The sequence below is a fragment of the Butyricimonas sp. BSD2780061689_150309_C8 genome (assembly GCF_015560935.1).
Classification (GTDB): Bacteria; Bacteroidota; Bacteroidia; order Bacteroidales; family Marinifilaceae; genus Butyricimonas; species Butyricimonas paravirosa.
Map to the genome: position 1 here is coordinate 1 of NZ_JADMSV010000002.1, position 57,671 is coordinate 57,671.

The 57,671-nt window shown below is 44.0% G+C and carries 40 protein-coding genes (1 of these 40 running past the window's edge); 3 read left to right on the plus strand and 37 right to left on the minus strand.

Annotated elements, in window-relative coordinates:
* Window positions 1-113: 113 nt before the first annotated feature.
* The 32 genes from I2I33_RS02630 to I2I33_RS02785 form a co-directional block, all read right to left on the minus strand.
* Complete coding sequence (locus I2I33_RS02630; RefSeq protein WP_087420114.1) at window positions 114-1,118, minus strand: YwqG family protein; 1,005 nt, start codon at window positions 1,116-1,118, stop codon at window positions 114-116.
* Window positions 1,119-1,310: 192 nt separating this feature from the next.
* On the minus strand, window positions 1,311-2,177 hold the full coding sequence (locus tag I2I33_RS02635) for a GNAT family N-acetyltransferase (RefSeq protein WP_162613726.1): 867 nt from the start codon (window positions 2,175-2,177) through the stop codon (window positions 1,311-1,313).
* Window positions 2,174-3,298, minus strand: a complete 1,125-nt coding sequence (locus tag I2I33_RS02640; RefSeq protein ID WP_087420113.1) for a vWA domain-containing protein — start codon at window positions 3,296-3,298, stop codon at window positions 2,174-2,176. The genes I2I33_RS02635 and I2I33_RS02640 overlap by 4 nt, the downstream gene beginning before the upstream one ends.
* A 345-nt stretch (window positions 3,299-3,643) precedes the next feature.
* The gene (locus I2I33_RS02645) at window positions 3,644-5,926 is read right to left on the minus strand and encodes a DUF5682 family protein (protein ID WP_087420112.1); all 2,283 of its coding nucleotides are present in this window, start codon (window positions 5,924-5,926) and stop codon (window positions 3,644-3,646) included.
* A gap of 117 nt (window positions 5,927-6,043) precedes the next feature.
* Window positions 6,044-7,123 carry an ATP-binding protein gene (locus I2I33_RS02650; RefSeq protein ID WP_087420111.1) on the minus strand — a complete coding sequence of 360 codons (1,080 nt, stop codon included), beginning with the start codon at window positions 7,121-7,123 and terminating at the stop codon, window positions 6,044-6,046.
* A 116-nt stretch (window positions 7,124-7,239) separates the two neighbouring features.
* The gene (locus I2I33_RS02655; protein ID WP_087420110.1) at window positions 7,240-8,712 is read right to left on the minus strand and encodes a DUF5691 domain-containing protein; all 1,473 of its coding nucleotides are present in this window, start codon (window positions 8,710-8,712) and stop codon (window positions 7,240-7,242) included.
* Window positions 8,696-10,027 (minus strand): SWIM zinc finger domain-containing protein, encoded by a 1,332-nt coding sequence (locus I2I33_RS02660; protein WP_087420109.1) that lies wholly within the window; start codon window positions 10,025-10,027, stop codon window positions 8,696-8,698. Before I2I33_RS02660 ends, I2I33_RS02655 begins: the two co-directional genes overlap by 17 nt.
* 149 nt (window positions 10,028-10,176) lie before the next feature.
* Complete coding sequence (locus I2I33_RS02665) at window positions 10,177-12,465, minus strand: Gldg family protein (RefSeq protein ID WP_087420108.1); 2,289 nt, start codon at window positions 12,463-12,465, stop codon at window positions 10,177-10,179.
* Window positions 12,466-12,473: 8 nt separating this feature from the next.
* Window positions 12,474-13,409 carry an ABC transporter ATP-binding protein gene (locus I2I33_RS02670; protein ID WP_087420107.1) on the minus strand — a complete coding sequence of 312 codons (936 nt, stop codon included), beginning with the start codon at window positions 13,407-13,409 and terminating at the stop codon, window positions 12,474-12,476.
* Between the two features lie 24 nt (window positions 13,410-13,433).
* On the minus strand, window positions 13,434-15,734 hold the full coding sequence (locus I2I33_RS02675) for a Gldg family protein (protein WP_162613725.1): 2,301 nt from the start codon (window positions 15,732-15,734) through the stop codon (window positions 13,434-13,436).
* 11 nt (window positions 15,735-15,745) lie between these two features.
* Window positions 15,746-16,687, minus strand: a complete 942-nt coding sequence (locus tag I2I33_RS02680; RefSeq protein ID WP_087420105.1) for an ATP-binding cassette domain-containing protein — start codon at window positions 16,685-16,687, stop codon at window positions 15,746-15,748.
* Window positions 16,688-16,822: 135 nt separating this feature from the next.
* Complete coding sequence (locus I2I33_RS02685; protein ID WP_158571826.1) at window positions 16,823-18,331, minus strand: PKD-like family lipoprotein; 1,509 nt, start codon at window positions 18,329-18,331, stop codon at window positions 16,823-16,825.
* A 24-nt stretch (window positions 18,332-18,355) separates the two neighbouring features.
* Window positions 18,356-19,060, minus strand: a complete 705-nt coding sequence (locus tag I2I33_RS02690) for a DUF4843 domain-containing protein (protein WP_087420103.1) — start codon at window positions 19,058-19,060, stop codon at window positions 18,356-18,358.
* Between the two features lie 11 nt (window positions 19,061-19,071).
* Entirely contained in the window at window positions 19,072-20,571 is a 1,500-nt protein-coding gene (locus I2I33_RS02695; RefSeq protein WP_087420102.1) for a RagB/SusD family nutrient uptake outer membrane protein, read from the minus strand.
* A gap of 12 nt (window positions 20,572-20,583) precedes the next feature.
* The gene (locus I2I33_RS02700) at window positions 20,584-23,850 is read right to left on the minus strand and encodes a SusC/RagA family TonB-linked outer membrane protein (RefSeq protein ID WP_195666728.1); all 3,267 of its coding nucleotides are present in this window, start codon (window positions 23,848-23,850) and stop codon (window positions 20,584-20,586) included.
* A 195-nt stretch (window positions 23,851-24,045) separates the two neighbouring features.
* Window positions 24,046-25,212, minus strand: a complete 1,167-nt coding sequence (locus tag I2I33_RS02705; RefSeq protein WP_087420100.1) for a FecR family protein — start codon at window positions 25,210-25,212, stop codon at window positions 24,046-24,048.
* A gap of 41 nt (window positions 25,213-25,253) precedes the next feature.
* Window positions 25,254-25,853 (minus strand): RNA polymerase sigma-70 factor, encoded by a 600-nt coding sequence (locus I2I33_RS02710; RefSeq protein WP_229128169.1) that lies wholly within the window; start codon window positions 25,851-25,853, stop codon window positions 25,254-25,256.
* Between the two features lie 352 nt (window positions 25,854-26,205).
* Window positions 26,206-27,384, minus strand: coding sequence for a thioredoxin family protein (locus tag I2I33_RS02715; RefSeq protein ID WP_087420098.1), 1,179 nt, complete (start codon window positions 27,382-27,384; stop codon window positions 26,206-26,208).
* Between the two features lie 12 nt (window positions 27,385-27,396).
* Window positions 27,397-28,839 (minus strand): RagB/SusD family nutrient uptake outer membrane protein, encoded by a 1,443-nt coding sequence (locus tag I2I33_RS02720; RefSeq protein WP_162613723.1) that lies wholly within the window; start codon window positions 28,837-28,839, stop codon window positions 27,397-27,399.
* Window positions 28,840-28,851: 12 nt separating this feature from the next.
* Entirely contained in the window at window positions 28,852-32,154 is a 3,303-nt protein-coding gene (locus I2I33_RS02725) for a TonB-dependent receptor (protein WP_162613722.1), read from the minus strand.
* A gap of 168 nt (window positions 32,155-32,322) precedes the next feature.
* The gene (locus I2I33_RS02730; RefSeq protein ID WP_087420095.1) at window positions 32,323-33,480 is read right to left on the minus strand and encodes a FecR domain-containing protein; all 1,158 of its coding nucleotides are present in this window, start codon (window positions 33,478-33,480) and stop codon (window positions 32,323-32,325) included.
* Window positions 33,481-33,609: 129 nt separating this feature from the next.
* Window positions 33,610-34,170, minus strand: coding sequence for an RNA polymerase sigma-70 factor (locus tag I2I33_RS02735; protein WP_087420094.1), 561 nt, complete (start codon window positions 34,168-34,170; stop codon window positions 33,610-33,612).
* Window positions 34,171-34,342: 172 nt separating this feature from the next.
* Window positions 34,343-34,693: a hypothetical protein gene (locus I2I33_RS02740; protein WP_087420093.1), complete on the minus strand. Its 351-nt coding sequence runs from the start codon at window positions 34,691-34,693 to the stop codon at window positions 34,343-34,345.
* 13 nt (window positions 34,694-34,706) lie between these two features.
* Window positions 34,707-36,332 carry a FimB/Mfa2 family fimbrial subunit gene (locus I2I33_RS02745; RefSeq protein ID WP_087420092.1) on the minus strand — a complete coding sequence of 542 codons (1,626 nt, stop codon included), beginning with the start codon at window positions 36,330-36,332 and terminating at the stop codon, window positions 34,707-34,709.
* A 30-nt stretch (window positions 36,333-36,362) separates the two neighbouring features.
* On the minus strand, window positions 36,363-38,957 hold the full coding sequence (locus I2I33_RS02750; RefSeq protein WP_087420091.1) for a BACON domain-containing protein: 2,595 nt from the start codon (window positions 38,955-38,957) through the stop codon (window positions 36,363-36,365).
* Between the two features lie 47 nt (window positions 38,958-39,004).
* The gene (locus I2I33_RS02755) at window positions 39,005-41,467 is read right to left on the minus strand and encodes a Calx-beta domain-containing protein (protein ID WP_140402552.1); all 2,463 of its coding nucleotides are present in this window, start codon (window positions 41,465-41,467) and stop codon (window positions 39,005-39,007) included.
* 21 nt (window positions 41,468-41,488) lie between these two features.
* A complete protein-coding gene (locus I2I33_RS02760; protein WP_087420090.1) occupies window positions 41,489-43,330 on the minus strand; it encodes an OmpA family protein in 1,842 nt (613 codons plus the stop codon).
* A 25-nt stretch (window positions 43,331-43,355) separates the two neighbouring features.
* On the minus strand, window positions 43,356-43,952 hold the full coding sequence (locus I2I33_RS02765) for a DUF3575 domain-containing protein (RefSeq protein WP_087420626.1): 597 nt from the start codon (window positions 43,950-43,952) through the stop codon (window positions 43,356-43,358).
* Between the two features lie 28 nt (window positions 43,953-43,980).
* Window positions 43,981-44,886 carry a FimB/Mfa2 family fimbrial subunit gene (locus I2I33_RS02770; RefSeq protein WP_087420089.1) on the minus strand — a complete coding sequence of 302 codons (906 nt, stop codon included), beginning with the start codon at window positions 44,884-44,886 and terminating at the stop codon, window positions 43,981-43,983.
* Between the two features lie 99 nt (window positions 44,887-44,985).
* On the minus strand, window positions 44,986-46,206 hold the full coding sequence (locus tag I2I33_RS02775; protein WP_087420625.1) for a FimB/Mfa2 family fimbrial subunit: 1,221 nt from the start codon (window positions 46,204-46,206) through the stop codon (window positions 44,986-44,988).
* A 439-nt stretch (window positions 46,207-46,645) separates the two neighbouring features.
* Window positions 46,646-47,569: a tyrosine-type recombinase/integrase gene (locus tag I2I33_RS02780; RefSeq protein ID WP_087420088.1), complete on the minus strand. Its 924-nt coding sequence runs from the start codon at window positions 47,567-47,569 to the stop codon at window positions 46,646-46,648.
* 185 nt (window positions 47,570-47,754) lie between these two features.
* On the minus strand, window positions 47,755-48,189 hold the full coding sequence (locus tag I2I33_RS02785; RefSeq protein WP_087420087.1) for a polymer-forming cytoskeletal protein: 435 nt from the start codon (window positions 48,187-48,189) through the stop codon (window positions 47,755-47,757).
* 311 nt (window positions 48,190-48,500) lie between these two features.
* On the opposite strand from I2I33_RS02785, the gene queC reads away from it, so the two are divergent.
* From queC to I2I33_RS02800, 3 genes are all read left to right on the plus strand, one after another.
* Window positions 48,501-49,178, plus strand: coding sequence for a 7-cyano-7-deazaguanine synthase QueC (gene queC, locus I2I33_RS02790; protein WP_087420086.1), 678 nt, complete (start codon window positions 48,501-48,503; stop codon window positions 49,176-49,178).
* Between the two features lie 152 nt (window positions 49,179-49,330).
* The gene (locus tag I2I33_RS02795) at window positions 49,331-49,867 is read left to right on the plus strand and encodes a 6-pyruvoyl trahydropterin synthase family protein (protein WP_087420085.1); all 537 of its coding nucleotides are present in this window, start codon (window positions 49,331-49,333) and stop codon (window positions 49,865-49,867) included.
* Between the two features lie 24 nt (window positions 49,868-49,891).
* On the plus strand, window positions 49,892-50,707 hold the full coding sequence (locus I2I33_RS02800; protein ID WP_087420084.1) for a 7-carboxy-7-deazaguanine synthase QueE: 816 nt from the start codon (window positions 49,892-49,894) through the stop codon (window positions 50,705-50,707).
* Between the two features lie 356 nt (window positions 50,708-51,063).
* Here the strand turns inward: I2I33_RS02800 and I2I33_RS02805 are convergent, their stop codons facing one another.
* The 5 genes from I2I33_RS02805 to I2I33_RS02825 all read right to left on the minus strand — a co-directional run.
* The gene (locus I2I33_RS02805) at window positions 51,064-51,567 is read right to left on the minus strand and encodes a hypothetical protein (protein ID WP_087420083.1); all 504 of its coding nucleotides are present in this window, start codon (window positions 51,565-51,567) and stop codon (window positions 51,064-51,066) included.
* 126 nt (window positions 51,568-51,693) lie between these two features.
* Window positions 51,694-53,106 (minus strand): hypothetical protein, encoded by a 1,413-nt coding sequence (locus tag I2I33_RS02810; RefSeq protein ID WP_087420082.1) that lies wholly within the window; start codon window positions 53,104-53,106, stop codon window positions 51,694-51,696.
* 20 nt (window positions 53,107-53,126) lie between these two features.
* Window positions 53,127-53,903, minus strand: coding sequence for a DUF4843 domain-containing protein (locus I2I33_RS02815; RefSeq protein WP_087420081.1), 777 nt, complete (start codon window positions 53,901-53,903; stop codon window positions 53,127-53,129).
* 20 nt (window positions 53,904-53,923) lie between these two features.
* Window positions 53,924-55,357 (minus strand): RagB/SusD family nutrient uptake outer membrane protein, encoded by a 1,434-nt coding sequence (locus tag I2I33_RS02820; RefSeq protein ID WP_087420080.1) that lies wholly within the window; start codon window positions 55,355-55,357, stop codon window positions 53,924-53,926.
* A 22-nt stretch (window positions 55,358-55,379) separates the two neighbouring features.
* On the minus strand, window positions 55,380-57,671 hold the 3' portion of the coding sequence (locus tag I2I33_RS02825; RefSeq protein ID WP_087420079.1) for a SusC/RagA family TonB-linked outer membrane protein. Its footprint extends 768 nt past the window's final position; the window shows 2,292 of its 3,060 coding nt (coding positions 769-3,060); its start codon lies off the right edge, out of view — the gene reads right to left on this strand; it ends in the stop codon at window positions 55,380-55,382.

The window sequence follows — 57,671 nt, forward strand, 5'->3', positions numbered from 1 at the left end:
GTTTCCTCTTCGACTTTACTATTCAAAGATAAGCTTTAATTGGAAAAATGTTACCAACTATTTTTGGCCACATTACTCCAACTTTTAGTTTTTAGTTTTTATCTTTTATCTTTCTAGTAGCAATCCCAATGATACAACACCCGGCTAAAATCCCGTTTAGCCAAGTTCTCCGGACGGATAAAGAAATTGCACACGCCGGAATCCCCCCACACGATCTTATAGTCATCAGTTTCATCTGAATCCAACTGGAACAACAAGATTGAATTTTCCTTCAACTCCTGATGATACTCCCGCGGGTCAAGCTGCGTGAAGAAGGGATACCCTCCCATACGATGCCCTCCCATATCCAGTTGGTCGTAAACCTTATCCAGCTCATCCTCCGGGGCTCGGTCCAGAGAGGCCACCCGTGCATCGGGATTCGCCTCGTTATAGGCATCCAACAACAATTTATCGAAACGATAGTCTCCGCCCCCCATCGGCATGGACGATTTCTCGAAATTCAGTCTTAATTCACCATCCACCGGGAAACCATCCGGGTACTCCACACCCTCCGTCGGTAAAACAGAAAGTAAAGCCGTCTCATCTTCCACTACTTCCTCGTGATAAATCACCCGGAATCCCTTCTGCTCTTCCGGATTCTCGAAATTCAACCCGTGGGCATTTTCTCCCGCAATATAAAACTGGAGAATTCCCTTTGTCGGAAAACCATCCAACGGCGGCATCTCGCTGAAATTCACCTGTGCCAAGAAACGCAATGGCAACAACTTTCGTTCTTCCACCTGTTCGAGAGCCTCTCCTGCGGCTGCGGAAGGCACGGTGGTTGTACCTCCATCTAACCCGGCAAATGGTCCGGCCGCCACGCTCGCAGCCACCGCAGGTGCTTGTCCTTCCGTGACAACCGTACTTCCCGCCTCCTCGTAAGGATAGTCAAACCCTTTAGGCATATAGGGCATCCCCCCGATCTTGCTCTCCCAGGGTTTAGTTGTTCCTTTTGACGGGATCAGCGTCACGCACTCTGTCGTTGTTTTCTCCTTGATAACCCGCAGTATTCGATCTGCTGAAGTCTCTTTCTTCCCTTCATTTCCTCCGCCTCCGAATATTTTATTAAAGAATCCCATAATATCGTCTTATTAAATGATTTCCGTGCCAAAAATACAAAAAGAAACTAAAAGTTAAAAGCTAAAAACTAAAAGCTTGGTATTAGCCTGCCTTACCTAGGCTAATATTAGGCTTAAAACAGGCTACATTTAGTTAAACAAGCAGCCTACCATCCGGAGAAAATAGCAAACATATCCAAAAAATAGTCCTATTTAACGAATCTCCAAACGCAGGTAAGTCATATCCACACAAGGTTTTCCGTTATCGATGATTGGTTCCGGGTAATTATCCGTAAAGAAATTCTTCACCACGTGGTCCTGCACGAAACCGTAACGCTCGTAATACCCCACGCCACCCTCGCTCGTCCCCACCCACAAACAAGAAAAACGATTTTTATAATAACCGGCCAGAAAAGAGAGAATGTACATCCCGTACAATTTCCCTTGATACTCCGGCAACACGGCCAAATTCTTGATTTCCCCCTTTTCATCAACAACAGCCTCCCCGATCACCTTCCCATCCCTCTCCAGAATGAACATATCGCCCTCCTCCAAGTAACGGTCAACCATCGCCTCGCACGGGTCCGCATCCAGTAGAAGATGAAGATACGCTTTCTTATCCCCCGTCACCTTTACCATTCGCTGCGGGGGATTCTTCAAACGCAGGTACAGGATCGGGTAAGGTTTCCCGCAACCGTCCATTTCCGTGCGGCGTTCCACCTCAAACCCCATCCGGGCATAAAAGCCCACGGCCTGCCCGTTTTGCTCGTTCACGGCCACCGTCTCCGCGTGAACATCCTCGATCGCCCACTCGATAAGATCACGACCGATGCCCTTTCCCCGGTAATCCGGATCCACGAAAAGCATCTCGATAGATGTCATGTCATACCCCAAAAAGGCTACAATTTCATCCCCTTCATAATGAAGTAGCAAGGGCAACTTCTCGCAATTCTCACGCACAAAAGGCCTGTAAAACTCTATATATTCTTCCACGAGGAAATCATGGGTAGCTCGCACAGAGGCCTCCCATAATTCCACGCATCGTTCCACGATTTCCGCTCTGTTTCTTTTTTCCTTCACTGTATATTCTTTGATAACCACATTCCTATATCTTGTTTTGCCAAAGCCGCCGCCATCAAGTCCGGGAACTTGTCCGGGGTACAGGCAAATGCCGGAACACCCAGTTCTGCTAGGAATTGAGCGTTCTCCTTGTCGTAGAAAGGCGCCCCGTCGTCATTCAGAGCTAACAACACGATCAATTGCACCCCACTCTGCACGAGAGAAATCACCTTCTTGCGCATCTCCCGCTCATTACCCCCCTCACACAAGTCGGTCACGAGAACCAGCACCGTGTCTGAGGGACGAGTGATCACCGTCTGACAATACCCCAAGGCCCGGTCAATATCCGTACCGCCACCCAGTTGTACGCCGAAAAGCAAGTCCACCGGGTCCTGCAAATCATCCGTCAAGTCAACTACCGAGGTGTCAAACACCACCATACGGGTCTGTACGGCCGGAATCGAGGCCAGCACGGAGCCGAATATTCCCGAATAGACCACGGATGCCCCCATCGAACCACTCTGGTCGAGACACAGCACGATGTCCTTCAACGCCCGGCGTTTCCGGCCGAAACCGATACGAACCTCCGGGATAATCGTCTTGTACTCCGGCTGATAGTTCCGTAGGTTTTTCTCGATCGTCGTCTTCCAGTCAATCTCGTTGTAACGGGGATTTCTCCGCCTGCTGGAACGGTTCAAAGCCCCGGTAACGGCCTGTTGCATGGGTGACGATAGCTTTTTCATCAGCTCATCCACCACTTTACGTACGACTTCCCGGGCAATAACCTTGTTCTTCTCCGGTATCACCCTGCTCAAGGACATCAACGTTGCCACCAGATGCACGTCCGGCACCACCGATTCAAGCATCTCTTTCTCGGTCAGTAACGAAGTCAAGTTCAGTCGCTTGATTGCGTCCTTTTGAATCACTTGTACAACTGTCTGCGGGAAAAACTCCCGGATGTCTCCCAACCAACGGCTCACCTTGGGAGCCGAACCACTCAATCCCCCTTTACGGTCACTATCGTACAAAGCATTCAAGGCAGCATCCACGCGACTCTCCTCGGCAGAGAGGGAAACTCCCGTTCCATCCGCCTCGTTTCCTCCCAGTATTAATCGCCATCGCTTTAAAAGAGCTTCTTCCATTTTAGATTTTAAATTTTAGATTTTAAATTCCTCCTACACAGGCCAACGTTTTTTGATTTCCTACTTTTATCTTTTAGTTTTTATCTTGGTAATTATATACTACTTTACAGTCCATTAAGGTAATGCTTGTTTTCATACTCAAACTCCTCCGTCACTTCGTGCCACCTCCTCTATGAACAGAGGAGGAGCTGGTAACTCTTCCCAAAGACAGGAAGTATTTCAACTCTCCCTCTGTTTATAGAGGGAGTACCCCGAAAGGGGGAGGGAGTTGGTTTACTGTAAATTCGTATATAAGTTCCTTTATCTTTTACCTTTCTCGTTCCAACTGCACAATTGTTACACCTATTAAATACCTAATAACCGCTCAATCAACGGGATTACCCTCCGGGCATCTTCCCCGTTAAACGCCTCGCTTTCCGCGTTTACCCGTTTCACGGCAGAAGTTCCCTTGGCTTTCTCACCGAGTTTACGACGTTCCGGCAGGCTGTACTCGCTGAAGGTTCGGCGGAGTATGGGCAATAACTCCATGAAACTCCCATCATTCAGAGTGGCCAACCAACTATTCACCAAATCCCATAACTGATCGTCCAGCAACAAGATAGTACCCGATGATTTAAGGAATCCTTCAAACCAGAATGCCGTGTCGGATGCCGTGTTCCCGGGAGACGTGTAATAACTCAACGTTTGGGCCGTTTCCTCGTATCCAAGGATATTCTTATCCCGCAATAAACGAGTACAATAACCGGACAGCAAGGGATGAGACCCCCGTGCTTCCCGGATCTTGTTCACCAGTTCCGTCCACATCTCCATCAATCCCGGTTGGTTCGCCGTGGCCATAGCATAATCGACAGCCACCAATCGCTCCATGACCTCCGTAGCCGCATCCTCGTCCACGTTCGTGCAAGCCAGCACTCCCCCGGCAAGCACACGGGCCATCATGGCGTTCAGCATATCGTTGACCTTCCCGTAATCCAAATTCCGCACACTCCCGTAACGAACCACGTTCACCATACCGGGGATAGTCTTCATCATCTCCAGCACATCGGTTGTCGAGGCGGAAAGCGCGTCCAACCGGGACGTCATTTCTTCCACGAGAGCGGGCAAATCCGCGGGAATCACCCGTTCCAGCAAGTCCACCAACTCGGATATAGACGTGATGTCTTTCGACAAATAGGTGTTATACGCGATAACTGCCTCGGACAAAGTATTTCCCCACACGGCCTTCTCGATCACGGCAAGGGTCTGCTCCGGTTCGTAATAAACGGACCAAGCCTCCTTGAAAGTTCCCTTCCCATCAACCCGTAACAGACGGGCCATCTTTATACCGAGCAAGTTCAAGCGGTGGAAAAAGATACTCCGCTCCAAATCCATCGGTTTCCGCAAATCCAACTGGAATTCCTTCACCTCGGTCGTAAGGGGTAAGCGCAAGCGTTTCAACAACTTCTCCACATCCACGAGAAGAGGAACTTTAGGTACATCATCCGGTACGCTCCCCATACGATCGCTGATCACCAAGGCCTCCCGGATCACTTGTAACAGAATCGGGTCACCGAATCCCATCACCGTAGTCACGGCATCATTATATTCCTCCAAAGAAGGACGGGGCAAACCACGTAATGCGGCTGCAACTTGTGCCAGACGCACGGCCTCGATCACGTGAGCCACGGAAATATCCATTCCTTTCGTCCGGAAAAGGGCGGCCACCTTGCTCATCCAACGGGTTCCGTCGTCATCCGGATAATGCCATAAATGATCGTACCACCCCGGGGAAACGATTCCCGCCCCGTAACCGCTCCGGAAAGACAACCGATCGTAGGTCCACGGAATCCACGTACACTCCACCTTCACTTTCGGTAATCCCTTCAATAACTCATTGTCTTCTTTCTGCGTGGGCATCTTCTCCAGACCCGGCACATGCCAAGCCCCGCACACCACGGCTATACGTTTGAAACCCTCTTTTTGGGCAGCCCGGATCATTTTACGCATCCACGCTTCCCGCAACAAAGTCTCCCGATCGGTCTTTGGGAAATACTCCCGTAACACCGAAACAGCCTCTTTCACGGCGGCAAACACCTCCTCGTTACGCTGACGATTCTCAAAGTTCACTTCCCACCATAATTCCGGATCATCGTACCCGGCCGCCTTCGCCAGATGAGCAAAAGGATCAACGGGCAGTAATTCCGGAACGGCAACTTCCCGAACTTTTTCCGGGGTCTCGGTTGCAGATGCCTCCCCCTGTACTTCATCGCACTCCCCCTCTTCGCCGGTTTTCCCGGCCTCAGCTTGTTCCTCCCGTTCTTTCCAAAGAGCTAAATGATGCACCAGAGGTAAGTCAAAAAAACGTAATGACACCTCCTTTTTCATAGCATAGCACATGGCCTGCCATTCGGGTGAGAACTCGGCAAAAGGATAAAACACGGCCCTTCGAGGCTCGTCGGGCTGATACGCCAGCAAGGCCACGGGCGGTTTCATCTGCTCATGAAGTACTCCCGGCAAAAGCGGCTCCGCCTCCGGGGGACCTTCCAATAAAATAACATCGGGTTCCAGTTCTTCCAAGTACGCTCGTACGTTCTTGGCTGACCCCGGACCATGATGCCGTATGCCTAAAAAATGTATTCCATCAACCATTGTATAAATTAAATGACTACGTGATTGTCGATTACATGATTCCGTGATTCTACAATCACCGAATCGGAAATCACTAAATCACCGAATCAATCCGACTTCTAAATCTAAAACTAGTCACTATAACATTTCCCTAGATGCCCTATAAATGTCCTTCCAGCCATCGCGTCCCTTCACGACCGTTTCAAGGTATTCCTGCCATATCACCTGATCCTGCAGGGGGTCCTTCACAACCGCCCCGATAATTCCCGATACAAGGTCCGTGGCGTTTAACCGACCGTCACCGAAATACCCGGACATGGCCAAACCGTTATTCACGACGGAGATGGCCTCGGCCGTACTCAGCGTACCACTGGGAGTTTTCAACTTGGTCTTACCATCTTCGGTTGCTCCCTGACGTAACTCCCGGAAAATGGTAACCACTCGGCGAATCTCTTCCAATGCAGGTTTCTCTGCCGGAAGGTCCATAACGGCCTCGAAACTCTCCACCCGGCGACGCACGATGTCGATTTCCTCGTCGATCGTGTCGGGCAAAGGCAGGATTACCGTGTTGAAACGGCGTTTTAGAGCGCTTGACAAGTCATTTACACCCTTGTCCCGGTTATTGGCAGTAGCGATCACGTTAAAGCCCCTGATAGCCTGTATTTCACGATCCAGCTCGGGAATAGGCAACGTCTTCTCGGAAAGAATCGTGATCAACGTGTCCTGAACGTCCGAACCGACACGGGTCAACTCCTCGATGCGGGCCAGTTTACCATCCTTCATTGCACGCATAACGGGAGTTTGTACAAGAGCCCCCTCGCTGGGACCTTCGGCTAATAACTTGGCATAGTTCCACCCGTAACGAATAGCCTCCTCGCCCGTCCCTGCCGTTCCCTGCACGATCAAGGTAGAATCACCGGATATAGCCGCCGCCAGATGCTCGCTTACCCAGCTCTTGGCTGTTCCCGGTAGACCATACAACAACAATGCCCGATCCGTAACCAACGTGGCCACAGCGATCTCCATCAAACGACGATGCCCGATATACTTCGGGGTCACCTCAAAACCGTTTGCCAGTTTCCCGCCCATCAAGTAGGTAACCACCGATTGCGGGGATAGTTGCCAGTTTTCCGGTACTTTATTTGTCTCGTTTTTCTTTAACTCGTGCAACTCTTCCTCGAATTGCTGTTCCGCATGTTGTCTTAATAATAAACCCATATTTTTTCTTTTTGATATTTGTCTCTTATACCCAAACAATTTTAGATGAAAGAATCCTTTAAAAAGAGCCAGCCCCGTGCGGCTGAAATCTAAAATCTAAAATCTAAAATCTAAAATTAAAACGCCTGTATTATTTCCTTTTTCATCAATAACAGTTGTTGCAAACGAACCGTGAACTCCCAGTGGCTGGCACTACTCTCCCGTGACGTCCCTAAAGTGGACACGTAATCATACATCGAGGCAGGAAGGCGTAAAGCCAGCGCCTCGCAGGTCGGACGGTCATAATAACAATAGTCCATGGCGTAAATCATCTTCAACACGCCCCGGGAGAATTTCTCTCCCCACTCGCTATCGTCCTCGTCGAACCATTGACTGATGTAAAAATTCCGGTCGGCTTTCCCGCTTAAATTCAATTGCTCCCGCTGTTCCACGGATAATAAGGGAACCAATTGCATCAAGTCGGGAGACTGAAGTACCCGTTCATCTTTCAGCACGTGGTAGGCCCAATCCCGATTTTTATAACCCAGTATCGTGTCTGTCAAGTAAATATATTTTGAAAAAGGGGGTGATTTACGCATCCGCTGGGCTGCCGTCTCCGGATCACAATCGAAAAACTCGCACCAAAAGGACAAAGGCATACATTGTGCCATTTGTCGCAGGATATAATCACTGTCGCTCTCGCCTTTATTACTACTCACTTCGTTTATTCCTAACTTTTTGAATTCTTCCGTGTAAGCAATCGGGTCCACAGACCAACCAAGCAAACGACGATAATGCAAATGTTTCTTTAACGTCTCGGCAAACAAGTGCAAGATTCGGGATTCCGGGATCATACGTAACAAACGTAGGGCCTCGTCCCGCACGGTAGAACTCCGGTCACCACCCCGTACTTCCTCTAAAAAATCCTCATCCGCTACCGACAAACCGGTCTCCAGACAAGCCAGAAACTCCGCACGATGCTGGGCAGACTCGTTTTTCCATTCAGCACGTAACATCTCGATACCCCGGGCAGGATTCTCACGACGTACCCGTGAAAGTATCAGTTTCCGATCGGCATGAGTGGCCGTTTCCCACGTATCATCATCCTCTTCCTGCAAAGCGGCATATCCCATAATGGGTAATAACCAACGCCCCCGGTTACCCACCAGAGAGATCAGTAATTGCCGCTCCCGTTTTGCCGTCTGGCTCCCCGGCTGAAAAACTCGTGTCAACACTTGCGGCAGATATTCCGGCGGAATCAACTGTTCCCGCTCTGCCGCTTTCCGGTACCAAAAAAGCAACATATTAGCATACTTTTCCCCCAGCAAAATACTTAGTATCGCAGCCGCTTTCTGACCGACATAAGGCCGCATTTCCGGCCCAGCCTCTGAAACCGGAACAGGATCTTTTAACTTCAAAGGTTCCAAACCCGAACGATAGTAAGCGAAAAAAGCCGCAGCCCCCTTATAGAAGACCTCCTCCCCGTCTGTAGCGTTCTCTTTTACCCGCTCCAACGTCCCGGCAAGATCTTCCGGTAACTCGCCGGAAGTCATCTCCCGGTTAGCCGTTCCCAACAAGGCTATATTTATGACATTATCCGTTATACTCATTGCTTAACGTGTAATATTTATCCTCTATCCATAACGATAACACTCTCCATGACCGCTCCCCGGCAAGGAAGAACCCCGTGAATTCCCGTCCGCCGGTCACGGCAAAACCTTTCAATTTGCCGGCCTCTCCCAAGGTTAACGGAATCAGATACTCGTTGCTATCCTTAATCCACACCTGTTTTTCGTGCATCACAAGACGCACCTCGCTAACCAACACGGGTACTTCATACGTGAAAGGATTACGAGTCATACTCTCCCGATAGACCTGCATGGCCTCTGCCAATCCCGCACAACATCCTTTTCCGGATGGGATAAAGGGTTCTCTTGTACCTTTCTGTTCACGGAATAATACCCGAGTCGGAGTCACACCCTTGTAGAATGTCACATCTGCCACGACAACACTACCTGGTAATAAAGCGGTTTCCGCCAAAGCTCCCGGTGTTAAGAATTGTAAGAAGAGCGCATACCGACAGGTCTGTCGGCCGTACAACCAATTGTACTCTACCGTCAACCGGTCTTGTTGCAGACTTTCCGAGGCAACAACCAACCAATCGTCGGAAACCTGTTCCCCGTTAGCCAACACCTCCTCCTTGGCCTGCGGGTATCCCACGAGAGTACGGATTTCATCCTGCCATTCCGGGGACAACTGATCGAGGTGCTTGTAGCTTTCCGCCACGAGGTACGCCCGGCTTGCTCCCGCCGTCAGCTCGTACTTCCAGTCCTCACCGAAATAATGAATCTCCTGTAACTGCCGCATCATCCCCGCCAAACCGGGAGCCTGTGCATCGACCATTCGCTTGGAAATCCCGGCAAACAGGGATTGCGCCCGCTCCGGAACGTTCAACAGACCACTTCGCACGAGGTCCTTTAACCCTCCCTGCAAATCGTCCACACCGTTCAATACCTTTTTGTGTCGAGCCTCCTGCCTCTTCGCCTGAGCCTCTACATCCACGGGTTTATCCGCTTTTTCCTTCTTCTCCACCGCTTTTCCCGCACGTTTCTCCAACCACTCCTTCACCCAATCGGGTTCTTCCCCTGTCGTGAATAAATCCGGCTGAGAAGCATATAAAAATAAAAGCCCCAAGCTATGTTTACAAGGAAACTTATGGCTGGGACACGAACATTTGAAAGCGATATTCTGCAAATCGACCTGCGTCTGGTAGGGATTCTTACCACTTCCCTGACAATGCCCCCATAACGCCCGGTCACTCGCTCCCCGCAACACCCATTTCGCTGCCGAGGCCAATCCCTTCCCGGCTTTCACGGATGCCGCATCCGGGGCCAATTTTATAATTTGATCTTCTGATAATTGCATGTACTCTAAATTTCAATATCCATTCCGACAAATTTAGCGCTTAATCCGAGACTTGAAACACCTTCAACCATTATCTACTAAAAAAAGATTCAGGTATCAGCCATTTTACGGCTAAAACCTGAATCTTTGTATGATCAGAAACACTTACTTTACTTCATCCGCCTCATCACCCAGATCACGCAACCACACACCACGATCAGTACCGGACATATCCAACGCAAGAATATCTTGATCCATGCGAATCCTCCCGGGGTCAGGTACGTGTCATTATCCTTGGCTGCCGGACGACTGACATCAATAGGATATTCATCATAAACAAGCCAACGGAACATTCCATCCGTAAGCGCATAATTCGAGCGACGGAACTCCCGGTTTGCTCCGAGTTCCCCGTTACTGATACAATCGGCATCCCCAAGCACGAAGACACGCTGTTCCTTTCCTTTCACGTCACGACGCAAGGCATAACCGATAACATAGGCTTTTTCCTCCTCTCCCAATGCCGTATTCAGACGGGGTTCTTCGAGAGAAAAGTTCTTCGTTTCCAACTCATTCCAACATCCGGTAGTTTCAGTTGTAAACACGGGAATTGCCTCAAATCCCCGATCGCCTATCTTACGAATAGCCGCCGCGGAAGGCATAGTGAGTACATTATCCAACTCCAACATACGAGCAAAAACAGGTTCCAATCTTGCCCCTTCCGGCGTGAACCTAGCCCAAAGATAATCGGCAACGTACCCCTCGCGAGGCTGTACCAATACACCGGGTACAAAAGCGAGTCCCAATTGCTCCAGCACGGGCGCCATATATTCCTGCCGACGCGGTTCCCCGATCACCACTAAGTTTCCCCCATGTTCGATATACCGTTTAATTTGAATCAATTCATCATCCGTCAAAGCTTTCCGCAAATCGGCGATAACAAGTACATCCACGTCCGATGGAATATCTCCCCCTTCCGTCAGCGTGAGCGTGTAGGGCGTGTACCCTTGATTGACTAAAGCACTTCTTGAATCAAGAACTGTCGTGAACGAGGTATAATTTACCCCGGAACCATCATAAATATTGCGTTCGCCATGTCCACTCAAGAAAGCAATATACGGACTCTCGGCTACCATAGTCTTCAATACGGCGGAAATCTCCGCCTCGGAAGGATACTTTCCCTGATCATCGAACATACGCAAGAAAGCTTTCTGCCCGTTCTCCCGCTCTATTAGAAACACGTAGCGGAACTCCTCAGCAGAGAGATCGATCTTCTCCCTCATCTGTTCCGGAGTGAGTATACTTTTGGGATTAATATCGGAAGTCAGCACGAGTCTCTCTATTGCCTTATCCATTTCCTCGCGGGAAAGATTCATCCCTGCACTATTATCGTAATAATAATAGCTTTTCAGTTTCGTCTCCGGCTTGAAACGAGTAAATGTCTCGAAGATATTCCGGGTATTAAACCAATTGGAAGGCATTCCAAGATAGCCAAATTTGTCAAGGAGATTAACGTAAGAAGTAATCGTCAAGCCTCCGTCCACCTGCCGCAGTATTTCCTGACTGTTCGGGGTGATCGTGCGATCCTTGTTAGCCGTAGCGTCATAGAAACACTTCAATTGAGGAATCGTGGAAACATACCCGAGTAAGGCAACGCAGGCTACCAATCCCACGTACTTGCCCACTTTCACGCTCACGGAACAACTCCGACGGGCAAATTGCAGTTTCAGCACCGAGAAACCGAGGAACATCCCCGAAACGAGAATAAAATAAAGTATATCCTCGCTACAAATCAGCCCCCGGATAGATTCATCCGCACGTCCTTTAAGCGAGAACCAATACATCACTTCACGCACCCCCTCAATATGTTGCCACAAGCTACCGATAAAGTTTAAAAAGCTGATGAAAGTCAACGTTCCTAAAGCCGCAATGATCTGGTAAGAAGTCAAGGTCGACATGAAAAGCCCGATAGCCGCGTAAGTCGCCATGAGCAAGTACAAGCCCAACCAACCGGAAAGTACGAGCGAAAGATCAAAATCTTTGATCGAGAAAAACGCCACGACCACTAGTACCAACACGCTCCCCATCATGATCAGCCCATAAATCAACATGGAAAGGTATTTTCCCAGTATGATCTGTAAACTACTAATCGGGGAAGAAAAAAGTAATTTAATAGAACCACTGCTGTATTCCCGGCTCATAAGCCCCATTGTCAACAGGGGAATGTAAAGATAAAGGGTAGATTGGATGGTCGTGTAAGGGGCGAAACCACCAATCACGAAAAGCATATAACTCTGGTATCCCTGCATTTGTCCGAGGGTTTTCGCATTAACGGTATATTCCAGTAAGTTCGCAAAACTGCCGAAAACCTGAAACACGAATATGACCAAAATTAACCAAGCTATCGGAGAATAAAAGAGCGTACCTAACTCCGACTTTGCTATTTTATATATTACTCTCATAACGTTTATTAAAATTTATCGATCAATCTTTTTCCTGACAACTGTGCAAAAATCTCTTCCAAAGAAATTCTTTCCAACATAATCTCGCTTAGTCCCCAACCGTGGCGAACACACGTATCAGCCATCACCTCTGAAATGTCATCCCGCCTGTCAAACTGTACTCTCAAGGTGTTTCGATCCAAATGCTTGAGACGAGTCACCCCGGGGATTGCCAATATTTCCTCATCGGCAGGCGGATTGTCAAGTTTCACGATAAACGTGTCCGGTTTCACGTAATTATCGAATTCTTCCAGCGTCCCGGAGAAAACTAGATGCCCGTGTTCTATCATCTTGATGTCGTCGCACATGGCTTGCACTTCCGACAGAATATGCGTGGAAAGTAAAACGGCATGATCAACAGCGATCTCCTTGATCAGCTTACGAATCTCAAGAATCTGATTCGGATCCAACCCGTTCGTCGGCTCGTCCAGCACCACGAATTTAGGACTATGTATGATGGCTTGCGCTATTCCCAAACGTTGTTGATAACCACCAGAAAGATTACGGATCAACCGCTTGCTGAAATGAGCAATTCCACACCGTTCCTTGGCCATCTCCACGGCTTGTTTGATTTTCTTGGGTTCCATCAATCTCAATTCCGCACAGAATTCAAGATACTCGTCAACCGTGTGGTCCGAATACAAGGGTGGTTTCTGCGGTAGGAAACCGATATTCTTTTTGGCCTCCACGGGATTCTTGCGGGTATCAATACCGTTAATATACACCGTGCCATCCGTTCGATTCAACACGCCACAGATAATGTTCATTGTCGTGGACTTTCCCGCCCCGTTAGATCCCAATAATCCCAAGATTCCCTTCCGGTTCACCTCGAAATTTATATCTTGAATTGCCCAATCCACCGTGTAACGATGGGACAAATGCTCTACTTTTACAATAGATTCCATGTCTTTTTTATCATTTAATAATTACTACTTACCTCTTCTCTTAAACCACACCAAAAGATACAACAACAAGATCACTGCCGGGAAGACAACGACAAACGCCACCTTCAAGGGCCCTCGTGACTGGTAGGACAATTTCAAGTGATTATCCGGTTGTGCCGGGCGAGGAAAATAAGTCGGATATTGATAATCAGCCATCCAACTACACATAAGCGTTGTCAACGGTCCGTTTGCCACTCCATAATATCTACTCTTGCTGAACTCCCCGGTCGTCATCCAGTCAGCATCTCCAAAAATCAAAATACGCTGCTCCTTCCCGTTCAATTGGCGGGTCAAGGCAAGCACCACAGGTAACTGTTGATTGATTTCCCCTGCTTTCGGGTTAAATACCGGGACTTCCCCCTCGAAATCCGTCGTTTCCAATTCAGTCCACGAACCGACTGGTGAAACCACTAACGGTACAACGTCATACCCCTTATCCATCGTGCAACTCAACCCCACGGCTCCTGTCATACTCAACGGATAATTGCGATTTGCCCACTGGGCAAACATCGGATTAATCCCCCCTGCTTGCGGCGTGAAAACAGCGTTAATATTCGTCGGGTCTTCATCTTTACGAGGTTGTATCAGCATTCCAGGTAAAGCCTTTACCCCGAAATCCGCAAGTAATTCTCCCGTTATTTCCGACCGATTAACATCCGTTGCAAGAATCAAATGACGACCACTTGCTACATAGGCACGGATTTTTTCTAACTCCACCGTCGAGAAAGGTTCCTTCGGGTCTATAATCAAAAGGATTTGCAGATCATCCGGAATCTCCCATTCTTCCGTAAGCGGTACGCTTACCGGATCAAACCCTTGATTAATCAATGACCCGCGACCGGAACCGTTGGTAAAGAGCCACCCAATTTCCCGATCACCGCTTTTGTTCATTTCCCGTTCACCATGTCCGTAGAGAGAACCCATTTTCACGGCTCCATCTTTCATACGCAGCAGAGCAACAGAAATTTCCTGTTCACTCGGATAAGGATTCAAGTCATTAAACATTCGTAAATATGTCCAGTTTCCCTCGCTATCTTCAAGCGTGCGGACAACTTGATTATTCTCACCACTTAAATCATGAATCTTCCGTATTTCTTCGGGAGAAAGCACGTCATCAAAATCCAAACCGTTCACTTTAGCCTGTTTTCGGGCAGCCTCTTCCAGATCTTCTCCCGGTGCGCAACAAGAATGTCCGTTCAACACGTGATCGTAATAATAAATATACTTGAACTTCATATCCGGTTTGAAACGGTAGTACTTACTGAACACGGACATATCCCCAATCCGGCTCTTCGGGAACACTCTGGCGGCCATATGCTCATCCATAATATTGACATAAGTTGTTAACGTAAGCTCCTGTCCCTTGTAACGTTCCAGTATATCCCGGCTTTTCGGGGTCAGGGTCAACTGTTCGTCACGGGAAAGATCCGTAATGCACACGGTAGTCCGCCGGGAAGTCGCATAACCAATCCCCACAATCACGACCACCAAAGCCAGATACTTCACCACTTTCGTGTACCACGGTTTACTCTGTCGGGCAAACTGTAATTTCATAATGGACATCCCTATAAATAAAGCGGGCATCAAAAAGTAATATAACACGTCACCACTATTAATTAACCCGGCTATCGGCCCATGAGGAGCACTACAAATCCAGTAAGTAATATCTCTCCAAAAATCCACTCCTTGTAAAACTCCACCAATAACCTGTAAAATAGTCAACGCCGCAAACGTACCGATAGCTGCCACAACTTGATAAGATGTTAAACAAGAAACAAATAACCCCACGGCTGAATAAAGACACATGATCAGGTAAATTCCGATCAATCCGGTAATCGCCACGGCATAGTCAAAGTCCTTCAGTACAAACATGTAAAAGACCACGTAAACCGTAACAATGGCTAACATGATCAACCCGTAGAGCATCATCGAGAAATATTTCCCCAATACGATCTGCGTGCTGGTAATCGGGGAAGAATATAGTAATTTAATGGACCCACTGCTAAATTCCCGGCTCATCAACCCCATCGTCAACAACGGAAAATAAAGATACAAATAAGAAAGTACACCGGGAAATAATGGCGTACCAAAACCGGTAAGCAGAAAATAAGCCGTCATTCCATCCTTTTCCCGGTTGTTGATGACAAAATCTTTTAATTCCCATATAATCCTGTCCGTGAAAGTCATGCTCATCTGAAAAGTAAAGATGACCAAAACCAACCAGGCTATCGGGGAACAAAATAAAGAGTTTAGTTCTGATTTCGCTATTCTATATATTGTTTTCATATCCTGTAACATTAAAATTTATCAACCACTCGTTTTCCCGATAGCTGGGCAAAAATCTCATCCATGGATACCTTTTCCATCTGCATCTCGCTCAACCTCCATCCCCGGTTCACACAAATCTCCGCAACTCGTTTGGCCACCTCTTCTCCTTCTTGTTCGAACTGTAATCGGAAAGAATGTTCATCGAGTTTCTTCACCTTGATCACTCCCGGAATATTTCCTAATTCCCCTTCCGCAGGAGCATTCTCCAACTTCACAATGCAAGTATTGGATTTAACACTGTCATGAAATTCATCAAGCGTCCCGGAAAAGATCAAATTACCGTGTTCTATCATTTTAATATTCTGACAAATGGCCTCTACTTCCGACAAAATATGAGTGGAAAGCAAAACGGCATGATCTTGCGCAATCTCCCGAATCAAATCCCTGATTTCCAAGATCTGGTTCGGGTCCAAACCATTTGTCGGTTCATCCAGCACCACCAATTTCGGGTTATGCACGATGGCCTGCGCTATTCCCAAGCGCTGTTGATACCCCCCCGAAAGGTTCTTCACGAGCCGCTTACTAAAATGAGCAATCCCACAACGTTTCATAGCCGATACCACGGCGGCCTTCACTTCCCGATCATCCATCAGCCGCAGATGAGCGCAATACGTGAGGTATTCACTCACGTTATGATCCGTGTACAATGGCGGTTTCTGTGGCAGAAAACCGATGTACTTCTTGGCCTCCACGGGTTGCTTACGAGTATCGATACCATTAATATAAACCGTTCCTTCCGTCTGGTTCAATACCCCACAAATAATATTCATCGTGGTCGACTTCCCCGCCCCGTTCGAGCCTAAAAGCCCCAAAATCCCCTTCTGGTTAATCTCGAAGTTTATATCCCTGATTGCCCACTGAACACTATAGCGATGGGATAAATGCTCCACTCTTACAATTGGTTCTTCCATAAATTTCTTTTTACAATGACTTATTTTTTATACACAACACTCCCTTAGAGATTGTTTACTACAATCTCTGAATCATTTAATTTACAAACTACTGTACACGAGGAAAGCCACAATGGCTATCCCCGTGTGTAAAAACTATAATCTTGATTCTTTATTAAAATTCGACAAGTTCCCGTACTTGTACTGGACATCTACAACACGACCTAAACCTTCTGCCTTAAACAACACCTTTTCCTTTTGGCCACTTATAGCCTCGTAAGAAGCATCCAGGATATAGAATTCCCCATTCTCCAAACCGACGCCAATTTCTTCCCGATCCTCACCATTAGCATAACGCTCAATATCGATAATCTTGCTTTGGAACGTGTAGAATGGCTCCATTCGATTGACCCGATTCCAATAATAGAGAATATTATTCGATGTGAAATAAAAGTAAGAGGTCCCATCCATACAATACTTTGAATCATCATTAACCTCGCTATTCCCGACAAACAATTCTTCCGTCCCATCAAAAGCATACATCAAAGACGAGCCATTCGAATGAAAAACTTTATACGTCTGGAAATAATAATCCGATCCTTTTTTAATCACCTGTACGAAATCCCGCCCCCCGGCTCCTTCCACATTATATGAACCGATAAACATAACTTGTGTACCCTCTCCCATATTATCCAATGGAGTAAAGTTTTCCGAATTCACTCCATCCGGATCCATCTTCATGTTGATAACCATGCCCGTATAAGCTTGCGGTTCATCACAAATACCTATCATCCGGTGGTTCAATTCATCATACATATAGATGTACCCTTGATATGCACCGTAATGCATCATCGTGATCCGGGCATTATTAAATGCGGGAAGAGTGTTATACTGGCATACTTGGAAGTTTCCATTCGGGTTTATACGCGTGTACACGTTCCCGTCAGTCCCCAAAACCGCTTCTAACCGACTAGCATATTCCGCTTGGCTAGGTACAAAACCGGCAGGATACACTCCCCCAATAAATTCCTCCCGTGTGGTTATTGCTTTCGAGAAATCCAACCCGTCAATCTCTACCGCCCCACTCTCTTGAATAACTAAGATTTGATCACTTTCAGACGAGAAATGCCGCCCCATCCGAACCGGACCGGTCCCTAACTCATCCCCTCTAAGAGTAGTGTAAATATTCTCGAAAAGAGTATAGATCTTGTTATCTTCCTCTTCGTCCACACGGATATAACTCAGTATCGATTGATTATTCTGCTCTGACAAAATCGTCCATCCAGAAGAATAGCGGGAACGACTTCCCACGTATATACCGGCTGTCGTTAATGCGCCGGTTGGCACATGTTCTACAACCAAACGAATTCTATAATTCGCTATTTCCGTGAAAGTATATCTCAACATTTTTTCCCGGCAGATAGTATCACTCCACGTATCCTGTATGTCACATACCCACGTATAGCCAAATTCAGTGGAATCCACCCCCTTGTAATCGATCACCGGGTCAATTACATATTCCTCGCCAATCGAAGGTTGAGTATAGGATAGTTGAATTCCCACGGTTGCTAATTCCGATAAATCATAATTTCCCTCGTCATCAAAACAGGCGTATAGCAACGTCATGGCTATAAAACACCCTAAAAATAGTTTTATCTTTTTCATATTCATACACTTGTCAAACTATGTTTATAACTCTTCCAATCCTAGTACAGGAACTGTCATCGGATGTCCGTCCTCATCTATCGTTTCTGGTTCACCCACGTGATCCAACAGGTAACGCTTGAACAGCAAGGCGGCTGCTCGTATTTCACTAACACTTGCTCCTGTCAAGTCCGCCTCCGTAACCTCTAAAAACAGAAGGAATTTTTTCTGCGAGTAACTTCCCAAATAATACGTTTCCACGTCAGAATTCCACCAATCCGGTCGGGCTACCGTATTCGAAAATTGGATAACGGCCACCGAATTTTCCAATTTACCTACCGGCAGATCAGACGTCGCCACCAATCGAAGTACCAACCTTACAGAACGACTGCTCAAGTCGTCAGTTTTATTCAAACAAACGTAGCATGTATCATGGAACATTCCTTGTCGAAATATCATGGTCTCCGGCATCAGAGAATAGTGTTTACTCTCGGCCGTGGTGAATTCTTCATCCACCGCAATACTGTAAGTCAAATCTCGCCCGGCCTCATCTCCCGCAATCTTCACTGCGATAGGCAGTTCGTAGTAATCATTATTCGGATGATAAATAAACGTAAAAATAGTTGAGTCCGTTGTTGCACGTTCGAATTCGATATAATGATTTCCCGTATTATAAGTGGGAATCTCTCTTCTATCACATCCCACCCATGCGAGGATAGATATGAATAGTACAAATATTCTCGTTTTCATAATTTTCTCCTTTATTGTGTAATGTTTTCACTATCTGGAAGAGGAACTATATACTTTCCGGTCATATCGATCGGGTACTCTCCATTATACATACTTCTATTCAAACGCTTGTATAGGTAGAACGTTTGTCCCTCGGCTATAAACTCTCGGGTTGCGTCTGTATACAATGCCTCTAAAAACGCATCTCTAGTCAGAGTGGTACTTATGTCATCAGCACCACGGGCTTTTTTCAAGGTGTTCAATAAAGATATTGCCTCTGTCAAATTATTATCCGCCAAATATTCGCACATAATATAAAACACTTCACTCATCCGCATAACAGGTAAAAGAGGATACTGGTATTGCACGTTCCACAAAGCGCTGGCATCCTTCACGGGTACCCATTTCAACGAATAACCGGTACTTGTCGTATTGGAAGCAATCAAATAACGATACCTGAAATCCTGTTCATCTCCCAAAAATAAATTTGCCCTATTCTTTATCGGGCAGTAATTACCTGTCCAATAAAAATGTCTTTGTATGTAATTGTCATACACGTCAAATATATTCGTGTTGTAGAAAGCTAACAAAATATCTTCAAACAACTTACATCTACGATATTCTGTATTCGTGTTACTTATATTACTTTCGGGTGTAAAACTATACCATTTCTTTTCATTATAGAAACGGTAAACCTCGTTAGCATATTGATAAGCCGTAGCTTTATCACCCTTGTATTGGTAGGCCCTAGCCAACAAAGCGGTTGCGGCCACGTAGTTCATACGGGTTCCACGATAGGCAAAGAAAGAACCGCCTTTAGCCGAACCTGTTACATTGCCATCAAAACGCATACTTGGACTTTTCATCATTTCGGAGTTGTACGATGTATCGAACTCGGCCAATAATCTCTGAGATTGTTTCAAATCATTGATAATACTATCTAATACCACGGATGTCGGCAAATGAGTCGGATGGGAAGTCAAGTATTCCGATACATACGGTACATAGGCCGCATTGTCACCTGTAACTGGCGCCGGAGCAAATAATCTCAGCATATCAAAATGCACAAGCGCCCGAATCCCTTTCGCCTCTCCGATAAGGATATTTCTCTCGTTCTCCCCTTCATAGAAGAAATCGTTCCCGTGTTCCTCGGCATTCTGGATAAGCACGTTACAATTGGCAATCGTGTTGAACGCACCTTCCCAAATCGCTTTCGTGACACTCTTCACATCTTCATTCTCGTAATCATAATTCATAACGCTACCCGATACATCGTACATGGCAATCCACGAGGCCGGATCATAATTCTGCCCTAAGAAACTGATGAATCCCCACGAAAGATTATTTCCGTAAAGAGACTCCCCGGAAAGATTTCGGTAGATCCCGTTCAGCGCTGTCCGGAAACCATCATAGGTAGAGAATAAATCCTCTTTGGATATTTCGTTTTCCGGCGTTACCTCGAACCAATCGGAACAAGAGGAAAGGGAAAACAGTAACAGAACTGATAACAATATATTTTTACATGTTTTCATAAACAAATGATTTTAGAAACTAACACTTAAACCAAAATTAAAGGTTCGGGCAAACGGGTAAGACAAACCTCGCTCCTGTTTAATTGAAGAGAAAGTTGCCAAATCGTTCGTGCTTGCCTGAATCCGAAGAACATCCAAACCAATACGCCTTACCCATTCCGGATTAAAATCATAAGACAGTGATATAGAGTTTATGCTGAACTCATTATTATCCTGTACGAAACGGGAAGTGGACTGTGTTGTCTTGTTTCGGTTAGCTATATTTTTCAATGGAGTCACATCCCCCGGTTTTTGCCAACGTTGACTCAATACACGTTTGTCCGCATTAGATGTACTTAAATCGACACACTCCACATGACTCAACAAAGTAGAATTATACTCCTGTGAACCAAAAGTATACATACAACTCGTGTACAATGTCAAGCGTTTCCACCGGATATTAATACCAAAAGCTCCCTGTCCCTTAGGCTCCGTATTTCCTATGATTTGTTGTTGCGAGGATGACCATACACTGGTAACATTACCGGAACGATCAATAAACAATTCCTCTCCATCAGCAGGGTTGATCCCTAAAGATTTCATTCCGTAGATGGCCGTTAATGAACCACCTTCTTCATATTTCAAAAATGGTAGAGATTGTTGAGCCGCATTAGCATAACTCGTGTATTTCAAAGTTAAATAGTCATCCACCCGTTCGTTATAAGCTTTTAATGCCTCAGATATTTTCATTAATTTCCCCTCGTTATGAGCAAAATTAATGAATGCATTTACTCCAAAATCCTTCGTATTAAGAATGGTAGCATTTAAACTGATTTCATATCCCCTATTTCGAGTTTCTCCCATATTATCTTTGTAGGATGTGAACCCGGCAGAGGACGGAATGGTTACATCTGTAATCATATCCACGGTCTGACGGTTATACCATGAGAATGTTATATTATACTTACTTTGGAAAAAGCTAAGATCAAAACCGATATTCGTCGAGTTGGTTTTCTCCCATACTAAATTTTCATTTCCAACACCTTGCAGAGTTGCCCCTATACCCGTGGAATACCAATCATCAAACAAAATACTATACATATCCCGTGCCGCATAAGGCGGATAGTTCACCTTTCCCGTAGCCCCATAAGTTCCGCGTACCTTAAACTGATTTAACCATGGGATAGACTTCATAAATTCAAAATTATGCACATTAATTCCGGCACCCAAAGACCAGAAAGATCCCCATTGTGATTCAGCCCCGAACTCAGAAGAACCGTCAAAACGAATCGACGCATCGGCCAAAAAGATATTATTCCAAGAGTAATTCCCACTAAAGAAAATACCCATCAATCGGGTTTTATTATCTTCACCGGAAGGCTTTTCCACGATCTCTTTCGCATGACCTATCGTATGTAAAGCGGCAGAAGGAAATCCCCTGTAATGTGACGACAAATTTCCACTCTGTGTTTCTTGTGCATTGATACCAGCAGAAAGATTCAAATAGCTTTTCCCGATCGAATTGTTATAAGCCAAAAAAGCATTTACGTTCCAATTAAAGTTATCGGTTGTATTAACATACAAGTCTCCCCTAGTAAATGGATCAGAACCTGATCCGTAAGTCGTTGATAAAGGATCGGTAAATTTATTACTTTCTGACTCTGTTTTCGTAATTGCAAATTGGCTTTGCAATTGAAGATGGTCATTGATATACCAATAAAGACTCAGGTTATTCGTTAAATTATAGGAGTTACTCTTACTGAAATTTCCCAAACTCGCCTCGTAAAGAGGATTGGCAACACCTATATTTAATTGTTGTTTGAGTTTTCCATCCTCATCGTATATTGCATAATAAGGTTGCTGACTCGTATAATCGCTGAACGAACCATAAGGAGAATCAGATGACTTAGATATATCGTATGACACGTTATTTCTAATTTGCAATTTCCCTACCCGGTAATCCACGAATACCCCGACGCTCATCCGATTACGATAAGAATCTTTCATCACTCCTCCCTCATGTGCGTAACTCAAATCTGTACCGAAACGAAATCCTTCCGTACCTCCGGACACGTACAAACTATGCGAATGGTTAAACTGATTCTGCAAAGGTTGAGCCATCCAGTCCGTATCAACACCACTGGTAATATAATTCTTTTTTATGGCATACTGTTCCATATCATTAGGTAAACTCAAGTCATACAACCCGGACAACACTTCCGCCCGCAACTTCTCTTCTGCATTCATCAAATTATAGTCAGAAAGATCCGGGGCCGTCAATGAAGCATTGAACGTGTAGGATACTTGTAGCTTACCCAATTCCGGAGTCACGGTCTCAATAACGATCACACCGTTTGATGCACGAGACCCGTACATAGCCGTGGCCGCAGCATCCTTCAAAATTGTAATACTAGCGATTCGATTAGGATCCATGTCATAAATCTTCTGCACTTCCACCTCGTAACCATCCAAAATAAAAACAGGCAAATTGGGGTTGGTTGTCAACGCAAATTTAGACATATTTCCACCTTGTTGCGCCTCCAGACGATCCAATTGAGTTACACCATCCATACCAGTACGTCCACGAATATAAAACTCCGGTAACGTGTTGGGGTCAGAGCCCATCTCGTTATTCTTCACCATACGCAATGAAGGATCAAAAACTTGTAACACATCAATCACATTCCTCGGGGAGATTTTCAAAATATCCTCCTTCGTCACCGTCGTGGCTGCACCTGTAAAACTCTCTTTCCGAATATTGGCATATCCGGTCACAATCACCTCGTCCACGCCCACTGTTTCCGGCAGCATCACGATTTGCATCGGTTTCGGAGTCGGTAATCCCAACACCTTATGTACTTGTTTTTTCATTCCCAAAAAAGAAACCTCGATATAAATCTCATCGTCCATTGGCACGACTAGCCGGAACTTACCGTTCACGTCGGTTGCAACACCGGTTGTCGTTCCCTGTAACACGATCGTGGCCCCGATAATAGGCATCGAATCCCTTTCCATGACAGTTCCCTCGATGACCACTTCTTGTATAGGCTTTCTCGTTTCCTGACGCTTTACCACGATAATCTGTTCCCCGGAAATCCGGTACGTGTACTCCTTACCTTGGAATACCCGATCCAACACGTTTTCCACCGTTTCGTTTTTCACGCTGATCGTAATCTTCCCCATGTCCTTCTCCTGCGTATCATTGTAGAAAAACTTGAAAGAAGTCTGTTTCTTTATCTCTTGGAATAACACGGATAGAGAAACATCTTTCAGCTCCAAAGTCACCCGCTGTGGCTCCATCGGGTCTCCTTTTACTGAAAAGCATAAGAAACTTGTCCAAAAACTTGTCAATAAAATGACTCTACAGAGAAATTTTAATGACAAAGACAACGAATACTTGTTTTTTTTCATAATTTTGTCATGTTAAGTTTATTAATAAGTAAGGCTTAGCGCAAGGAGCATCAATAGTGTTGGTCGCACGGATGCTCTTTTTTGTTACCTCTTCAGAATAATTCGATCTTTATCCATCGTATAAGTAATATTTAAATTTGCACACAACGACTCTATTGCCACGTGAATATCTTCCCGGTCAAACTCTCCACTAAAAGATTGAGTAAATACAAGCCCGGTCTCGTTCACGATTGACACTCCATACCAGCGTTCCAGTTTCCAGACCACATCCCGGAAAGCCTCGTTATCAATCACCAGTATACCGTCCTTCCACATCACTCTCCTCGCAGCATCCACCTCGTTCACCTCGATAGTGCCACTCTTCGTGTTAAACATGAATTGTTGGTTAGGCTTGATAACAACAAAACGACTGCCCACGTTCACACGTACACTTCCTTCCACCAACGTCGCACTCACCTCGTCCCGGTCCCCATAGGTATTCACCTCAAAACGGGTACCTAGTACTTCCGTGGTCAACTCTCTGGAAACAACCACAAACGGACGGGCTGAATCCTTAGCAACTTCAAAATACACGTTTCCCCGAGCCTCAACTTCCCGCATATGCTTACCAAAATAAGCCGGATAGCGCAAAGCACTTTCCGAGTTGATCCATACCTTAGTTCCATCTGACAACTGTACCAGAAAACGTTCTCCTGCCGGAACAATAATTTGGTTATAACACAATTCCTCTTTTTCGATTTCCGTTGAATCTTTTATCTTATATACAATTCCCCGGTGATCCACTTTATTAACACTAACCCACTCTCCCGCCACACCCGTCAGATTCAACGAATCACTAAGAATGATCTCTTTGCTATCAGCCAACTTCAAAATAACTCCCCGTCCCGAAGAAACGGCATATTTTTCACCCGAAGAAACCTCCGGAACATCTTTCCGTAACCATAAAACAGAAGACAGGATCATCAATAACACGGCCGCAACCGAACCTATCCTCCACATCAACGTTATACGCATTTTCGGTTTCAGAGATTTTTCCATAAACAGACGGTAATCTCTTATCCCCGCCGCCAGCATTTCCGGACTCGCGTGACTTCCCGCAGAAAAATTCCATATTTTTTTGAACTTCTCAAAATACACCCGATTTTCCCACCCCTCCATCCATTTCGAGAAATATCGTATTTCTTCCGAATCTGCCCGATTCTCCAGTATTCGGACCAGTAATTCTTCTATATTGATATTTTTATCATCCATCTTCTCGTGCTTTTATACACTAAAGACAGTTGAAAGGAATTTTACCCCCAATGAGAAAATGAAAAAAATAAAATAATTTGTAATAACCAGTCTAATTCATCCCGTAACTTACTTAATGCTATCGACATATGACGCTCAACTGTTTTCTCCGAGATATTCAGTCTTTCAGCAATCTCCCGATTTTTCAACCCTTCAATCTTACTCAACACGAAAACTTCCCGACACTTTTCAGGTAAAGTGGCAATGGCCTCCTGTATGGCCTGCTCTATATCCGACTTCCACAAAGCCTCTTCCGCCTCGGGGGATTGAATAACAGTAGAAAAATAGAAATCAGTCATCTGTTCCTGCTCGTACTTCTGAATATTCTTTTGATGGGCAAGCGTATTTAGACTGCCATGGTAAACCGATTTAAAAAGATAAGCCTTAACAGAAAGAGAAATATTCAACGCATCCCGGTTTTCCCATATCTTATAGTACACCTGTTGCACCACATCCCGAGCCGCCTCCATATCATTCAACAAACGGTCGGCATAATTCAGCAACGCATCATAATACGTGGTATATATATCTACAAATGCAGAAATTTCGCCACGTCTCAATAACGTTAATAATTCCCTATCTTCTGAATAATCCACGACCATGTACATTCATTCTTTAATGCAAATATAAAAGATTAAATCAGACTTTTTATTAAAGGAATTAAAAAATCACATAATCACCTTAAAATAAAACAGTTAAATACACAACTATTTTCTATCGCTTATAATTCGCTGTCTCTCTATTGTTTCGCATAGGTTTCTCCGTGCTTTCTCCGTGCTTCCTACGTATCACTTCCGTGTCACTCACGGACAAACAATGTTGAAAATTTGCGTAAACACGGTATGAATCTAAAAGGAATAGTATAGTATGTCCGAAGCAAAGAAAATCATGATCAAAAGCAAGGGGCCATTCTTTATCAGAACAGCCCCCTGGTACAAACATTAACATCACACACTATTTCTTCTTTCTCGTTGGCTTTTGTGCCAGATTCTTAGGACGCATACTATATTCTTTTGCACCGAATTCCGGTTTCTCCATGATTGATTTCGGGAAAACCTTCTCCGCACCCGGAGTCAAACGAATCAAACGTTCCAATAAAGCGGCATACTCCTGATGAATATACGGATCTTGACGGTCGTCACTGTTATAAGCAATATATTGTAGATAAGAGACGCACCTGCCCAACCATTCTACCGGAGTCTCCGAGGACCAGTAACTACCACGCACAATAAAACGAAGTTGTTCTATAAAATCCTGCTGATTGATAGATGTATCAGCCATCGTGGTACGGATCAACGCATCGGTTTCATCATATTTTTTATCTCGAACCAAGGCATTAATTTGTACCAGATACTTGTTCAAGGATTTCCCCTTAAATTCCGGTAACCTATTTAATTCTTCCAAAGAAATATTACGAGTCTCCATATACAGCTTATTATCCACCACCTCTTTTCCCAAAGCCTTCACGAAAACATCATAATTTTTCACTAATTCCAGAAAATAAGGATTATCCGTACCTCTTATATTAGCTTTAAATATACCCCAGACATCCGAATCCGTTAATTTTGCCCCCTTTTTGATCAACATCTCAAAAGCCTTCTGCACATTCTCTCGTTCATAAATCGAGGCATTATAATGAATATAATTCTTCAAGAACTCCCGGTCGTCACGCCCTTTAGCAAATTCTTCAATTAGATAACCGGAACGCAATTCCGGTACTAATGCACTTTTTCCCGTGGCAAGAAACTGTTCAGCCTCCTGACGAGATTTACTCCGATGTACCACATCACCGTTCTTGGGATCCACAAACACGTAGGTTGGGTAAGAATTCACGCCATAACGCTTGGCAAGCTCCACCCCTTCCCCATTCTCGGCATCAATTTTCATATTCACGAAATTCGTGTTATAAAAATCACCAATAAAGGGGAGAATGAATACATTCTCCGCCATATTTAAACAGGGACCACACCATTGGGTGTAAAAATCCACGAATATCAATTTATTCTCAGCTTTAGCCTTATCACACGCTTCTTTCCAAGTTCCATGATAAAAACGGATACCATAATCCAACTTCGTCTGTGCAAACGAATTGACAATCGAGACAACAAACAATATCAAAATCAATCGTTTCATACTCATACATTTTTAATATCCTGGGTTCTTTTCGCAAGCAGTATTTGCACTCGTCTCCGATGTAGGAATATTGTATATTTTCTTCCATTTTAATTGAGTCAAATAAGTTTCGGCTGCACTCTCACTTATTGCTTCTTGTTCTTCTAGATCCTCAGCAATGGAAACATTCATTTCCAATAAGCGGTCGAAACGTTGCACAGCAAACCATTCATGCCAATTCTCAAAAGCCATCTCAATCCACCACTCTTTGAAAATCTCATCCAGTAATTCTTCATGTGTAGATGGTGTAGTAATATCCGAACTTCCAGCTCGTTCACGTAACTCTTTCACTGGAGCCCAAGCATCAGCAATGGCAGCATTACTCCTTGCCAATGACTCAGCCTTGATTAAGTACAACTCAGCTGTACGCAAAAAGATCACAGGAACGGCATCTCCGGAACGATACATCTTGCTTACCACATTCACGTTCTGGTTTTCTTCTTTGTAGATGATATCCTTATTCGTGATAACCATATCCTTACGCGGATCACCTTCAATTATATTCATGTAAGATTCTGTTGCTCCCCAAAGTCCGGAATTAAAAGCTTGCTCTGGATAATAAGTTATGTAAGATAACTCGTCTGAACCAAAATCCCGGCAAAAAATCACCTCCGTAGAAGTTTCCGTATTCGTAAAAACATTTGAAAAACTTGCATCAAGTGGGTTCACAGAAGTAATCGCTTCATCAGCCGCCGTAGCTGCTTCAGCATATTCGCCTTGATAAAATAAAACAACCGCTTTCAACGCTTTGGCCGCCTGTACGGAAGCCAAAGAAGAAGTAGTGTATTCCGGTGCCTGATTAATAGCTATCTCCAAATGCCCGAAAATCTCCTCATAACTTTCAGCCACAGTAGCACGTGCCTTCACGGCATTCGACACGGAAGGTAATTCGTCACGGATAAGTACTCCATATGTACTTGACATATCCCAGTATTCTCCGAACTGACGTAATATTCTAAAATAAGCCAAAGCAGAAAGGAAATGACACTCACCGATAATTTCATCTTTCCGCCCTTCCTCAAAATCACTATCATTAATTCCTTCTAAAGCAGTCAAAAGATAATTAACATTTTTGATAATATTATAATCAGCATCCCACTCCCCGTCTCCAAAGGAACTATAAGTAAGTATTGGCAAGTTACGTTCTGAATAATAAATAGCATTACCGGAAGTAATAAAACTCCCACGTAACATGGCTCCCGACATAAAACTACCACTCAACGTTGTGAACAAGTATTCCAAACTCTTACTAGGTAAGTAAGAATACACTCCATTTAGAGCAAGTTCAGCCATTTCTGGGGTAGTGATTGCCCCTTCCAAATCTAACTCGTACATTGGATCTTGCTCAAGTACGTCAACCAGTTGACAATTAGCAAATCCCACAATTATAGCGAATACTATCAATATCTTTTTCATATTCATCAAAATTTAGAAGTTAAGTTTTACCCCGAAAGAGAATGTGCGTGAGGATGGGTAACTCCATCCCTCGTAATTCGACCCGTAATTGGAACTAGCCGAACCGATCGTACTCGGGTCTAAACCGGGATATTTAGTGATCACGAAAAGGTTACTTGCGGTGAAATAAATTTCCCCTGATTTCAAGTATTTCCCGTTCCATAACCGTGGAATGTCGTAAGAGAGACGTAATTCCTGCAAACGGAGATTCGATGCATTGTGCAATTGATGATCTGTCAAAGATGCACTTGAATCACCAATATACATGGCTGGCAATTTGGCATCAGGGTTATCTACACTCCAGCGATTGTACAAATTGTAATCAATCAAGCCACTCAATTGATTTGGAAGATTCTGCAATGTCTTATTAAATAACTTTTTACCCCCGATCTGAAAACCAAAATGCGTGTAAAGACTTAACCTTTTCCAGGTAAGTGTAGAAGTGAGTCCTCCCGTTAGATCGGCTTCCGGTGAACCTATCACAACCCGGTCATAATTGTCAATATATCCACTATTATCCACGTCACGAATCAATAGATGACCTGGAAGTAGCCCGGACCCATTGTAGGTAGATTTTCCCGCAGCAACCGCTTTCGCATTTAATTCGTCAATGGTTTCTTGATTTTGAATTATTCCATCGTATTCATAACCTAAGAAAACTCCCATAGCATATCCCTCCACGAGGACTTGATTTCCAGACCCCTGTACAGTTACATCCATTCCGGTTGCAATAGCACCATCTTTCTCCAACTTCGTCACTTTATTTCGATTATGGGCCATATTTAATCCCAACTCCCAATTCCAATCTTTCTGTCCGCGCAACAAGTTCGCCCGAAGAGAAATTTCAATACCTCGGTTTCTCACCGCACCGATATTTCTCGGTATATCAGCAACAGCTAAACTTGAAGGAGGAGTATAAGTCCAAATCAAGTCATCAGTATTTTTCACGTAGTAAGCAATACTACCACTCAAGGCTGAACGAAATATAGAGAAATCAATTCCCAAGTCATATTGTACAGTGGTTTCCCACTTAATATCACGATTTCCCAATTGACTATGCACGATAGCAGGATTACCTAGATAGCTACTTGTAGAATAAAGATCTTTGTTTGCATAACTACCTCGATCAAAATTCTGTACTCCGGTTTTTCCCACACTAAACTTTATTTTCATGTCATCCAAGAACTTTAAATTCTTCATAAAACTCTCATCACTTATTCTCCAAGCAATAGCCCCAGATGGGAAAAATCCAAAACGATTATTAGAACCGAAAGAAGATGACCCATCGTAACGAGCCGTGAAAGTAAACAGATATTTATCCAGCAACCGATAATTAATACGAGCAAAAGAAGATTGCAAGCCATAAACAGTACCGCTACCATACTTACTTTCAAATTCTGTTGCATTGGTAATTCCTGTCAATATCTCATCCATCGGGTAATTGCTCACGTACAAACCGAATCCCCGGTCTTTGGTACGCTCAAACGAGATACCAACCACAGCGTCCAATGCATGAATATCATTAATGTTTCCGGCATAAGACAAAGTATTATCAAATACCGTGGTAAACGAACGACTGGTACTTTCACCCCCGTATCCATTATTATCGGAAGTCAAAAAAGTTGGTGTATACGTCTCGGAAAAAGACATACTTTGATTCAATGACAAAGAAGTTTTCAACTTTAGTCCTTTCCAAATATTCAACTCCAAAAAAGAAGTAGAAAGAATACTATAGTTATCGCTATAACTCCGTTTCTCATTTTGTGCTACCGGATTATAAGAAGTCCCTTCCTTAAAATAAGAACCGTCTTCTTCGTAAACGGGATAATCAGGCCGGAAACCGATTGCCGTATAAAGGGAAGTTCCTGCAGAACTCACATCCGTATACCCTAAGGTTGTAGAAGTCCCGAATTTCAAAAAATCTGTAATATCATAATCTAGATTAATTCGACCAGTATAACGGGTAAAACTATCATGTTTAATCATACCTTGATAATCCATAACTCCCAAAGAAATATAGTAACTAGAGTGATCTCCTCCCCCGCGTACAGATAAATTTAAATCATGGCGATAAGAAAGTTGTTCCAACTCTTCAGCCCAATCCGTATTACCATCTTTCAATTCATCACTTCCCTCAGCAAGTATTGAATTAGCCATTTCATTATCAGCATCAACTTTTAACGTTTGTTCGGCAACATAACGCACATACTCACGAAATTCGTCCCCATTCAGAGCTGAAAAATTATTCACCCGAGAATCCACGCTAAAAGAGTAATTTACACTTAGATCCGGTTTTCCCCCTTTTCCTCGTTTCGTGGTTACGATAACCACACCATTAGCCCCCCTAGACCCATAAATAGCTGCTGCTGAAGCATCTTTCAAAACATCTATGGACTGAATGTCTGAAGGAGAAATTGCACTCATCACATCTGAAGATACGGGCATTCCATCCACCACGTATAACGGTTCATTATCACCACTCAACGAAGCTTCTCCACGAACCCGTACCCGGATTTTCTCATTCGGATTGGATGATGCCAGAGAAACAACAACCCCGGCTGCCGCATTCTGCAGCATGGTCTCCACATTAGTCGCACTTTTCTTACTTAATTGTTCCTCGTTCAAAGAGGCCACCTGTCCGGTCAAATCTCTTGTTGCAGTAACCCCATATCCAACAACCACAACTTCGTCTACACCGACTGCCTCGTCCTCCATGACCACTTTCAGTGGGGCAGGATTCGACAAACCTTTCACTTTCACAAATTGTTTTTTCATTCCCACGAATGAAAACTCCAGTTCGATGTTCTCGGCACTCGGCACGGTCAATTTAAAATTACCGTCCAAATCCGTTGCTGTTCCCAAGGTCGTACCCTTCACCAAAACGGTTGCCCCGATAATTGCCATTGAATCTTTATCCACCACTTTCCCTTCAATGACAATTTCTTTCTTCTGCTCGCTCTGCACGGGCTGTGTCGGGATAGATTCACAAATCACAATGATGTCCCCCTCGAATTTGTAGGAAAGCCCCGTGTTCGCTAAAACCCGGTTCAAAACACTTTCCACGGCCTCCTGTTTTGCCTTCACGGATACCTGTCCCAAATGTTGTGTCAGTTCCATGTTATACACGAAAGACAAAGCCGTCTGTTTTTGAATCTCTCCGAACAAGGTCCGGATAGACACATTCTTTAAATTCAAATTTACTCGTTCTTGCTGCGCACTTGTATTAGCAACAAGGGTAAACGAGAACACAAAAATAAATAGTGCAGTCAATTTCATAACTAACCATTTTTTTTGTCCTCCATGTCGCCAAAAAAAGGACATAATTGATTTTTTTTTCATAACTTTGAACATTATAAATTTTTACTTAGTGATAAGAAATGCGCCAACATGACTTATCAAGGTTATCAAAATACCCGGAAGGCCTCGAACACCTTCCGGTGTTTTTTATTTAGAAATACAAATCGTTCTATCTTTTATTGTAAAAGTGACGCCAACCGCACTTTTAATTGCTTTTAAAATATTATCAATCTGATCATAACGTTTCACGTGTCCCGTAAAATGTAAATTCTTTAATTGCTCGTTCGTGTAAAAAACATCCACGTCATACCATAAAGAAAGCGTGTTCATGATCTGTTCCATGGTTTGATTTTCAAACACGAAAAAGCCATCTTTCCAAGAAACATAAGGTTCAATATCTACCGTTTTCACGTTCACGGATGCATCCGTCCGCCTGTATTCTCCCAGTTGTGAAGGTTTCATCCGGTATTCCGGCCCTCCCTTTTCAGCACTCAATCCAATCGACCCTTCCACCAACACCGTCTGCACTCGTTCTTTATCATGCGTGTTCACGTTAAAAGACGTCCCATACACCCGGATTTTGATTCCGTCTGCAATCACGTAAAAAGGACGCTTTTCATCTTTCTGCACTTCAAAAAAGGCCTCCCCCGTTAAATATACCTCTCTTTTCTCTTTATCAAACACCACCGGAAACTTCAATTGAGTGCCAGAATTCAATTGAACCATCGAACCGTCTGCCAACGTGATTTGGTACTCCCCCCCCCTCGGTGTTTGTAATACATTATATTGTAAATCCCTCTTCTCATTCCCATTTGCAGAATACACGATCCCGCTACCGGAATTCTTCGCATTCACACCCTCACCTACGACTATATCACGGGTCGTATCATGTTGTAATACCACCGATTTCCCATCTGCCAGAATCAGGGTTGCCTTCGTTTCTCCCGGAAGAATATCCACGGTAGCAACCTCCACGGGTTGTTCGTGTTCATTATTTCTTAGCAGTACGAAAATCGTCCCCAAAGGAAGTAATAACATCGCCGCATATTTCAACCACACTCCGATACTCTTTCTCTTTATACCGGCTCGTTTTTCACAACGCTCGTAAGCTGCTCTATGATCAATTTTCTTGTACATTCTATACTTGTATAAAATATCCTTTCCCTTACAAACCCGGTCAAACATGGCCCGGTTCTCCGGTGCCGCATCCAACCATTTTTGCAATTCCTGCATCTCTTCATCCGTAATTGCCCCGGACAAATAAAGATGCATCATTTCAACCATTCTAAATTTACAATCATCCATTGCTTATCCTTTTTCTATAATTAGAACAACAACCTATTTCAAGAGAGGTACAAAAAATAAAAGAAATTTCATCCAAAAAGTAAAATTCTTTACGGACAACTCATTTTCAATAGATTACAAAACAAAAAATCAGATTATTCCCAAAGACATCATCACGAAATACACCCGTCCCAAACGTTCCCGAATATATGACATGGCCCGTTTTTTCTGTGTCTTAACCGTTAATATGGATAAATTCAACAAAAGAGCAATCTCCTCGTTTCCTTTTCCTTCCAAATGCAATAAAAAGATATTCCTACATTTATCCGGAAGTTCATCTATCGTCTTAAACAACAGGCGATACAACTCCTCCTCCATCATTTTCAAATCAATATCATCCCCTTCATCCTCAAGATTCAACGAGGCAAGATACTTCTCCTCCACGTTCTTGTGTTTCAGATGATTCAAGCCGGCATTCTTCACTGAATTATAAAGGAAACTACGAAAAGCATTGTAAGTCGGATATTGGGCATCCCGTTCCCAAACGGCAATAAACACCTCCTGCACAATATCTTCCGCCACGTCCTGCTGCTCGACAAACCCCATCGCAAAAAGAACCAGCGAATTATAAAATTCGCTGAATAATTCACGAAAAGCTTCTGGTTGCTTCGTGTTTATCCGTTGTAAGAACTGTTCTTCCCTCTTTGTCATTAATACAATTTTCAATCCAATCACAAAATTAGAAATTCAAATGAACAAACCTATGATCATAAAAAATAAAATTATTCTCTGCCATAAAATCATCAAACAAAAAAGGACCGATTTCTATACTATATAGAAACCAGTCCCTCAACTATGTAAACTACGAAGATCTTATTAACGTCTAAACTCGTTCTTTTTGTAATCCCTGGAATTTCATCTCTATCATTCCTCGCCAATAGTGGAAACCTCCACACAAAATTTTACACATCAGCACACATTCCGTACTCTGTTTCCGGATCAATTGTAACGAGGAAGTGTATAAAAGCCGATCCAGGTTGTTAACACGTATCCGGATAATCCTTTTCTCTACGATCCCGGAAGTAGTGGTTAACCAATTCACATCGAACATTCCCAGAAGAGAATAACAATAAAAAGCAGAATGCTCATAAGCATACCAGTCCCCATTCTCGTGATAAAGAAAAATATATTCTTCATTCCGTTTTTCCTTTTGCAATATCTCTTCCAGTTCCATACACATATGAATTTTATTGAACAATGATTATTTTACACGCTTTTGTCTTACCGCCAACAACTGAACTCATCTGCACCCTTCCGTTTCTGTTACTTCCAAAACCTATATGCAGATAAGCATGAGTATAATAATTACTATTAAGCTCCGATAAAAAACCGTCTACACCCGGGAAGGCAGCAGGCAAGCTGGCGGTAGGATGCAAGGCCAACCAAGTAGTAGACGACGGATTCATAATCTGTATGGTCCAGTTATGATTTGTAACATTCACTAAATCCAAAACATACGAATCGCTATCTTTTAGAGTTGAGATTTCCGGGTTCCAACTGACCTCAACAGACTGGGACAAATTATCACAAGTAAGTGTCAAAGTTGTAGATACTAAAGTAGATGTTCCCGCAAAGTTCCCGACAATCTTAAACTTGTTATTTCCCAACGACTGGACTTGTAAGCCGGTAAGCCAAGTTGTTCCTCCCGTCACCACGGGCGTAACACCACGACTTGAGTACACCGTGCAAATTTCAATACCGTTAGCAACAGAGGTCGTTTGGTTTTTACCATACAAGTTAAACACGTTATTGGACATCGTCATCCGGTGTTGGGCGTCAGCCACGATACAAGGGAAATCGGAATCTTCATCCGTCAATTCCACCTTCAAAGCATTTGACGGGGCAAAATTGATCGCATCCGTCACGTTGGCATATCCAGGACCGTTCACGCTGACCACCGTGATGATATAACGATGATTCCGCACGACATTCAAGGGAGTCCCTCCATTATCTACCATCACCACTTTATAATACCCCTCTTTTCCTTTATATATGGCCTTAATGATTACGCCCATGTAATCGCCCGACGTGCAATTCCGCTCGTAAATATACAAGGAAGGGGTTTCCCCGTCCGACCATCCATTCGCGTAATTCAATGTACTACCGGAAAGAGGACGTCCCGTCACGGGAGTAACAGTTGTTGAATAATTCGTCGGGGTCAAATAGCCGCAATCGGCGCCCTTGTTCACTGTTATACTTTGAACTGTAAAATCATTCAATCCGTTCGTGGCGTCAACCGCACCTTTTTTTACCTGTACACAAGCCACCGCACGTAACAATTTCACGTTATCCGCCTTCGTCACGATATTAATTCCCGTCGGGAGTTCAACACGTCCCCACATGATCAAAGGCATCACGTTGTCCACCAGAGTTCCCGTAAACGTCGATGTCTTCAATGCAAGCATAGCCACACTTTCCGACATTGCCGGAGTAACATCCCCGAAATTCAGTCGATCAGTCACTCCGTCAGGAGTTCTCCCGTTAGTCACCAAATGAATAACACGTCGTTTCGAGGTAGCATCCAAACGTATCGAAAAAGAAATCTCCGTCCCGCTTGGTGTCAACTCCCCACCATCCACCTTCACCCGTTCCATGAACTTCCCATCCTCGTCGAACACCAGCACATCCACGTTCCGGATCTCGCTATCCGTGTAGGAACGGGCAAGCGAGTGTACGTTTTCCGGCTCCGGCAGAGTCACGGTAAGAGCTACATTCACTTGACGAGGTGTCTGTGCAGGACGACTATCATCACTGGCACAAGAGGCGAATAATATGCATATTAAATATGGTATTATTTTGAGATATGATTTCATAGTATTATTCCATTAATTTAATTACGACATTTATTCTGCATAAATGGCTTTCCCATTTTCATCACGTCCAATCATTTCAGGTTCTACAATCACCTCTTCACTTGAAGTTTCAACCGTATTCGTATTCATACTCCTAGTAGTCGTCAATTTCGTGAAAGGAACATGTACTGAAACTGAAGCCGAATGTTTCACCCTATCATAAGTAATTGTAGCTATATGCCCATAGGAAGTTGTGTAAGTTTTAGCTTTACTTTGCCCATAACTTGCAACGGTTATAGCATAACCTTCTGAATACAGGAGAGTACCACCCCTATTATAAAAATTAAACTTATTATTATCTCCAGATGCATTCGTTCCCCTTTCCATCGTACCATTCTCATACGCATACATGTGAAGATTCATCGCTGTATTTGATGGCCTAATTGAAGTATACCAAATAGCATAAACCTCCAATTTTATTTTACGAGGAGAATTAGCATCCCCTTCAAACAATGGTGCATTAAAAAATGTTGTTTCTCCTTGTCCCCTCGTGGCATCCCCCCCCCATTCCAAGAGTGTTCCTCCATTATAAGCAAAAGACTCTCTTCCATCATTATCACCTCCACCTGGTCCTGTGACCCCTTTTCCGAAATTATTAGCTTGCATACCAAATCCGACAGGTATTTTATCATATAGACTATTATCATTACCCACATTTGTAAGATGATTTCCGGCAAACTCCACGGCAATATCAACATCCGTAGAACCACTCCAAGTAAACTTCACCACGAAATAATGGAACGGCGGTATCGTCACGATAATATCCTGATAAACATTAGCCGTCACTTCATAATCCGGACACGAGGCATGTCTAAATCTCATGGTTCCCGAACGAGGTTCATCATTATCCTCCGGATTTGCATTTCCCGTGTTACGATCCGTGGTAAATGACAATATCTGTCCAATCGGATCCCAAGAAATATCATGAATCCAAGTTTGTTGCGGGACAAAATTCTCTATCATCTTCATTCCACCGTACACGACCACATCCTGTGAATTGGTTACCGCTTGTGTTTCCGTTCCTTGTGGTGCAGAAGCATCAATCGTGTTATCATTATCCACGTAGATATAGCAATTCACCAATCGAATCGTATCCGTATCCAGCGTCATAACATTCTTCACGATGACAAGCGTATCTCCATAAACAAGATGTCCCTCATCCAAAGTTTTGTTGTAAGCAACAGAAGAACGGGTGAAGTTAACGTTACTTATCCCGGCATTTCCACTCTGCACGTTTGCGGCAGCCTTTCTGGGATTCGTGGTCAGGAATTTCCAGTTACCACCGGTACTCGTAATCGCAACTTGTCTATTCTCATGAAGATTCGGGCAGAAAACCAATCGTTTATTATCCACGGTAATCGTTCCCTCATCCGGTCTTTGCGTCACGGGAATCTTTTTCGTCACGTTATTCGCTTTGACCGTGATATAAGAACTACGAGGTTGACCATCCACGTAAGTGTCCACGTTAGCCGTAATCTCGACCCCGTTATCCGCAATCTTCCGAACGGAAGTAATCCAACCTCCTGTCGGGTAATCCACCGTAAAATCCGAGGCATTCGTGTTCACGTAAAGTGTATCTTTATGTGATAATCCCACGGATGCTTTATCCGTGTAAAGCTGTGTCTGTGACAGGTCAGCATTCAATTCCACATCCTCCCAACCCAAAACATCAGCCGTCACGTCCAGTTTTCCACCTACCAGAAGACGCACAAGTAATATACCATTCACACGGGGTACCCGCGGGATTACAACATCTGTCTTTTTAAAACGAGTTCCCCCCTCACAAGCCAAGTCCACACTCACTTTCATGTGACTCTCCGTCGTATCTTTCGGGTTAACACTCAGGTAATCGTTTCCCTTGTGAGCCGGGATAACAAAATACAACGTGTCACTACGTTGGTGTCCCGGTAACGAGGTACTATCCTTGACCCGGAAAGTCCCGGTCATCGGCACGGAACTCACCCTAGGGTTCTTTGCAGTCGGGAATAATCCTCCCTCCCAGTTCAAGGTAGTCGGCACATCCTTCAATTCGAAATTATGCGTCCCGTTCACGTCCAATCCACCCGCATCCGCGATAACCACCTTTACCAGAGCCACGTTTCGTGACAATATAGTAATTCCCGAAACCGAATTATCCTGTCCGCCAATAACCAATTGACCATCGATATTGGCCGTGCGCAATTCCGGCATAGAAGGTAATATTCCTCCCGATGTTTGGGTCTCCCACATCTTCAAATCTTCACGAGCCGCGCTACGCCTAGGTTGAATCAACCCGCCACTAAAATCAGTATTGGCAGTCACAAGGGCTATATTCCACGTCCCGGCAGCGACAGTCATCGACAGTCGATCCGGGGCATAAGTTACCCCCTGAACCTTCTGGTTGAATCTTCCGGCATCACCTCCATCTCCATCAAAAAGATAGACCAACGTGTTACTGACAATATCCCCACCCGCTCTCGTCATGTTGAAAGTCAGTAAAGGATCTCCACTCGCTTGCCCGGACAGGGAATCCCTGTCATCCGAGCAAGCTAGTAGGAGAATAGTCAATAACCCCGCTAACAATATGTTTATATATTTTCCTGCCATAATTCTCTTTTTTCATTCACTACCTCCCCGAAGGGAGTAGAATTTGTTTATTTACGGATCGTAAACTCGGCCGTAGCTTCTGCATCAGAAACACTGATCGGTTGCGCGCCCGTGGGTTGAGTTACAGACTTGATTTTCAACTTCACTTGTTTTTCCGCTGCATCCGTACTATATAGCACCACACCATACACGTTCGCGGAACTATGATTTCCGTCGCCACTGATGCGGAGATCATGCATATTCGTGAACACAAAGTCTTTACCTTCTTTAGCCGAAGCATCAGGAACCGTCACACAATTCACGATAACATCACTTCCGGTAGCATTCGTCAGCAAAGCCCCGTCAGAAGCCCGCACCAAAGACACCGTGAAGAATCCCGATACAACATTATTGTTCAATCTGTGATCGCCAAGGGAAGCTATCATTAAACGTGCCGGTTGATCGACAACCACCCCGCTACAACTCAACAACTCCCCTTCAAAAGCCACGTTCGAACCACTCAGGCAATGTACTTTATTAAAGTTAATCACGACCGTCTTGGGTAATTCATAACGGGTATCCTCCAACGTTTTCACCGAGAACGATGATTTCTGTGATCCATTGGCAAATATCACTCTCGGGGTTAATCCCATATCGAAATCAAGGGCATCAGCCGTTCCTTCCCCGTAAATACCATCCACGATGATATTGGCTCCCGTCGAATTCGTTAAAGGAGTTCCATCCGGTTTGAACAACCCAAGCTCGTATAAAATATCTTTTGTTCCCTCTTCTCCCTGTTCCGTGCGAACCATCTTAACAACAGCCTGTTGATCCTCGATCACCGCTTTACCCACGGGTTTCACCAGATAACTTTGCTGTGCATCCGAAAGTACGAGTTCAAACTCTTTCATCCCCTCGATCAAATTATTCGCTTTCACGGACACCTCTATATCCTGTTTTACCAGATAACGGTCGGCCGTTCCCCGTGACGGGGTAAACGAAAGCTTTCCTTTCACCGGTGTAAAATTATTCGCAATATTAGCCGTTTTCTCTTGGGTAGCATATCCCACGCTTACCGGAATTGGTGCGCCTTCTTTCGTCGTGGCATACCCGGTCAGAGTCACGGTAAAAATAGCCGTGGCTATTCCATTCACCGGTTTCGTGATCTTCACGTCCGAAACATAAAGACCATGTCCCAGTTTCACGAGACGACCTCCCGCTCCCAGGAAAAGTAACTCCCCGGATGAAGCAGTATACGCCTGACGATAAGCCGTCGGTTTATTATCCGTCACATAACGGTCAAACTCCTTTTCACCCGTGGACGAAAACATACAAACCCGTCCTTCAGAAGAAGATAACAATAAAATCTCCCCGCTGTTGGTCACTTTCATTTTGTCAAAATTACCATCCAGTGAACGCTCGAACTCCACTTTCCCGGTCGGGTGAATACGTATGAACGTGCCTCTACGTCCGCCCATGTCGTATGTCGTCACCACGGACTCCCCGGTTGCCGGGTTCATCCCGATTCCCCGCACATTTCCCTTAGACGTTCCCGAATACAAGGCTGTTCCGTCATTACGCAACAAAGCATAATATCCTTGACTTCCGCTACCTCCAACCAGAATATTACCATTACGGGCCACCTGAAGATGATCCAGCATAGTGGCCCCTTGGTTGGCAGGAATCATATTCTTCGCAAACACGATGTCTCCCTCCGGACGAATCTTGTAAATAATCCCCCCATCTGTCGGTGAATTACCGATCACAAGCACCGAACCGTCATTAATATTGGCATTCAACCCGGTCACGACAAACTGTTTTGCCGGGATCGTCGTCATGTAATAAGGTTTTCCCTTATCATCCAGACGAACCACGAGAGCTTGCTCCTTATCCTTTCCGGCAGAGAATGCCGCACAAATGTATTCAATCGAATTTCCCATCACCGCAAACTGGTCACAATAACCACCTCCGGCATTTTTATATTGGTAAACCACGCTACCCGTCGGGTCCAGTTTCAACAGGATTCCCTGACGACCGTCCGCCCCTTTCGGCTCCGAACCGGACACCACGAACGCCCCGCTCCGCAGCAGCATACCTTTCAGGAAATTACTTCCTTGATCCCCGGCATAAATATCGGTAACGATACGTCCGCCTCGATTAATCACCACGATACGTCCACATAAAGTAATTTTATCCTTTTTACCTTTTACATTCGGCACACTAGACTGTCCAACCACCAAAACCCGGCTGTTATCCAACTCCACAATCTCGTTCACCGCGGTAAAGCCTGTCAATGGAAGTGAAAAAACCACGTCTCCTTCCCGTTCCACCCATGTCAAGTTATATTTTTGACCTTCTTTACCAACTAAAGCTACTTCATCACCGGGTAGCGGGCAAACCAGTTGAATCTGATTTTTATCACCATATACTTTATCGAACACCACCGGCATATACTGGGCTTTCACCTGCAAACAAGTGATCACGCTCAGCAGGAACAATATCCACACTCTATGAATTCTCGTCTTCTTCATATTATCGTTTACTTTTTAATTCTACCTCTTATGATATATCTCAACACGTCTCGCCTTACGATTCACCTGAATCCAGTCAATATTTCCCTCCGCTTGATTTCCCATCTCTTCCTTCATCTCCTCCGGAGAAAGTCTCACCTTGCCGTGAGCCTTTATATTGAAATCCACATTGACACCATGATCCCGTAAAAACTCGGCAACACTCTTTGCCCTTCTTGCTGACAAGGCATAGTTGTAATTGTCACTACCCATTTCGTCAGCGAAACCGTCAAATCTCAATTCAGAGAAATAATAGGAACCCATTTCATTAATAAACTGCTCCAGGCATTGAATGGATTCTCGAGTCAATTTATCCGAATCGAAATCAAAATAAAGAGTCATTAGCAAACCTTCCGGTGCATATCGTTTTATTGAAATAGTTTCCTTGGTAACCGATTCCGTGGTCCCGTTCAGTAATAAAGCCCCGCCCAGAATCGCACTTTCCTCGCTCATTCCGAAATGAGGATCTCCCTGCAGGGTCCCCAAATCTTCCTCGGTTTGCAGATAATAAATATCATCCCGGGACTCCATTTCCCGGTCCGAAACAAAATAAGCGGTTCGTAAATCCAGCGGACACATAAAATAGTCGTTGAAAACCGAATTCACCGGATAAGGAAAATGACGCACGCTGCCCGGAATTACTCCCTCTTGATCGTAGTCGGCATTAAACAGGTCATATCCTCCGAAACCCGGTAACCCGTTAGAGGAAAAAATAAGACGTCCTTCATAAAGTACGGGAAAAATCTCGTTCCCTTCCGTGTTGACATCCGCACCCAAATTCATCGGGGTTCCCCACTCCTGTGTCTCTTCGTCCCAATGAACGACGTACAAGTCAAACCCGCCAAATCCTCCCGGCATATCAGAAGTGAACAACAACGATTTCCCGTCATTAAACAAGTAAGGATGAGCATACGAATTTTCCGGGTCTTGCGGGAAAACCGGAATGTACCTTCCAAAACGTTTACTCTGGCTCTTGATCACGGAATAGTACAATTTAGTACGGAAAGGACGATGTTTTTTGTCCACCATCTCCACCGATACATTCTTTTTATCGTACTCGATCACCGTGGTCACCATCACCTGCATATCCGGAGAAAACGTTACCGGTCCATTCTGCAAATCCACCGGAATCTTCCGGAAATAATCGGAATATCTCGGTGATTTCTGTGACATCACCTTTTCCCCGGCCTCCCTCAACTCGTAATAGTGAGTACGATGGAAAAACAACTTTCCGGGATCGTTAAACTTACTGTAACTAATGGCATAGAAAGGTTGTTCCCCGTAATTTCCAATCCAGAACTCGGCATTCGGCGTGTTCAAAGACAACCGTTTGGCCGTGAATCCGGGGAATTCCTGCACGGAATGACGCATGGCAAGAGCCTCCAGTGTATTCTGGTAGCGTTGATACCTGCTATACTGATCTCGATAAGCATTATCCAGACAGATCGCCTCGGCTTTCCGTGCCTGACCTTGAAAACGCAACGCGTCTATGTAGTCACACACGTCATCCACGAGGAATAAATTCCGTTCCAGCTCCATCGCCTTCTCGTAATGCCCGATAGCCCAGCTATAATCCCGTACCATGAAATACAAGCGCGCAATCTTCAAATGAAGAGCGGCTTGATTTTGCACATTCTCTTCTTTTTTAAGAGCCGTTTCATACTGCGCCATCGCTTTATTAAACTTCTGCCTTACAAAATTACGGTCAGCCCGTCTTTCCACCCGTCCCAGCTTACGTTCCTGTGCTTTCACAGGAAACGCTCCATCCATCAGGAAAAGAAACACGGCAACCGACAAGAGAATTTGTATCTTCTTTTTTCTCATTTTCAGCAACATTTTATCTGTAACACTAGCGGAATATATTGTATGTAAGACTCACGCCGAACTTCGTCGGACCAATCCATTGCTTGGTCTTCTTGAGTTCCAACGGGAAATTCACGTATTCTCCTCCTAGTTTATATTTATCATACTGGAAATGAGCATATCCAACACCGATATTCATATCCAGCGCCAGACGGGAGTTAAAAGCATATTTGTACCCGAAAGTAATACCTCCCGATACCCCCCATCCTTTCCGGCGATAACTCCGGAGCGGGTCATTGTGTTTCAACAACCCGATATTAAAAGTGCCATACATGGCGTAAGGACCGATATAAAACCCATCCCATGAATCATTCGTGTAAAAATTTTGCGGGTTCCAATAGTATCGTAACTCCGCGGCCCCCATTAACACTCGAAAAACTTCTTCATTCTTCTTAAACATATACGGTAACCACGCCCCCTCGGCATTCACCGTGAGCTGTCGCGTTAACGTGTACTCAAAACCGATATTAGGTGAACCGGTCAACCATAAAGGTACATTTACCTTAACACTTTGCGCCCGTACCCCGCCAAATAAACAAAGCAAAACGGAAACAAGTAAAATATATCGTACAACTGGTTTCATATTATTCTCTTTATTCATGAATATCACATCATTCCATGTTCGTATTTCCACTCTCAATATCTTCATTCCATCCCACGATCGAAACTTTGACCACGACGTAAGAATCGATTTCAATAATAATACGCTGGCCATGCAATAGCCTGAGTGGCAAACCGGTCAGTTTATCTTTCACTTCTACCGGTAAATGATTGACGGCAATACCGTCACGGTCCAGGAATGTATAATTCAGCCTCATAAATTCGCCTTCAACAGACGGTAAATAACGATGATCCACTTCCAGATAATCAGCAGTCGTCTGTTCCGGTAACTCTCCGAAATGAAACATATGATCATCCGGGGTCTGCCGACCAGCTATTGTATCATTTTTCAAATACTGCACGGAGGACGCCCCTTCTGCCAACAATTGCACGTTTACTATGCGTGACACGTCGCCCGGAAAATTCTTAAAACGCACGGTTACTCTTCCTGTGTAATGCTCCAACTCCACCGTGTCTGTACGCAAAATTCCCGGGTGATCGATTACAGGCACAAACTTCTGGAATAACACGTCCGAAGGATGCACGTAATGATTCTCCCCGGAACTGCTATTATTCAGCATAAAAGCAGAGGTTTCCAGTTGTTGTTCATCCACAAATGAAAGACTATCCGTATTCGTATAACAATAGACCTTATATTCACCAGGGGGTAATCTGAAACTAAACAACCCTGCTCTCATACGGGGATCTTTCCACGGGGCAGCCTCGTAACGCGCTCCCACCAATGTTCCTGTCTCGTCATAAACCAGTACACGACAGTCACTAACCTTATTATCCACCACTTCGGGTACGTAAACCTGGTAATTGGTTTCATCTTTAAAATAATCATAGGTACATGACGCAAGCAGGAGCAGGATAATCACACCCGTAAATGCTATGAGAAGTCTGTTCTTTCCCATATTTAATATTTTTGTTGATTTTACACTTATTTCAGATTCCCCGGGAGCAGAGGTCCTGCTCCCAGGCAAATCATCTTGAGTGTATAAAAAGGAATTCTTTTACAGTGTAAGTGCTGATTCTACGATATTACTACTCCAAGCTTCCGGAGCTGAAACACCAATTGTCAAACCACCTTCTGCTCTAGGTTTTGTCGGCACGTCTGTAGTACCTCCTGAACGTAAAGTCAAGTTCACTTCACGAATCGTGTTTGGTGTAAAGTTCTCTTTAATCAAACCAGACCAATAAACAGGACCGTCAGTAGACATCTCATCCCCGTTTGCCAAAATATGACCTGCTTTTCCACGTCCGGAAACAACGATAAAATACTGACGATCGACAGAAGCGTCTGCTGTTGATGCTCCATTAATAGCACGTCCTCCATTATTCGGCCACACGATAACATCTCTCCACATCGTGAAATTATCCTTCAGAATAACCTTCGGGTTATATCCTGAAGCAGGATCGGCCGTGTTGAAAATAGTTCCGTCCTTTATAGCCAATATATTGGCATCGGTTGACGTTGCACTCACTCCACCTGCATTTGCTGCCCCAATTTTCATGTTATCCGGTAAACGATAAATCATGATAGAAGCATCCTGCGTGAAATTAACCGTGTTCAAATTATCCGTTTCGCTATCTTTTACATTCAAACGAACACGCATCATGGCTACTTCACGTTTCAGAGCAATGGCCGACACGGGAGTCGTCGTTCCGGCTGCAACATCTATACCCGTTGCAGATCCCATAAAGATCTCTGACGGTTCATTGTAAGCAGCATTACCCGCGGTGGTCAGTTTAGTTGAACAGAATGTCGGGAAAGCTCCATCTGCATGCTCTATCACCAAATTCGAGAGAGTCTTCTGGCGCACATTCCACATCGTCCATTCAGTTGGAGTTGTACCTCCATCAATATAAGTAGTGATTGCATCCGAAGAACTTTTCACGTTCGCAACAGCAACTAACGTGTAACCGGTACCTACCGGTACGTCCGTGTACGTGAAAGTACTCAACACGCTTGACGGGTTCACGATGGTTGAATAAACCACTTGACCGGATGCGTTGTACAATAAAAATTGTAATTGTTTGATATTTGACCATGAAGTTTCCGGAATTGCCGTAGATTGTGGAGCTCTTCCTTCCATACCGGTTTTATCAAAAGTAACCTGAAACGTTAAACCGGCCTTTTCCGGATCCGGATAATCCGAACCACCACTCTTTGAACAAGCACACACTACCACCATTGCAAGCAATGACCATAATAAACTAAATCTTTTTTTCATAACCCATTCTTTAAAATTACCTAACATTTGAAATCTGACAGAATGTCATCAAAAATTTTTACTACACACTATTTAAATTTACCGTTACTTTGTAGGTAACGGTAAAACATAAAATTTCAAATAAAAAGGGGTCTTTCGGCGGGTTATTATTTATATAATGAATTTTTGTAGTCCGGGGAAGGCGATCTGAACTCCGCCCATCTTTTAGAAAATCAAGGTGGGTAATAGTTTTTTTGTCTCCAAAAAAACTACTACTCAAAAAAAATTGAATTATTTTATCATCTATTGAAAAATAATCGTCGCATTATTTGAAATAATAAAAATATATATATAAATTTGCACTCATTAAAAGATTCCGTTATCTACAAAGTAACGGATTTTTTTCTGACTAATTGTCAGACATTTACCTTCTTGACATCACATAATTCCTATATTATTCTCAACACAACACTTTCTTGGATAGAACAAAAGCCACAAGTGCATTATTTAATTGATTCACCTCATCCTCCCGGTAACGCTGGAAATAAGTCTCGGTCACCTTTACCGATGAATGTCCCATCGCGTCACAAATCAGGCTGGAATTATAATTCTGTCGTAACGCCGTGGTTGCCCAAGTATGGCGCGCCACGTAAGTACTTAATTGCTCTCTAATCTTCAGGAAATACCCGACTTGCCGCAAACGGTAGTTATGCAGACGCAACATCCTGGAATACTGCCGGTACTCGTCCTGCTTGGGGTCCTGAATAATAGGGAGCAAATAAGGAGAATCAGGATACATATCCCTGTATTTCTCGATAATGGCCATCGCCTCGGGGCAAACCACAACAGTCAGTTTTCGTCTCGTCTTGTGCCGGTGATAAACAATCACGTTCCCCTGCAAATCACATTTACGCAAAAATGCCAGATCCACAAAAGGCATCCCGCGTAACAAAAACAGCAGGACAAACATATCCCGGGTAAAAGAAAGCCGTTCAGGCAAAGGCTTTTTATCTGTCATCAACCGACAGATCACCTCCGGGGAAACTGCCCTTTTCACCTGACAATCAATCCCGGTATGCACCCGGCTGAAAAGACGGGGTATATAAGAGGCTATCCCTCGTTCAACCGCTTGGTTATAAACGGATCTCAGCGTCCGCATATATGTTGAAATAGAATTCCACTTCAACTGGTCGGACAACAATTTCCGCTCGAATTGAGATAACCATTCCGGGGTCAATTGCTTAAAACTAACTTCGCGCCCATTCGCAAATTTCTTCAACCGTTTCAAAGTACTCTGATAAACATGAGCAGTACCATCTCGCTGCTCTCGTTCCAACTCGACAATAAGTCGCTCCATAAACTGTGTTAAAAATTCTCGTTTCATCTTCTATCTGTTTAGATTTCAATTTATAGTGTTTTATAATTTAACCCAACCGACACATAATCAAACATATGCCAATTAGCTATTTATGCAAACATTTCAACAACCGACCATTCACTTGTCGTAAAATCGTACATCCAAACCAGGAGAAAATTAAAAGTCTATTTTTAAGAGAATCCAGTCTAAGGCTACTTCTCCTCCACCACCATGACCTTTTCCACTTTGGTGTTCTTTTCCTTCACGGGGACATTCATCCCGGTGGTATTACAAACACCATCGAATCCGGCATTCGGCTCTATTTCCAGCTTACGCGTGTAAACATCACCTTTTACCATGCACCCGGATTTCATGTACAGTTCATTCGTCGCACGAACATCTCCTTGCAACAAACCATACAACACCGCGGTGTCACAGTTCACATTTCCCTTGACTTTTCCTTGTGGACCAATCACAACTTTCCCTTTGCAAATAATATCTCCCTCTAACGTTCCCTCCAGATGTAATCCTCCAGCAATAGTGATTGTCCCTTTCACTATCGTCCCTATTGTAATCATTGTCAGGTTGTCAGCACTGACTTTCATTAATTTTTCAGAGTCATCTTCATTCTTTTTCTTTCCAAACATATCAAATATGAATTAGTCATTAAAAAAGATGAACACTCTTCGATTTTCAAATATTAGTATCTGACAAATATAAAATAAATAGGTGAAATAAGAGCTAATTAGTCAACAAAAAATAGTAAACAAAAAAAGTTTTACATAAGTAAAAATAATGACAGGAAGACCAAAACAAACGGGATTAATACCGTACGGCAAGATTCACGACGCTCAAAAAACTGACAAAAAGTCTTATTTATTACCCATTCCATTTCTTGTTGATCGTAACCCGAAATATATTACCTTTGCAACTATAAATAACAGGAGAAAGGAAGATCATGAAAAAAGCGCTTGTTTTACTATCCGGGGGACTGGATTCCACGACAGCCCTATACGTTGCCCAAGAGCAAGGATTTGATGAATTATATGCTATCACCTTCGAGTACGGGCAAAAACACGATAAAGAGATAAAAGCGGCAAAAGCCGTGGCAAAAGCCGCCGGGGTAAAAGAACACAAATTCGTAAAAATCATGCTGAATCAATGGGACGGCTGTTCCCTCACGGACGAGAAGATGGACATTCACGACGGGGATATAAACCGGACGACCATCCCGGACACGTACGTTCCCGCCCGAAACATGGTATTTCTTTCCGTGGCAGCCTCCTACGCCGACGCTCTTGATATTACCGACATCTTTATTGGGGTCAGCGAGGTCGACTATTCCGGATACGTGGATTGCCGGGAAGAATTCATCCGTTCCATGGAACAAACCATAAACTTGGGAACCGTTCTCGGTGCCGAGAAAAAACAGAAGATCACCCTTCACGCCCCCTTCATGCACATGACCAAGGCCGACGAGGTACATTTGGGGAATCGTTTAGGAGTTGATTACAGCCTCACCTGGACTTGTTACCGCGGTGACGAAAAACCCTGCGGCACCTGCGATAGCTGCCTTCTCCGGGCAAAAGCATTTGAAGAGGCGGGAATAAAAGACCCGTTGTTTAATGGAAAATGAAAAATGGAGAATTGAAAATTGAAAATGAAAAAACCGATTTAATTTATGATTTATGAATTACGATTTACGATTGAAAAAGCGTGGACTTCGTGGGTGGAAATCTAAAATCTAAAATCAATAAATTAGTAGGATTTAAAATTTAAAATTGATAAATGGTAATCAGAAAGTTATTCAAATTCGAGGGGGCACACATCGTGCGGAATTGTTCTTCACACCGTTGCCGGGAGAACATTCATGGACATTCGTATATCGTGGAAGTATTCATCACGTCCGACAAGCTGGACCGGGGATACATGGTGATGGACTTCGTACTGCTGGATAAGGTGAAGGAACTCGTGGATAGTTTCGACCATACCTACTCGTTGTGGCAGGAAGAATCCGACGAGTTGAAGACTTTTGTATACAAATACAACCGCCGGGTAGCTGAAATACCCGTCTCTCCTTCTGCTGAAGGATATGCATTGTTATTCTTTTACCTGATCGACAAAATCCTACAAAACACGGAGCATAAAAACGGGGAAGGAAACGTACAACTCTCCTCCGTTCGGGTACATGAAACGGCAACGGGGTATGCCGAGGCTTTCCGGGAAGACCTGAAACTCGTGAATTTCAATGTTCACGACATCCGTTTTTCCGAGGCAATCCGGGAAGAATGGAAAAATGAGCAGTGGTGGGAAGGAATAAGATAAAAGATAAAATTAAAAAGCTCACGTATGTTACATTTGGCGAAGGACGGTATTTTCCCGATCATGAAAGACAAGGACGGTAAATTGCTAAAGGAGCTGCCCGCCTCTGGATTACACGTTGCGGGAACGATACAGGGCGAGGGAAAATTAAACGGTATACCTTCTCTGTTTATTCGGTTAGCCGGATGTAACCTCCATTGCACGTGGAAAACACTTGCCGGGAATACTTGCGAATGCGACACGGCATACGCTGCCTTTAAGGTAGAGAATTCGTTCTCCCTGCCCGTGGAAGAGATCGTGCGAATTATCGGGCATAACCGGGGAAACATAGATCATATCGTAATCACGGGTGGCGAACCGTTCTTGCAAGCGGATAAAGTCCGGGCATTGTGCCTGCAATTAAAAAAAGAGAGCCATTTTCATATTACCGTCGAAACCAACGCCACGCTTTATGTAGAAGAATGTGCCGAGATGATCGACTTTTTTAGTCTTTCCCCCAAATTATCCGGCTCTGTTCCCCCTGCACCTCACGCGGACCACCACGACAAGACCCGCATTAATATCCCGGCTATACAATCATTTATCACACACGCCCGTAAAAACAAAAAAGACTTTCAACTAAAATTCGTTTACTCCGGGGAAAACGACGTGATCGAAATACAGGCACTTTTGAAACAACTGGATGGATGGGCAAAAGAAGATATCCTATTGATGCCGATGGGAGCCTCTCCCGAAGAATTAAGCCTCTCGATCCCCAAAACTCTGGAACATTGTATCCGGAACGGGTGGCGTTTCTGCGATCGGCTTCACATATCTCTTTTTGGCAACAAACAAGGAGTATAAATATAAAAGCGGTATTCTATCCCATTTAAGCACGTGAACATCCGTCAAAAAATACACATTAAGAAAACCCGGACTAACAAAGACGACTCAACTCGACTTTATCTTGGCTTTAAGTCAGCTATATCTCAGCTGTGTGCAATATTCAGGGAATAATATCGGTTGTAAATCTTTCTGACTACTTACAATTGTCCATCTCCACTCTTCCTCTTACATACGTGTCATTATCTCTTCGTTATTCGTCGTTATCCACTCGCTCCTAGGAACGGAGAGATAACAAAAGGATAACGACAAAATATGAAAAGGATGCAAGCTGAAGAGTGGAGATAGGCAAATTTTAACACAAAAGAAGGAAAAGCCTATTTGATGTAGTCAGCATACTCCTGATCACCCATCAAATTCTCCAATTGATCTCTTTTCAAATGACATTTGTATACCCAAACTTGATTAGCTTGCATATCGTAAGGAGTTTCAATCATTGGATTAATTCCCTTCACCACTCCGGCACAGGGTGCATGTAATTCAGTCCTACCAGAAACTCCCTCTATTTCTGCCAACAATTCTCCCTTTACGAAAGTTTCATCCACTGCCTTAACCGGAACGATTAAACCTACAGCTCCACCTATTGCTCCCACATGATCATAAGAAATACCTACCTGTATAAAATCATCACCATTTTTCAACCAACTATGATCTTTCGTATAACGATTACCATTCTGTTCCAATTGCGAATAATACGCTTGATCCCTAGCCTGTGAAGGCAACGAAGACATATTCACGTTACCAGCCTCTATATTCCGGTTACCCCCGGAAAATAGAGCTATTAGAAATAAAATTTGAATAAAGAAAAAAACTTTTTTCATGCCCCTTTATTTTTTTGATTATTAAATAAAACACGTTTACACGCTGTCAGCAAAGTTAATAATTGTATTCAACATCATATCAGATTCTTACAAATTATTCTTCAGGTTTTAATGTTGCCAATTCTACTACCCCCGTTCTTTATAAACAATCGCAATAGGTTTATCTGCAATATTGTGGTATTGATTTACCAAGACAGAAGTCTTTACATCATAGATATACAAATGCCCTTTCAGAGCTTCTGTTTCATCTTTTTCATACAAACCAACATATAGCAAAGTCCCAGCCGTGTTCATCGACAAACTGGTAATCTCCATTCCCTCAGGTATCGAAATAACAGGTGTTGTCGACAACCGATTCTTCAAATCCCAATAATATATACCATCCTCGCACGTGTAATACAGACAACTACATGATTTACTCCCAGTAAGCAATGAATTCCGGTTAACTTTCAGTGAAACCGGACTATCATAGAATTGAAGAATGGTCGGGTTTCCTAAGCTGAAAGTTGTCTGGGACAAATAGATATAGGAAGGCATCGCTTTATAGGTAGCTATGACATACACGCTACTCCCAACAGGACAAATACCCCAAATATTAAAATCGACATACCTGTTTAAAGAGCTATTTACCCCTCCGAGCGAGGGTGAATAAAACACGGACGTTTCATAATTAACAAACACGGGTCTATCCACCGAAACAGCCGCATCAACATCCAGATTTTTAAAATATTCTGTCAGCACTAATTCATCTAAACTGTAATCATACACGTATCCCCGTCTGTCACGTGAGACGAGATATATGTTGTTATTAGCAGAAACCCCGGCAAACTTCACGAAAGCACATCCCGGATATAGTTCCTTAAACGAGGTCATTCCTTCAACATCGAAAGTCCGGGAATCCATATTATAAATCCTTCCCTCCTCACCGGAACAAACCAATAAACGATTATTTACCTGCACCATGTCGGTCACATCTTCCATTTTCGTTTGCGGATTTATCAGCTCCATTATATCCGCCCGGAACATAGGTACTTTCCCGATATTAATTTCCTCCTTTGTTAGTGTTCTCATAAAAGAAATTCGTCCTTTTCCATCCCCATCCCGACTTAACACCGTGATCCCCTCCGAAAACTCGGTATCTATCTGTAAAACAAAATATTTATACCGGATCGTTTCCCCGTTATCAACCCTCAATCGTAACCCGAAAGTTCCCAATTCCCGAAAAGCATATCTCAATTCCGGATCGTGCGACACGATATGTAACGAATCTTTAATCGGATAGGAGGCCATTCCATTTTCATCCGTATTCAACGTTCCGTAACTCCATTCATAAGCGAGAGGTAGCTCTTCCCCGGATTGTTCCACGCTCAAATCACTTACCACAAATTCCTCACCGAAATAAGCTGTCAGCGTGTCATGAGGTGCGGAAATCGTGATTTCCGATAACTCCCGCTCTCCCAACGAAGACTGATCATCCAGACAAGCTCCCAACCCGAATAAGGTAAAACACAAGATCCCGATACTGTATTTCGTTTTCATCTCCAATAACTTTTATTTGCTTAACGAATAAACCGATCCGGATCAACCATAGCAAACCCTTCGTACGTGTTTTCCGGATCACTATAATACTCGTAAGCAGGTTTCAACACGTATTTTATCCAAATCATATTTCCCGGCATTTGAAAGAAGGCTATCGGGGCATTTTCCAGAAACTTCCCGTACTCCTTCTCTTTTTCGGCATAAAACACGGGTTTTAACTCTTCCAAGGCCCAAAAATTTTCCAGGATCTTCAAATATAATCTATCATTATTATTGTTATATTCTCCTAGGTAATAACTAGCCCACCAAGTTGGCTGCGCTAGTTTCCCATCCATAATGGAAAGGCAATAATGATCCCCTTCCATCGGTCTGAAATAGTCGTTCTCCCGAAACTTCAAATAAAGAAGAACAGGATGATTCATCAGGTCCTCCGTCCTTTTCAACTTCAAGGACAACACGCCTTCCACTTCATTTTTAGGAATGATCAAAGTACCAAACTCATAATGTTTACCGAATTCCGCCGTGGTTGAATCCTCCACGACTTCCAACTCAAAATATTGATCCTCATCAACAGACATTCCCATACTCTTCACCGGAATACGATACTCCACCTCTTTCTCTTCATAAATTGCGAAACTGAAAAATACCGTATCGGGAGCCACGTTAGAAACATATTTACTAAGATCCCAATTAAAATAGATACTTCTCTTCTGGTCCGGATTGTAATAGATAGCCTTGTTCGAACAAGCCCCAAACAGAAGGAATATTCCTGTATATATCAAATACTTTGTCATCATACGTTTTTTAATTTTATAATTTAACGAGGATCAAGTTCGTCCGTGGGTAGAGGCAAGGTGTAAATTCTATCACTCCCTTTTAAAGTTGCATCTAATGCATGAACATAGACATCCCGATTCAACCTTTTTAAACAAAACCACCATTGCCCTTCTCCAAATAACTCTTTTCTCCGTTCATTCATAATATCATCCAAAGTAATATCTTTATCCGTATCTCGATCCGCAAATTTCACCATACCTCTAGCTGACACCACGGCATCCAAATAATCTCTTGCATGTTCTTTATCTCCTTCCTCCAATAAGGCCTCTGCCATAATATAATACATTTCCGGAATACGAATCATACTAAAACCGAAATATGCACCTCCGGAATATTCAGAGGCATCATTTGATTCATCCATAATTTTAGATAAAATGTCTTTAGATTTACCAGAATATTCTTTAATTACAAACCAAGCATAGTAACGTTTATCATAACTACCTTCATTCTCTCCCACTGTCTTATAAATATCTTTCCAACCCGTAGGAAGACTCATTTTATTTAATAACAACTGTCTATCATACAAATACGAACTAATATTCGTCGTATATAATCCCCAAATCGTCTCGGACAAAGAAATTCGTCTCTTCATAAATGTCGGTAAATCCTCTTGATTCACAAATTGGAACTTTTCCGATTGAATCACCTTATCCGCATACTTTTTTGCGTTTTTCAAATCCCCCTTCATCCAATACACTCTGGCTAACATTGCTTGCGCTGCATACAAATTAAAATGTAATTCTCTGGCTCCCGTAAACCCCTTTTCTCCACTTTTACGTATCTTCGGCATCAAGGTCTCATCTTCAACCAAACAAGTTTCAGCTTCTTTCAGATCTGCAATGATTTTCTCATACACTTCTTCCACTGATGAAAAAGGAGTTACTTTAAAAGTATATTTCGTTACATAAGGAATAGCCTTTGCTTTTGCATTTTCATCCGTTGAATTTATGTGAACAGCAAACAATCGTAGTAAATCAAAATGAATAGTAGCTCGTAATCCCAAAGCCTCTCCACGGTATAAATCATAATACTTAAAGTCTTTCACACTCTTTTGATCCAGATTTTCGATTATATTATTCAAATAACTAATAACAAGATAACTTCCCGGCCACATCTTTTTAGTCATATTGCGAGCATATGAGTTTTCATTATCTAAACGCGAAACATAAACCAAATACCCATCATCTGTAACAAAATTTTGCCCCAACAACTCCGGTATCAACACAGACATATCCCCACCATACATATCCTCCTTCACCATCGACATATACACCCCATACAACGCATCCTCCACACCTTCCGCCGTACTGAACATATCATCGTTCACTACCTCCGATTCGGGATTTATATCCAAGAAATTTCCACATCCCAAGAAAAATAAAGAGATACACGCCAATAATATTCTTTTCATCATCATCTTCTACTTTTAGTAATTATCAAAATGTCGGTCTAAACGTGATATGGAAACTCCGTTGAAAAGGATATTCCGTACCTCGTTCCTGTTTCACGGAAGAAAACCGGGCAATATCGGCAACGCCTATGCCTAGATTCAGTCTCTTAATCCCGATCTTGCGCAAATAACCGGGTTTAAACTCGTAATTCAACATGATACTCGTTATCGCAAACGTGTTATCCCGTTCCACGAAACGCTCGGAATACCGATTTTCATCGCTCACGTTCTCCGGAATCCCCAAGAAACGCACCAAGTCTCCCGGTTTCTTCCACCGTTCGGTAAAAGCCCGACGATCCACATTCCCGTAGGGATCAATATACTCCACTTTATTCGCCAAAGTCGTGTTGTAAATATCACCGCCAAACTTGTACGCCGCGGTGACATTCAACGTGAATCCCCGGTACGACAAGCTCGTGAAAAGACTCCCCTCCAGCATGGGATTCGTGTTCCCAACCTCCACTCGCTCGTTCTTATCATAAGTAAACGTGTAATTCCCGTTCTTCTTGATATACACCTCTTGCCCGGAAGCCGGATCAATTCCTGCGGAACGCATGGCATATATACCGAACTGAGATCCCCCTTCCACGAACATCGGCTGAGGTTTCACGCCATAATAAGCCGCCATGTTCTCCGCCTTCAACGCGTCCGAGATACTCGTCAGCTTATCAAACACGTGCGATCCGTTTACCATCACCATCCAAAGCAGGTTATTTCGCTTGACCACTTGTGCAGAAACAGAAAACTCGTAGCCCGAATTCTGTAACTTACCCATATTCACCAACACCGAAGAAACACCGACAGAAGACGGCAAGGTCAAAGGCATCAGGGCATCCCTCGTTTTGTTCACGTAGTAACTGGCCTCCACGTTCACCCGTTCTTTCCAGAAAGTAGCCGTCAATCCCCAATTATACTTTCGGGTAACCTGCCATTTCATATCGGGATTCCCCATCGTGATCGGAACCGCACCCATCCCGCCGTAATGAATCAAGTCGGAATCATAAAGATAAGTGGTCAAAGCCTGATAAGGCGTGAATGTCACGTTAGCCGTTGAACCCACGCTAAACCGAAGACGTAAAACATTCAACCAATCGAAATTCATGAATCCTTCCTTATGCAGATTCCAACCGATTCCCGCCGACCATACCGGGGCAAAACGATGTTTACTGCCAAACTTCGATGAACCTGCTGTCTTGTAGGAGGCATTGACAAAATATCGTCCCAGCAAATCAAGACTACCGTTCACGAAGAACCCCACCTCTGCCGATTCCTTCTCGCCACCCACGGGACGCGTAGTCGCATACTGCGAGGCAAATTTAATATCCGTCATCTTGTCCTTCATAAAACCTTCCGCCTTCACCTGCATCGAAGAAGACTTGTCCTTCCTGATGTCCGTACCCGCACTCAAGGAAAGGACCGTAGTCCCGGCATCATTCAGCGGTAAACGATAATTAAGTACCAATTTCCCCGCCCAATTCGTCGTCTCGGTTGAATATGCCGTGTAAGTCCCTTTCTTGTTTTGAGGAATCTCCTGCAAGGTGAAACTCGCATCCTCCGGGGAAACATACACCTTATTCCACGTGTCACCCTGTCGCACACTCACGTTTCCCGTGATAAACAAGGTCTCGTTCATATCCCAGCGTAACGACAAATAATTCGTGACCGCTTTATTCTGACTCTTCGAAAAGCTCGCCAGCGTGGCATTATACAGTGGATTGACTTGCCGTTCCATTGTCCGGTTTACCGGATCGAAATAATAATTCCGTATATACTCCCCGTCCTCGTCATATACCGGGTTGTACGGGTTCAACTTCGTGTACTGCGCAAAACTCCCGTAAGGACTATTCTTTCCCTCGGTCATGGTATAAGCCAACTGGTAAGTGGCCACCACATCCCGGGCAAACCGGTACGACAAAGAAACATTTACCCCGTAATTCCGGCGATAATCACCTTTCATCACCCCGTATGTATTCGACAACCGTCCCGTTACCTTGTACTCGATTCCGCCACCCCGCCCGGTCATCGTGGCAGAGTGACTATGCGTGAAAGCATTCCGCAAAGGTTTCGTCGTCCAATCCGTGTTGACACCCCGGCGGATATTCTCCAGCTTGTAATCATAAGCCGGGTCAAGACTACCATCTACCCGGTCATACAATCCCGCCAAACGCTCCAGTTCCAACTTTTCCTCCGCATCACACAAGCGAAGAGAGGTCAGGTCAGGAAAACTGAACATTGGCGTGAAATTATAACTGAATCTCGGCTTATCCGACTTTCCCCG

What these genes read in the sequence shown, in the direction of transcription:
- I2I33_RS02780 (WP_087420088.1), bottom strand. Translation starts at nt 47,569, where the DNA reads ATGAAACGAGAATTTTTAACACAGTTTATGGAGCGACTTATTGTCGAG.
- I2I33_RS02730 (WP_087420095.1), bottom strand. Translation starts at nt 33,480, where the DNA reads ATGGATGATTGTAAATTTAGAATGGTTGAAATGATGCATCTTTATTTG.
- I2I33_RS02745 (WP_087420092.1), bottom strand. Translation starts at nt 36,332, where the DNA reads ATGAAATCATATCTCAAAATAATACCATATTTAATATGCATATTATTC.
- I2I33_RS02685 (WP_158571826.1), bottom strand. Translation starts at nt 18,331, where the DNA reads ATGAAAAAGATAAAACTATTTTTAGGGTGTTTTATAGCCATGACGTTG.
- I2I33_RS02765 (WP_087420626.1), bottom strand. Translation starts at nt 43,952, where the DNA reads ATGAAACCAGTTGTACGATATATTTTACTTGTTTCCGTTTTGCTTTGT.
- I2I33_RS02725 (WP_162613722.1), bottom strand. Translation starts at nt 32,154, where the DNA reads ATGAAATTGACTGCACTATTTATTTTTGTGTTCTCGTTTACCCTTGTT.
- I2I33_RS02640 (WP_087420113.1), bottom strand. Translation starts at nt 3,298, where the DNA reads ATGGAAGAAGCTCTTTTAAAGCGATGGCGATTAATACTGGGAGGAAAC.
- I2I33_RS02735 (WP_087420094.1), bottom strand. Translation starts at nt 34,170, where the DNA reads ATGACAAAGAGGGAAGAACAGTTCTTACAACGGATAAACACGAAGCAA.
- I2I33_RS02650 (WP_087420111.1), bottom strand. Translation starts at nt 7,123, where the DNA reads ATGGGTTTATTATTAAGACAACATGCGGAACAGCAATTCGAGGAAGAG.
- I2I33_RS02655 (WP_087420110.1), bottom strand. Translation starts at nt 8,712, where the DNA reads ATGAGTATAACGGATAATGTCATAAATATAGCCTTGTTGGGAACGGCT.
- I2I33_RS02785 (WP_087420087.1), bottom strand. Translation starts at nt 48,189, where the DNA reads ATGTTTGGAAAGAAAAAGAATGAAGATGACTCTGAAAAATTAATGAAA.
- I2I33_RS02700 (WP_195666728.1), bottom strand. Translation starts at nt 23,850, where the DNA reads ATGGAGCCACAGCGGGTGACTTTGGAGCTGAAAGATGTTTCTCTATCC.
- I2I33_RS02770 (WP_087420089.1), bottom strand. Translation starts at nt 44,886, where the DNA reads ATGGGAAAGAACAGACTTCTCATAGCATTTACGGGTGTGATTATCCTG.
- I2I33_RS02815 (WP_087420081.1), bottom strand. Translation starts at nt 53,903, where the DNA reads ATGATGACAAAGTATTTGATATATACAGGAATATTCCTTCTGTTTGGG.
- I2I33_RS02705 (WP_087420100.1), bottom strand. Translation starts at nt 25,212, where the DNA reads ATGGATGATAAAAATATCAATATAGAAGAATTACTGGTCCGAATACTG.
- I2I33_RS02670 (WP_087420107.1), bottom strand. Translation starts at nt 13,409, where the DNA reads ATGGAATCTATTGTAAAAGTAGAGCATTTGTCCCATCGTTACACGGTG.
- I2I33_RS02680 (WP_087420105.1), bottom strand. Translation starts at nt 16,687, where the DNA reads ATGGAAGAACCAATTGTAAGAGTGGAGCATTTATCCCATCGCTATAGT.
- I2I33_RS02630 (WP_087420114.1), bottom strand. Translation starts at nt 1,118, where the DNA reads ATGGGATTCTTTAATAAAATATTCGGAGGCGGAGGAAATGAAGGGAAG.
- I2I33_RS02715 (WP_087420098.1), bottom strand. Translation starts at nt 27,384, where the DNA reads ATGAAACGATTGATTTTGATATTGTTTGTTGTCTCGATTGTCAATTCG.
- I2I33_RS02695 (WP_087420102.1), bottom strand. Translation starts at nt 20,571, where the DNA reads ATGAAAACATGTAAAAATATATTGTTATCAGTTCTGTTACTGTTTTCC.
- I2I33_RS02760 (WP_087420090.1), bottom strand. Translation starts at nt 43,330, where the DNA reads ATGAGAAAAAAGAAGATACAAATTCTCTTGTCGGTTGCCGTGTTTCTT.
- I2I33_RS02805 (WP_087420083.1), bottom strand. Translation starts at nt 51,567, where the DNA reads ATGAAAAAAGTTTTTTTCTTTATTCAAATTTTATTTCTAATAGCTCTA.
- I2I33_RS02665 (WP_087420108.1), bottom strand. Translation starts at nt 12,465, where the DNA reads ATGAGAGTAATATATAAAATAGCAAAGTCGGAGTTAGGTACGCTCTTT.
- queC (WP_087420086.1), top strand. Translation starts at nt 48,501, where the DNA reads ATGAAAAAAGCGCTTGTTTTACTATCCGGGGGACTGGATTCCACGACA.
- I2I33_RS02660 (WP_087420109.1), bottom strand. Translation starts at nt 10,027, where the DNA reads ATGCAATTATCAGAAGATCAAATTATAAAATTGGCCCCGGATGCGGCA.
- I2I33_RS02755 (WP_140402552.1), bottom strand. Translation starts at nt 41,467, where the DNA reads ATGAAGAAGACGAGAATTCATAGAGTGTGGATATTGTTCCTGCTGAGC.
- I2I33_RS02690 (WP_087420103.1), bottom strand. Translation starts at nt 19,060, where the DNA reads ATGAAAACGAGAATATTTGTACTATTCATATCTATCCTCGCATGGGTG.
- I2I33_RS02750 (WP_087420091.1), bottom strand. Translation starts at nt 38,957, where the DNA reads ATGGCAGGAAAATATATAAACATATTGTTAGCGGGGTTATTGACTATT.
- I2I33_RS02795 (WP_087420085.1), top strand. Translation starts at nt 49,331, where the DNA reads ATGGTAATCAGAAAGTTATTCAAATTCGAGGGGGCACACATCGTGCGG.
- I2I33_RS02800 (WP_087420084.1), top strand. Translation starts at nt 49,892, where the DNA reads ATGTTACATTTGGCGAAGGACGGTATTTTCCCGATCATGAAAGACAAG.
- I2I33_RS02775 (WP_087420625.1), bottom strand. Translation starts at nt 46,206, where the DNA reads ATGAAAAAAAGATTTAGTTTATTATGGTCATTGCTTGCAATGGTGGTA.
- I2I33_RS02810 (WP_087420082.1), bottom strand. Translation starts at nt 53,106, where the DNA reads ATGAAAACGAAATACAGTATCGGGATCTTGTGTTTTACCTTATTCGGG.
- I2I33_RS02675 (WP_162613725.1), bottom strand. Translation starts at nt 15,734, where the DNA reads ATGAAAACAATATATAGAATAGCGAAATCAGAACTAAACTCTTTATTT.
- I2I33_RS02740 (WP_087420093.1), bottom strand. Translation starts at nt 34,693, where the DNA reads ATGGAACTGGAAGAGATATTGCAAAAGGAAAAACGGAATGAAGAATAT.
- I2I33_RS02820 (WP_087420080.1), bottom strand. Translation starts at nt 55,357, where the DNA reads ATGATGAAAAGAATATTATTGGCGTGTATCTCTTTATTTTTCTTGGGA.
- I2I33_RS02645 (WP_087420112.1), bottom strand. Translation starts at nt 5,926, where the DNA reads ATGGTTGATGGAATACATTTTTTAGGCATACGGCATCATGGTCCGGGG.
- I2I33_RS02710 (WP_229128169.1), bottom strand. Translation starts at nt 25,853, where the DNA reads ATGGTCGTGGATTATTCAGAAGATAGGGAATTATTAACGTTATTGAGA.
- I2I33_RS02720 (WP_162613723.1), bottom strand. Translation starts at nt 28,839, where the DNA reads ATGAAAAAGATATTGATAGTATTCGCTATAATTGTGGGATTTGCTAAT.